Origin of the sequence: Salegentibacter sp. BDJ18 (genome assembly GCF_017579965.1) — a bacterium.
Lineage (GTDB): Bacteria > Bacteroidota > Bacteroidia > Flavobacteriales > Flavobacteriaceae > Salegentibacter.
Genome location: NZ_JAFLQX010000003.1, coordinates 173,015 through 230,045, shown reverse-complemented (window position 1 = coordinate 230,045; position 57,031 = coordinate 173,015). Strand labels below are relative to the sequence as shown.

Annotated in this window: 60 protein-coding genes and 1 pseudogene (2 of these 61 cut by a window edge); 34 read left to right on the top strand and 27 right to left on the bottom strand. The window is 37.5% G+C overall.

All coding sequences use genetic code 11. From position 1 onward, the window contains the following. Window positions 1-208: the 3' portion of a superoxide dismutase gene (locus tag J0871_RS03575; protein WP_075325317.1), read on the top strand. Its footprint begins 401 nt before the window's first position; 208 of the gene's 609 nt are visible here — the last part of the coding sequence; its start codon lies beyond the left edge, outside the window; it ends in the stop codon at window positions 206-208. Window positions 209-678: 470 nt separating this feature from the next. On the opposite strand, the gene J0871_RS03570 is transcribed toward J0871_RS03575, so the two are convergent. The 4 genes from J0871_RS03570 to purN form a co-directional block, all read right to left on the bottom strand. Beyond that, on the bottom strand, window positions 679-2,577 hold the full coding sequence (locus tag J0871_RS03570) for an amidophosphoribosyltransferase (RefSeq protein ID WP_208223491.1): 1,899 nt from the start codon (window positions 2,575-2,577) through the stop codon (window positions 679-681). Between the two features lie 63 nt (window positions 2,578-2,640). After that, the gene (locus J0871_RS03565; RefSeq protein WP_208223490.1) at window positions 2,641-3,564 is read right to left on the bottom strand and encodes a PfkB family carbohydrate kinase; all 924 of its coding nucleotides are present in this window, start codon (window positions 3,562-3,564) and stop codon (window positions 2,641-2,643) included. Window positions 3,565-3,736: 172 nt separating this feature from the next. Beyond that, the gene (rnhA, locus tag J0871_RS03560; RefSeq protein ID WP_208223489.1) at window positions 3,737-4,204 is read right to left on the bottom strand and encodes a ribonuclease HI; all 468 of its coding nucleotides are present in this window, start codon (window positions 4,202-4,204) and stop codon (window positions 3,737-3,739) included. Beyond that, complete coding sequence (gene purN, locus J0871_RS03555) at window positions 4,204-4,803, bottom strand: phosphoribosylglycinamide formyltransferase (protein WP_208223487.1); 600 nt, start codon at window positions 4,801-4,803, stop codon at window positions 4,204-4,206. The genes rnhA and purN overlap by 1 nt, the downstream gene beginning before the upstream one ends. Before the next feature lie 148 nt (window positions 4,804-4,951). Here purN and J0871_RS03550 point away from each other — a divergent pair, with 148 nt between their 5' ends. The 5 genes from J0871_RS03550 to pyk all read left to right on the top strand — a co-directional run bounded on the left by J0871_RS03550 (window position 4,952) and on the right by pyk (window position 9,231). After that, window positions 4,952-5,188, top strand: coding sequence for an acyl carrier protein (locus J0871_RS03550; RefSeq protein WP_013069791.1), 237 nt, complete (start codon window positions 4,952-4,954; stop codon window positions 5,186-5,188). A gap of 16 nt (window positions 5,189-5,204) precedes the next feature. After that, window positions 5,205-6,458, top strand: coding sequence for a beta-ketoacyl-ACP synthase II (gene fabF, locus J0871_RS03545; protein ID WP_208223921.1), 1,254 nt, complete (start codon window positions 5,205-5,207; stop codon window positions 6,456-6,458). A 9-nt stretch (window positions 6,459-6,467) separates the two neighbouring features. Beyond that, on the top strand, window positions 6,468-7,199 hold the full coding sequence (gene rnc / locus J0871_RS03540) for a ribonuclease III (RefSeq protein ID WP_208223485.1): 732 nt from the start codon (window positions 6,468-6,470) through the stop codon (window positions 7,197-7,199). 113 nt (window positions 7,200-7,312) lie between these two features. After that, complete coding sequence (locus tag J0871_RS03535; RefSeq protein WP_075325310.1) at window positions 7,313-7,801, top strand: IPExxxVDY family protein; 489 nt, start codon at window positions 7,313-7,315, stop codon at window positions 7,799-7,801. Then, a complete protein-coding gene (gene pyk / locus J0871_RS03530; protein ID WP_075325309.1) occupies window positions 7,801-9,231 on the top strand; it encodes a pyruvate kinase in 1,431 nt (476 codons plus the stop codon). The genes J0871_RS03535 and pyk overlap by 1 nt, the downstream gene beginning before the upstream one ends. A 56-nt stretch (window positions 9,232-9,287) precedes the next feature. On the opposite strand, the gene dinB is transcribed toward pyk, so the two are convergent. Then, entirely contained in the window at window positions 9,288-10,391 is a 1,104-nt protein-coding gene (dinB, locus tag J0871_RS03525) for a DNA polymerase IV (RefSeq protein ID WP_208223483.1), read from the bottom strand. A 118-nt stretch (window positions 10,392-10,509) separates the two neighbouring features. On the opposite strand from dinB, the gene J0871_RS03520 reads away from it, so the two are divergent. From J0871_RS03520 to J0871_RS03495, 6 genes are read left to right on the top strand one after another with little or no spacing between them, the layout of a single operon-like run. Continuing rightward, complete coding sequence (locus J0871_RS03520) at window positions 10,510-10,749, top strand: hypothetical protein (protein ID WP_208223478.1); 240 nt, start codon at window positions 10,510-10,512, stop codon at window positions 10,747-10,749. Continuing rightward, on the top strand, window positions 10,740-11,033 hold the full coding sequence (locus J0871_RS03515; protein WP_208223477.1) for a type II toxin-antitoxin system RelE/ParE family toxin: 294 nt from the start codon (window positions 10,740-10,742) through the stop codon (window positions 11,031-11,033). Before J0871_RS03520 ends, J0871_RS03515 begins: the two co-directional genes overlap by 10 nt. A 10-nt stretch (window positions 11,034-11,043) precedes the next feature. Next, complete coding sequence (locus J0871_RS03510; protein ID WP_208223476.1) at window positions 11,044-11,709, top strand: NAD(P)H-binding protein; 666 nt, start codon at window positions 11,044-11,046, stop codon at window positions 11,707-11,709. Then, window positions 11,710-12,177: a CYTH domain-containing protein gene (locus tag J0871_RS03505; protein ID WP_208223475.1), complete on the top strand. Its 468-nt coding sequence runs from the start codon at window positions 11,710-11,712 to the stop codon at window positions 12,175-12,177. It begins immediately after the preceding gene. A gap of 8 nt (window positions 12,178-12,185) precedes the next feature. Next, window positions 12,186-12,686 (top strand): YciI family protein, encoded by a 501-nt coding sequence (locus tag J0871_RS03500; RefSeq protein ID WP_208223474.1) that lies wholly within the window; start codon window positions 12,186-12,188, stop codon window positions 12,684-12,686. 32 nt (window positions 12,687-12,718) lie between these two features. Continuing rightward, complete coding sequence (locus tag J0871_RS03495) at window positions 12,719-13,000, top strand: GNAT family N-acetyltransferase (protein ID WP_208223473.1); 282 nt, start codon at window positions 12,719-12,721, stop codon at window positions 12,998-13,000. A 44-nt stretch (window positions 13,001-13,044) separates the two neighbouring features. Here the strand turns inward: J0871_RS03495 and trxA are convergent, their stop codons facing one another. From trxA to J0871_RS03460, 7 genes are all read right to left on the bottom strand, one after another. Further along, window positions 13,045-13,344 (bottom strand): thioredoxin, encoded by a 300-nt coding sequence (gene trxA / locus J0871_RS03490; RefSeq protein ID WP_075325302.1) that lies wholly within the window; start codon window positions 13,342-13,344, stop codon window positions 13,045-13,047. A gap of 233 nt (window positions 13,345-13,577) precedes the next feature. Next, on the bottom strand, window positions 13,578-14,984 hold the full coding sequence (locus J0871_RS03485; RefSeq protein WP_208223464.1) for an efflux transporter outer membrane subunit: 1,407 nt from the start codon (window positions 14,982-14,984) through the stop codon (window positions 13,578-13,580). Window positions 14,985-14,986: 2 nt separating this feature from the next. Continuing rightward, complete coding sequence (locus tag J0871_RS03480; protein WP_208223462.1) at window positions 14,987-18,148, bottom strand: efflux RND transporter permease subunit; 3,162 nt, start codon at window positions 18,146-18,148, stop codon at window positions 14,987-14,989. 9 nt (window positions 18,149-18,157) lie between these two features. Further along, window positions 18,158-19,282: an efflux RND transporter periplasmic adaptor subunit gene (locus J0871_RS03475; protein WP_208223460.1), complete on the bottom strand. Its 1,125-nt coding sequence runs from the start codon at window positions 19,280-19,282 to the stop codon at window positions 18,158-18,160. 16 nt (window positions 19,283-19,298) lie between these two features. Then, window positions 19,299-19,787 (bottom strand): transcriptional regulator, encoded by a 489-nt coding sequence (locus tag J0871_RS03470; RefSeq protein ID WP_208223458.1) that lies wholly within the window; start codon window positions 19,785-19,787, stop codon window positions 19,299-19,301. Between the two features lie 70 nt (window positions 19,788-19,857). After that, window positions 19,858-20,700: a phospholipase A gene (locus J0871_RS03465; protein ID WP_208223456.1), complete on the bottom strand. Its 843-nt coding sequence runs from the start codon at window positions 20,698-20,700 to the stop codon at window positions 19,858-19,860. A gap of 130 nt (window positions 20,701-20,830) precedes the next feature. Further along, on the bottom strand, window positions 20,831-21,907 hold the full coding sequence (locus J0871_RS03460; RefSeq protein WP_208223454.1) for an isoaspartyl peptidase/L-asparaginase: 1,077 nt from the start codon (window positions 21,905-21,907) through the stop codon (window positions 20,831-20,833). Between the two features lie 201 nt (window positions 21,908-22,108). Between J0871_RS03460 and J0871_RS03455 the strand changes: the two genes are divergently transcribed. The 3 genes and pseudogenes from J0871_RS03455 to J0871_RS17360 all read left to right on the top strand — a co-directional run. After that, on the top strand, window positions 22,109-22,651 hold the full coding sequence (locus J0871_RS03455) for a 3-hydroxyanthranilate 3,4-dioxygenase (RefSeq protein WP_208223452.1): 543 nt from the start codon (window positions 22,109-22,111) through the stop codon (window positions 22,649-22,651). Window positions 22,652-22,712: 61 nt separating this feature from the next. Beyond that, entirely contained in the window at window positions 22,713-24,266 is a 1,554-nt protein-coding gene (locus tag J0871_RS03450) for an aldehyde dehydrogenase family protein (protein WP_070054440.1), read from the top strand. 247 nt (window positions 24,267-24,513) lie between these two features. Next, window positions 24,514-24,837 (top strand): annotated as a pseudogene (locus J0871_RS17360) (YkvA family protein); the annotation flags it as partial. 160 nt (window positions 24,838-24,997) lie between these two features. On the opposite strand, the gene J0871_RS03440 reads toward J0871_RS17360, so the two are convergent. From J0871_RS03440 to J0871_RS03425, 4 genes are all read right to left on the bottom strand, one after another. Further along, the gene (locus J0871_RS03440; RefSeq protein WP_075325296.1) at window positions 24,998-26,002 is read right to left on the bottom strand and encodes an acyl-ACP desaturase; all 1,005 of its coding nucleotides are present in this window, start codon (window positions 26,000-26,002) and stop codon (window positions 24,998-25,000) included. Between the two features lie 164 nt (window positions 26,003-26,166). Continuing rightward, window positions 26,167-26,895, bottom strand: coding sequence for a metallophosphoesterase family protein (locus tag J0871_RS03435; RefSeq protein WP_208223448.1), 729 nt, complete (start codon window positions 26,893-26,895; stop codon window positions 26,167-26,169). 1 nt (window position 26,896) lies between these two features. Further along, complete coding sequence (locus J0871_RS03430; RefSeq protein WP_208223446.1) at window positions 26,897-28,033, bottom strand: ATP-binding protein; 1,137 nt, start codon at window positions 28,031-28,033, stop codon at window positions 26,897-26,899. Between the two features lie 170 nt (window positions 28,034-28,203). Further along, complete coding sequence (locus J0871_RS03425) at window positions 28,204-28,953, bottom strand: SDR family NAD(P)-dependent oxidoreductase (protein ID WP_208223444.1); 750 nt, start codon at window positions 28,951-28,953, stop codon at window positions 28,204-28,206. Window positions 28,954-29,118: 165 nt separating this feature from the next. Here J0871_RS03425 and J0871_RS03420 point away from each other — a divergent pair, with 165 nt between their 5' ends. The 11 genes from J0871_RS03420 (at window position 29,119) to J0871_RS03370 (ending at window position 41,309) form a co-directional block, all read left to right on the top strand. After that, entirely contained in the window at window positions 29,119-29,925 is an 807-nt protein-coding gene (locus tag J0871_RS03420; RefSeq protein WP_243870378.1) for a DUF4382 domain-containing protein, read from the top strand. A gap of 135 nt (window positions 29,926-30,060) precedes the next feature. After that, window positions 30,061-31,065 carry a MoxR family ATPase gene (locus J0871_RS03415; RefSeq protein WP_075325291.1) on the top strand — a complete coding sequence of 335 codons (1,005 nt, stop codon included), beginning with the start codon at window positions 30,061-30,063 and terminating at the stop codon, window positions 31,063-31,065. Window positions 31,066-31,131: 66 nt separating this feature from the next. After that, window positions 31,132-31,998, top strand: coding sequence for a DUF58 domain-containing protein (locus J0871_RS03410; RefSeq protein WP_208223440.1), 867 nt, complete (start codon window positions 31,132-31,134; stop codon window positions 31,996-31,998). Window positions 31,999-32,004: 6 nt separating this feature from the next. Beyond that, on the top strand, window positions 32,005-33,639 hold the full coding sequence (locus J0871_RS03405; protein WP_208223438.1) for an LPXTG cell wall anchor domain-containing protein: 1,635 nt from the start codon (window positions 32,005-32,007) through the stop codon (window positions 33,637-33,639). Continuing rightward, a complete protein-coding gene (locus J0871_RS03400) occupies window positions 33,639-34,643 on the top strand; it encodes a VWA domain-containing protein (RefSeq protein WP_208223436.1) in 1,005 nt (334 codons plus the stop codon). Before J0871_RS03405 ends, J0871_RS03400 begins: the two co-directional genes overlap by 1 nt. Window positions 34,644-34,663: 20 nt before the next feature. Beyond that, window positions 34,664-35,710 carry a VWA domain-containing protein gene (locus J0871_RS03395; protein ID WP_208223433.1) on the top strand — a complete coding sequence of 349 codons (1,047 nt, stop codon included), beginning with the start codon at window positions 34,664-34,666 and terminating at the stop codon, window positions 35,708-35,710. A gap of 4 nt (window positions 35,711-35,714) precedes the next feature. Beyond that, on the top strand, window positions 35,715-36,647 hold the full coding sequence (locus J0871_RS03390; protein ID WP_208223431.1) for a tetratricopeptide repeat protein: 933 nt from the start codon (window positions 35,715-35,717) through the stop codon (window positions 36,645-36,647). A 57-nt stretch (window positions 36,648-36,704) separates the two neighbouring features. Next, window positions 36,705-38,459, top strand: coding sequence for a BatD family protein (locus tag J0871_RS03385; RefSeq protein WP_208223429.1), 1,755 nt, complete (start codon window positions 36,705-36,707; stop codon window positions 38,457-38,459). Window position 38,460: 1 nt separating this feature from the next. Beyond that, window positions 38,461-39,210, top strand: a complete 750-nt coding sequence (locus tag J0871_RS03380) for a tetratricopeptide repeat protein (protein WP_208223427.1) — start codon at window positions 38,461-38,463, stop codon at window positions 39,208-39,210. A 114-nt stretch (window positions 39,211-39,324) separates the two neighbouring features. After that, a complete protein-coding gene (locus J0871_RS03375) occupies window positions 39,325-39,579 on the top strand; it encodes a hypothetical protein (RefSeq protein WP_075325283.1) in 255 nt (84 codons plus the stop codon). 170 nt (window positions 39,580-39,749) lie between these two features. Further along, the gene (locus J0871_RS03370) at window positions 39,750-41,309 is read left to right on the top strand and encodes a SulP family inorganic anion transporter (RefSeq protein WP_075325282.1); all 1,560 of its coding nucleotides are present in this window, start codon (window positions 39,750-39,752) and stop codon (window positions 41,307-41,309) included. 132 nt (window positions 41,310-41,441) lie between these two features. On the opposite strand, the gene J0871_RS03365 is transcribed toward J0871_RS03370, so the two are convergent. Next, window positions 41,442-41,987, bottom strand: coding sequence for a CvpA family protein (locus J0871_RS03365; RefSeq protein ID WP_208223425.1), 546 nt, complete (start codon window positions 41,985-41,987; stop codon window positions 41,442-41,444). Window positions 41,988-42,197: 210 nt separating this feature from the next. On the opposite strand from J0871_RS03365, the gene J0871_RS03360 reads away from it, so the two are divergent. From J0871_RS03360 to J0871_RS03345, 4 genes are all read left to right on the top strand, one after another. After that, window positions 42,198-42,554, top strand: a complete 357-nt coding sequence (locus J0871_RS03360) for a hypothetical protein (RefSeq protein WP_075325280.1) — start codon at window positions 42,198-42,200, stop codon at window positions 42,552-42,554. A gap of 66 nt (window positions 42,555-42,620) precedes the next feature. After that, window positions 42,621-43,640 carry a phenylalanine--tRNA ligase subunit alpha gene (pheS, locus tag J0871_RS03355; RefSeq protein WP_208223423.1) on the top strand — a complete coding sequence of 340 codons (1,020 nt, stop codon included), beginning with the start codon at window positions 42,621-42,623 and terminating at the stop codon, window positions 43,638-43,640. A gap of 43 nt (window positions 43,641-43,683) precedes the next feature. Beyond that, the gene (locus J0871_RS03350) at window positions 43,684-43,851 is read left to right on the top strand and encodes a hypothetical protein (protein WP_156858127.1); all 168 of its coding nucleotides are present in this window, start codon (window positions 43,684-43,686) and stop codon (window positions 43,849-43,851) included. Beyond that, window positions 43,851-44,246 (top strand): hypothetical protein, encoded by a 396-nt coding sequence (locus J0871_RS03345; RefSeq protein ID WP_208223421.1) that lies wholly within the window; start codon window positions 43,851-43,853, stop codon window positions 44,244-44,246. The genes J0871_RS03350 and J0871_RS03345 overlap by 1 nt, the downstream gene beginning before the upstream one ends. Here J0871_RS03345 and J0871_RS03340 read toward each other — a convergent pair whose 3' ends face one another. Beyond that, window positions 44,247-45,242, bottom strand: coding sequence for an NAD(P)H-dependent glycerol-3-phosphate dehydrogenase (locus J0871_RS03340; RefSeq protein WP_208223419.1), 996 nt, complete (start codon window positions 45,240-45,242; stop codon window positions 44,247-44,249). A gap of 374 nt (window positions 45,243-45,616) precedes the next feature. Here J0871_RS03340 and lysM point away from each other — a divergent pair, with 374 nt between their 5' ends. Then, entirely contained in the window at window positions 45,617-46,120 is a 504-nt protein-coding gene (lysM, locus tag J0871_RS03335) for a peptidoglycan-binding protein LysM (protein ID WP_208223417.1), read from the top strand. Window positions 46,121-46,276: 156 nt separating this feature from the next. On the opposite strand, the gene nadD is transcribed toward lysM, so the two are convergent. From nadD to J0871_RS03315, 4 genes are all read right to left on the bottom strand, one after another. After that, window positions 46,277-46,861, bottom strand: coding sequence for a nicotinate (nicotinamide) nucleotide adenylyltransferase (nadD, locus tag J0871_RS03330; RefSeq protein ID WP_208223415.1), 585 nt, complete (start codon window positions 46,859-46,861; stop codon window positions 46,277-46,279). Then, the gene (gene gmk, locus J0871_RS03325; RefSeq protein ID WP_079711610.1) at window positions 46,854-47,447 is read right to left on the bottom strand and encodes a guanylate kinase; all 594 of its coding nucleotides are present in this window, start codon (window positions 47,445-47,447) and stop codon (window positions 46,854-46,856) included. Before gmk ends, nadD begins: the two co-directional genes overlap by 8 nt. Then, window positions 47,448-48,305 carry a YicC/YloC family endoribonuclease gene (locus J0871_RS03320; protein ID WP_208223413.1) on the bottom strand — a complete coding sequence of 286 codons (858 nt, stop codon included), beginning with the start codon at window positions 48,303-48,305 and terminating at the stop codon, window positions 47,448-47,450. A 62-nt stretch (window positions 48,306-48,367) separates the two neighbouring features. Next, window positions 48,368-49,354 carry an alpha/beta fold hydrolase gene (locus tag J0871_RS03315; RefSeq protein ID WP_208223411.1) on the bottom strand — a complete coding sequence of 329 codons (987 nt, stop codon included), beginning with the start codon at window positions 49,352-49,354 and terminating at the stop codon, window positions 48,368-48,370. A 55-nt stretch (window positions 49,355-49,409) separates the two neighbouring features. Here J0871_RS03315 and J0871_RS03310 point away from each other — a divergent pair, with 55 nt between their 5' ends. Together J0871_RS03310 and J0871_RS03305 are read left to right on the top strand one after the other, a co-directional pair. After that, entirely contained in the window at window positions 49,410-49,934 is a 525-nt protein-coding gene (locus J0871_RS03310; protein WP_208223402.1) for a thioesterase family protein, read from the top strand. A 144-nt stretch (window positions 49,935-50,078) separates the two neighbouring features. Next, a complete protein-coding gene (locus tag J0871_RS03305; protein ID WP_208223400.1) occupies window positions 50,079-50,636 on the top strand; it encodes a hypothetical protein in 558 nt (185 codons plus the stop codon). A 3-nt stretch (window positions 50,637-50,639) separates the two neighbouring features. On the opposite strand, the gene J0871_RS03300 is transcribed toward J0871_RS03305, so the two are convergent. From J0871_RS03300 to J0871_RS03290, 3 genes are read right to left on the bottom strand one after another with little or no spacing between them, the layout of a single operon-like run. Beyond that, window positions 50,640-51,539 (bottom strand): DMT family transporter, encoded by a 900-nt coding sequence (locus tag J0871_RS03300; RefSeq protein ID WP_208223398.1) that lies wholly within the window; start codon window positions 51,537-51,539, stop codon window positions 50,640-50,642. Continuing rightward, the gene (locus J0871_RS03295) at window positions 51,532-51,885 is read right to left on the bottom strand and encodes an ArsC/Spx/MgsR family protein (protein WP_208223397.1); all 354 of its coding nucleotides are present in this window, start codon (window positions 51,883-51,885) and stop codon (window positions 51,532-51,534) included. The genes J0871_RS03300 and J0871_RS03295 overlap by 8 nt, the downstream gene beginning before the upstream one ends. A 12-nt stretch (window positions 51,886-51,897) precedes the next feature. After that, window positions 51,898-52,689 carry a DUF3298 and DUF4163 domain-containing protein gene (locus J0871_RS03290; RefSeq protein WP_208223396.1) on the bottom strand — a complete coding sequence of 264 codons (792 nt, stop codon included), beginning with the start codon at window positions 52,687-52,689 and terminating at the stop codon, window positions 51,898-51,900. Between the two features lie 88 nt (window positions 52,690-52,777). Here J0871_RS03290 and J0871_RS03285 point away from each other — a divergent pair, with 88 nt between their 5' ends. Further along, window positions 52,778-53,920 (top strand): cystathionine gamma-synthase, encoded by a 1,143-nt coding sequence (locus J0871_RS03285; RefSeq protein WP_208223395.1) that lies wholly within the window; start codon window positions 52,778-52,780, stop codon window positions 53,918-53,920. 226 nt (window positions 53,921-54,146) lie between these two features. Here J0871_RS03285 and J0871_RS03280 read toward each other — a convergent pair whose 3' ends face one another. Both J0871_RS03280 and J0871_RS03275 read right to left on the bottom strand, forming a co-directional pair. Beyond that, window positions 54,147-55,373 (bottom strand): cysteine desulfurase-like protein, encoded by a 1,227-nt coding sequence (locus tag J0871_RS03280; RefSeq protein ID WP_208223394.1) that lies wholly within the window; start codon window positions 55,371-55,373, stop codon window positions 54,147-54,149. Then, window positions 55,373-57,031, bottom strand: partial view of a S9 family peptidase gene (locus tag J0871_RS03275; protein ID WP_208223393.1) — the 3' portion only. It continues 735 nt past the right edge of the window; the window shows 1,659 of its 2,394 coding nt (coding positions 736-2,394); the start codon falls outside the window, past its right edge — the gene reads right to left on this strand; its stop codon occupies window positions 55,373-55,375. The genes J0871_RS03280 and J0871_RS03275 overlap by 1 nt, the downstream gene beginning before the upstream one ends.

The window sequence follows — 57,031 nt, the reverse complement described above, 5'->3', positions numbered from 1 at the left end:
CGGAAAAGTAGAAATTTGCTCTACTGCAAATCAGGACAATCCATTAATGCCAGGAATTGGTTGTGGAGGAACTCCTATTTTAGGTCTTGATGTTTGGGAACACGCTTATTACCTAAACTATCAAAACCGTCGTCCAGACTATATTGATGCATTTTTTAATGTAATAGATTGGAAAGAAGTGGGAAGCAGATATGCAAAGCAGAAATAATAACTTAGTTATTTTTTGATTATATTATAAAAAGACCGCTGTTTGGCGGTCTTTTTTTTGCCAGAATGTTAAATAAAAAAAGGCGGATTTTTTAAATCCACCTTTCTTTGCCCCAAATCTACCATGAACTTAACCTACTTATGTTATGGTGAGTCTAAAGTATATTGAATAAATGTTGCGTGCAAATTTTTTAGATTAAAGGCGTAAATATCTGTTAAAGTATTGAAATTCAATATTTAATGTAAGAAAATTTGGGTTTTTGTGTAAGTTAGTTGTGGGAAGTTTTATTTTCTTAAGTGTTTTAAAATCGGGTGAAAATAAAAAAAGGCGGATTTTTATATCCACCTTTTTTTGCCCCAAATCTACCATGAACTTAACCTACTTATGTTTATGGTTCTGCTAATGTATAGATTCTTATTTCTGTAAAAAATCATTTTAGACGAAAGGCAGAAAAACTTGTTAAACTGCACTTAGTAGGCTCTCCCTTCATTTCCTTCGTAAAAATTAATAAAAGCTCTATTCACTACCCGGTTACCACCAAATGTGGGATAATTACCGGTAAAGTACCAGTCACCCAGGTTTTTAGGGCAGGCTTTATGTAAATTGTCTACTGTTTGGTAAATCACTTTTACATCTGCCTTTACATCGGTATCACAAAGTAGCTCTGAGATTTTATCTGAAATTTGCTCATCGGTAAAAGGTTCGTAGATTTCCTTAACGAAATTCTTCACTTCTTCATCGGCAAGATCTACCTGGAGTTTACACTTTTCGTAAACCTTTTCCACTATATCGTATTGATTATTATCTTTTAAAAGCTCTAGCGCTGCCCTAAAAGCAACAAGACCTTCCAACCGCGCCATATCTATACCGTAACAATCTGGATAACGAATTTGTGGCGCCGAAGAAACTACTACAATTTGCCGGGGGTTTAACCTGTCCATCATTTTTATGATGCTCTTCTTTAAAGTTGTTCCCCTTACAATACTATCGTCTATAATTACCAGGCTATCTTCTGGTTTAACCACGCCGTAGGTTACATCGTAAACGTGAGCTACAAGATCGTCACGGCTACTATCTTCGGTAATAAAGGTTCTAAGCTTTACGTCTTTTATCGCAATTTTTTCGGTACGTAAACGGTGTGCTAGAATTTCCTGAAGTCGCGCATCGGTTAAAGTATCTTTTTCAGCTAGAATTGCATCGTTTTTCTGTTTATTCAATTCATCCTGTGCGGCTTCAACCATTCCGTAGAAACTGGTTTCCGCAGTATTTGGAATAAAAGAGAAAACCGTATTTATGGTATCGTGGTCTATGGATTTTAATACTTCGGGCATTAATAAACGCCCAAGCATTTTCCGTTCTTTATAGATTTCGGCATCACTTCCGCGGGAAAAATAAATACGTTCAAAAGAACAGGCTTTTCGTTCTAGAGGTTCCAAAATCTGGGTAATGTTTACCTCTCCACTTTTTTTCGTGATAATAGCGTGTCCCGGCGGAAGCTCATGGACATCATTAAAATCTACGTTGAAAGCAGTTTGAATCACCGGTCTTTCTGAAGCAACAACTACCACTTCGTCATCTTTATAATAATAAGCGGGGCGAATTCCCGCAGGGTCACGCAGTACAAAAGAATCACCGTGGCCAAGTAAACCGGCCATGGCGTAACCACCATCCCAGTTTTTAGACGATTTTCTTAGTATTTTGGCAACGTTTAATTTTTCGGCAATAATAGGAGAAGCTGAAACTTTAGAGTAGCCTTGTTTTTTTAATTTTTTATAAAGTTTTTGAACTTCAGAATCTAAAAAGTGCCCAATTTTTTCCATTACCGTAACGGTATCGGCTTTTTCCTTGGGATGCTGCCCAAGCTCGACCAGGTTATTAAAAAGCTGGTTTACGTTGGTCATATTAAAATTCCCGGCCACAATAAGATTACGGTGCATCCAGTTGTTTTGCCTAAGAAATGGGTGTACACTTTCTATACTGTTTTTTCCAAAAGTACCGTAGCGCACGTGTCCAAGATAAACTTCTCCAACATAGGGAAGGTTTTTCTTTTGCAGCGCAACATCTTCAGAATACTCAGGGTTTGCTTTTATTTCGTCGTTTATTCTACCATTTATCTGCTCAAAAATATCCTGGATGGGTTGTGCCGCATTAGATCTTATTCGGCTTATATAGCGATCTCCTGGAGCAGTATTTAATTTAATGTTGGCAAAACCGGCACCGTCCTGGCCTCGGTTATGCTGTTTTTCCATCATTAAATACATTTTGTTAATCCCATAAAAGGCAGTACCATATTTTTCTTTGTAGTACTCCAGTGGTTTTAACAATCGTATTTGGGCAATTCCACATTCGTGTTTTAAGGCGTCACTCATAATTCGTGGCAGATTTTATTCCTGCTTTATATAAAAAATGCCCTGAAAATTCAGGGCATAAGTTTAGGTTAATGCTATTTCAAATTGAGTTAATTTCTTAAACTCTGCGAGGCGCGAATTTACTTCCTCGCCTGAAAGTTCCTCCATCCTCTCGGTTCCAAATTTTTCTACGCAAAAAGAGGCGAGATTAGAGCCGTAAATAATGGCGTTTTTCATATTCTCAAAGCTAATATCTCCAGTTTTTGCAAGATAACCTGCAAAACCGCCTGCAAAAGTATCGCCGGCACCGGTTGGATCAAAAACTTCTTCTAACGGAAGGGCGGGCGCAAAGAACACCTGCTCTTCGTGAAATAATAAAGCGCCGTGTTCTCCTTTTTTAATCACTACATATTTTGGGCCCATTGTAGCAATCTTTTTAGCAGCTTTGGCTAAAGAATATTCGCCAGAAAGTTGCCTTGCCTCTTCATCGTTAATAGTAATTACATCTACTTTGGCAATGACCTTCATTAAATCTTCCAGGGCGTTATCCATCCAGAAGTTCATAGTATCTAAAATGGCGAGTTTTGGAGATTCAATTTGTTCTAAAACGCTAAGTTGTACCAAAGGATGCAGGTTACCTAACATCACAATTTCTGCATCTTTATACGCATTTGGTACTACCGGATTAAAATCGGCCAGTACATTTAATTGGGTATCTAAAGTATCTCTTGAATTTAAATCGTTATGGTAGCGGCCGCTCCAAAAAAAGGTTTTTCCGCCGGGAACCACTTCAATTCCATCTATATTTATATTGTTTTTGGTAAGCAGGTCCAGGTATTTTTGTGGAAAATCGTCTCCAACAATAGATACCACGGCGCTGTCTACATTAAACTGTGAAGCTGAAAGCCCAATATAGGTGCCTGCACCTCCAAGAATTTTATCGGTTTTCCCAAATGGGGTTTCAATAGCATCAAAGGCTACAGTGCCTACAATCAGTAATTTACTCATAAAATGGTTTAATAATTGTGCTGCAAATATACAGTTTGTTTTTCAAGGGTTCAATCAAAATTACTCGATAATCGAGATTTAAATATTGTACGTTTTGTCTCGAAACCAGGATATAATATTAATAATGCCTTTATGGTTCATTTCGAATACTCTACTTAAAGATTAATTCCGTTCAATTTTGTTGAAAACCTTCATCTATCAGAAGCCTTTTTTCTTTTGAGGCGGCTACCGCCAAAGCGTCGCAGCGTTCGTTTTGCGGATGGTCATTATGTCCCTTTATCCACCTAAAGCCTACATTATGTTTGCGTATTTCTTTTAGAAATTCTATCCAGAGATCGGCATTTTTTCGGTCTTTAAAATTTTTCTTTTCCCAGCCAAATACCCATTTTTTGTTAACCGCATCTGCAACATATTTTGAATCGGTAAATACAATGGCAGAAATTCCGGGCTTTTTCAGCTTTTTTAAAGCTTCAATTACTGCCAGCAATTCCATCCTATTATTAGTGGTGTGTTTAAATCCTTTTGCGAATTCTTTGCGATAGGCTTTTCCTACCCACTCCATTACAATGCCGTAACCGCCGGGGCCGGGATTTCCTCTCGCGGCGCCATCGGTATAAATGTGTACCTGGGCTGTTTGCACTATTGTGATTTCTTTTGAAGTAATTGCTGAAGAATTTCTGGGAAATGTTTGTATTCCAGCTTATGTATTTTTTCTGCAAGACTTTCGGGTGTATCTTCTTCTGAAATATCTGTTTTCGCCTGAAAGATTATTTCACCATCATCATAATTTTCATTTACATAATGAATGCTAATCCCGCTTTCTTTTTCCTTATTTTGAATTATAGCTTCGTGCACATGCATTCCATACATTCCTTTACCGCCATATTTTGGAAGTAGCGCCGGATGTATGTTTATAATTTTATTGGGAAAACGTTTTAAAATGTCTTCGGGGAAAATCCACATAAATCCTGCTAAAACAATTAAATCTGGATTTATATCTTCTAAAATATGCAGAACATCGTAACTATTATAGAGTGCATCCCGGTCAAAATGAAGCGCTTTAACATTGAGATCGTGTGCTCTTTTTAGCACTTTAGCCGATCTTTTGTTCGAGAAAACCGCTACCACACTGGCATTGGGCTGTTTCTGAAAAAATTTAATGATATTTTCGGCGTTGGTTCCCGAGCCGGAAGCAAAGACAACTATTTTTTTTTGTAGGGTATGGGTTGGATTGCTCAAAATAAGCTTGTTAACAATTATTAGAATGTAAAATTAAGTCCTTTCAACTAAATTTATGTAAATTACGATCACATTTTTAAAGTAAAAATCGGTTTTAAAATAAAGTTTTTTATTTTTGCCACCTAATCAAAATTAAAATAAAAGTATTATGTCAGACATTGCATCAAGAGTAAAAGCGATTATCGTTGACAAGTTAGGTGTTGACGAGAACGAGGTTGTAAACGAAGCAAGCTTCACAAACGATCTGGGTGCTGATTCATTGGACACTGTGGAATTGATCATGGAATTCGAAAAAGAATTCGATATCCAGATTCCTGATGACCAGGCTGAGAACATTGCCACAGTAGGTCAGGCAATTTCTTATATTGAAGACGCAAAAAAATAAAAAGAGTATAGACCATATGGAGTTGAAGCGAGTTGTAGTAACGGGCCTGGGAGCCCTAACCCCCATTGGTAACAATATTGAAGAATATTGGGAGGCTTTGGTAGCCGGAAAAAGTGGTGGTGCGCCTATTACCTATTTCGATACTGAAAAATTCAAAACCAAATTCGCTTGTGAACTCAAAAATTTTGACCCGCTCGATTTCTTTGACCGTAAGGAAGTAAGAAGGCTGGACAGGTTTGCCCAATATGCCATTGTAGCTTCAGATGAAGCAATAAAAGATTCCGGCATCAACCTGGAGACTGTAAACAAGTACCGTGTTGGTGTAATATGGGGGGCCGGAATTGGCGGATTGGAAACTTTTCAGAACGAAGTGATAAACTTCGCGACGGGAGATGGTACACCAAGGTTTAATCCTTTCTTTATTCCTAAGATGATTGCAGATATTGCCCCTGGTAATATTTCCATTCGTCATGGGTTTATGGGAGCAAATTATACTACCGTTTCAGCTTGTGCATCTGCAGCAAATGCTATGATAGATGCATTAAATAATATTAGGCTGGGACATAGTGATATTATTGTTTCCGGAGGTTCTGAAGCTGCGGTAACTATGGCTGGTATGGGTGGTTTTAATGCTATGCACGCCCTTTCTACACAAAACGATAACCCCGAAACGGCATCAAGACCTTTTGATGCTACTCGAGACGGATTTGTGTTAGGGGAAGGTGCCGGTACACTTATTCTTGAAGAATATGAACATGCCAAAGCCAGAGGAGCTAAAATTTATGCTGAAGTACTTGGAGGAGGATTATCTTCTGATGCTTACCATATGACGGCACCACATCCTGAAGGAAACGGAGTTGTTGCGGTTATGGAAAACTGTCTTCGAAATGCAGAAATGAAGCCCGAAGATGTAGATGCCATTAATACGCACGGAACTTCTACTCCATTAGGAGACGTAGCCGAATTAAAAGCGATAAGTAAGGTTTTTGGTGAACACGCCAAAACAATTAATATTAATTCAACAAAATCAATGACCGGGCATTTGCTTGGTGCTGCAGGAGCTGTAGAAGCAATTTCTGCAATTTTGTCTATGAAACATGGAATAGTACCACCTACTATTAACCACGAACATAAAGATGAAAATATTGATCCTGAATTAAACCTTACTCTAAACAAGACCCAAAAACGTGATGTAAAGGTGGTGATGAGCAACACGTTTGGATTTGGAGGTCACAACGCTTGTTTATTATTTAAAAGATTTGATGAATAACCTTTAATTATGGGCGTTCTTCGAAATATATTAAATTCCCGTTCTGATAAAGGCGGGAATTTTTTTTCCATTTTATATAAAATTCTGGGATTTAAGCCCAAGAATATTCTTCACTACCGTAAAGCCTTTACCCACCGTTCTTTAAATATTAAAGATGAAAAGGGAAATGCGGTGAGTTTTGAACGCCTGGAGTTCCTGGGAGATGCCATGTTAAGCGCTGTAATAGCTTCCCACCTTTTCAAAGCAGTTCCTGGCGGGAATGAGGGCTATCTTACCAAAATGCGTTCTAAAGTTGTTAGCCGAAAGCATTTAAATGAGCTTGGTAAAGACCTGAAACTTATAGACCACGTTCAAACTAATATTCCCAAAGATCAATTTGGAGCAAATATTCACGGCAATTTATTTGAAGCATTAATTGGCGCAATATATCTAGACCGCGGTTATAAATATTGTAAGCGTTTTATTTACGAAAGAGTGATAGATCCTTATGTAGATATAGAGCAATTAGAAGGCCAGGTAATAAGTTATAAAAGTCTGTTTATTGAGTGGTGTCAAAAAGAAAAACGGGAATTTGACTTTGAAGTTTATGAAGATACCGGGAACGATGAAATAAAGCATTTTGCTGTAAAATTGAGGTTAGATGATAAAGTTGTTGCCAAGGCAAGGGCAACCTCCAAAAAGAAAGCCGAAGAAAAAACAGCAAAAAGGGCTTATTATGCACTTCAAAATAAAATCACATAAAATTATGAAATTAGTGCAAACTATAACGTTTTCGTAGATAAATACGAAGTTTTGGTAGGATAAACCTTCATTTTTCTCAATCTTATCTTATCTTTAACCTTAAATTAAAAGCTATGCAATCTCATAAAATGCTGCTTGAGGATGTAGAGGAAGATGATTTTGGCTTAATAGCACTATATGGTGATTTAGAAGAATATAAGATGGCCTATTTATTAAATAAGCATCTTAAACTTCAATTAAAAAGAGAACGCAGGGATATAGACTTCAACCATAAATCGGTAGAAGCTTTCTACGCCCATTATACCTTTAAAGATCTGGCGAATTTCAGGTCTTATCACCTTGTGGCCAATAAGTTTAAAGGAGAACCTAAAAAGATATTAAGCTCGGGTTCTTTATTTGAAGAGGAAGAAGTTAGACCCTTACAGGTAAACCTGGTACCTGAGTATAAAAAGGTAGATTTCTTTCTTAAAATAGACGAGGAGCTAAATCAAAAAGACCTCAATTTACTTGTTAATGCCATAAGCCAGATACCGCAGGTAATAGCAGTTTATAAAATTGACACAGATTTATTAAAATCTAAACAAAATTTAATTTTTGAATAATGCCAACAAATAAGAAGACTAAAATCGTTGCAACCCTAGGCCCGGCAACGAGTTCCAAAGAAACCTTAGATAAAATGCTCCAGGCCGGAGTAAACGTTTTTAGAGTTAATTTTTCCCACGCTAATTATGACGATGTAAAAGAACGCATTAACATGATTAGAGATCTGAACAAAGAAAAAGGCTACAATGCCGCAATTCTTGGAGATTTACAGGGTCCTAAACTTCGGGTAGGAGTGATGAAAGACGAAGTGGTAGTTTCAGAAGGTGATGAGATTATTTTTGCTACCGGAAAAGAATTTAAAGGAACCGCAGAACGCGTTTATATGAATTATGAAACTTTTCCGCAAGATGTAGCTGCGGGAGAGCGTATTCTTTTAGACGATGGTAAACTTATTTTTGAAGTAGTAAGTACAAATAAAAAAGATGAGGTTAAAACCCGGGTAATCCAGGGTGGACCTTTAAAATCTAAGAAAGGTGTAAACCTTCCAAATACTAATATTTCGCTTCCTGCTTTAACTGAAAAGGATGTGAAAGACGCTATTTTTGCTTGTGAGATGCAGGTAGACTGGATGGCTCTTTCTTTTGTGCGTCACGCAGAAGATTTAAAAGAACTGCAAGATTTAATTAAAAAGCACAGCGAATATAAAATCCCAATTATAGCCAAAATCGAAAAACCGGAAGGTGTAGCCAATATTGATAAAATTGTGGCTTATTGTGACGGTTTAATGGTGGCTCGTGGAGATTTAGGAGTAGAAATTCCTGCGCAGGAAGTTCCGCTTATTCAAAAGAAATTGGTTCTTACAGCTAAAAAAGCGAGAATACCTGTAATTATTGCTACTCAAATGATGGAGACGATGATTACCAGTCTTACGCCAACAAGAGCCGAAGTTAATGACGTAGCGAACTCTGTTATGGATGGTGCCGATGCGGTAATGCTTAGTGGAGAAACTTCAGTAGGGCAGTACCCGGTACAGGTGATTCAAAAGATGACCCAAATTTTGGAGAGTGTTGAAAACTCACCATTGATTAAAGTTCCTCACGATCCGCCGCATGTACGTACCAAGCGTTATATTACCAAATCTGTTTGTTATCACGCGGCCCATATGGCTAACGAAATTAAGGCCAAAGCAATTTGTACCTTAACCAATAGCGGGTATACAGCTTTCCAGATCTCTGCATGGAGGCCTGAAGCGCATATTTTGGTGTATACTTCTAATAATAGAATTCTCTCACAACTTAGTTTATTATGGGGTGTTAAAGCTTTCCATTATGATAAATTTGTAAGTACAGACGAAACTATAGAAGATATTAACCGCATTGCAAAAGAGAAATCTTTTGTAGAGGTGGGAGATTATACCATTAACCTGGCTGCTATGCCAATTGGTGAAAAAGGTATGGTAAATACGCTAAGGATTTCAGAAATAGAATAATCTAATAATATTTATACTTAAAGCCCCGAATACACTCTATTTGGGGCTTTTTTTGTTTAAAATTCAAACTTTAGCTGTACTTCAACTTTTTTCTCTTCTTCCGGCTTCTTTTCGTTTTTATCGGTATTTAGGTTGGAAAGGGAAATTCCCAAAAGTCGCACAGAATTCTTCATTTTTTCCTGGTATAATAACTCCCTTGCATTTTCAAGAATTAATTCTTTACTGGAGATATAGAACGAAATAGTTTTACTGCGAGTCTGCAGGGTAAAATCGCTATACTTTATTTTCAGGGTCACCGTTTTACCAGCAACCTTGCTTTTTTTGAGTCGGCGTTCTATTTCTTCGGCAATGTTTTCCAGCCTTTCCAGCATAAAAATTTCCGAAGAGATATTTTCATTAAAAGTGCGTTCGGCACCAAGAGATTTTCTTATTCGGTTTGGTTTTACTTCGCTCAAATGTATACCGCGAACCACATTGTAATAATGCGCACCGCTTTTCCCGAATTTTTCGGTTAAATATTCCTGAGATTTCTTTTTCAGGTCTTTCCCCGTAAAAATACCCAGCATATACATTTTTTCAGCAGTCACTTTACCTACTCCGTGAAATTTCCTGATGTCTAAAACTTCCAAAAAGGCTTCCACTTCTTCAGGATTTACCGTTTTTTGTCCGTTAGGTTTATTAAAATCACTGGCAATCTTTGCGATAAATTTATTGATAGAAATTCCTGCCGAGGCATTTAAGCCTGTTTTCTTCTTAATTTTCTCACGTATTTCTTTTGCAATTAGGCTTGCACTGGGATTTCCTTTTTTGTTTTCGGTTACGTCCAGGTAAGCTTCATCTAAAGAAAGTGGCTCTACCAGGTCTGTATATTCATAAAAGATCTTCCTTATTTGCTGTGAAATTTCCCGGTAACGGTCAAAACGGGTTTTTACAAAGATTAGATGCGGGCAATTACGTTTAGCAATTACGCTACTCATAGCGCTTTTAACGCCATATTTTCGCGCTTCATAACTTGCTGCGCTAACAACACCTCTTTGCGAACTTCCGCCCACAGCAATCGCCTTACCTCGTAATTCGGGATTATCCAGTTGTTCTACCGAAGCATAGAACGCATCCATATCTATATGAATGATTTTTCGAAGAGGAAGGTTTTGGTTCACTTTACAAAGTTAAAGAAACTTCAAGTTGTCTGGAAAGCTATTTATTTCCCAAACCTGTTATAAAATCTTTCAACTTCAGAAATTTAAAAATCGTAACTTTATAAAAATCAATTAAAAAATGAAGAAAGAGAAGGAACTTAAGCAACGGGTTTTGGCTTACGTTCAGGAAGCTGATGAAGAATTACTTCATCTTATAGCAGAAGTGGCTGAAACTTATAAAAAGCAAAAAAAAGGTGATTGGTGGGATGAGCTTAGCGAAATTGAGAAAGTTGCTATTCAAAAAGGCTTAGAGGATGCCAATAACGATAAGGTGTTAGCTAATGAAGATGTTATGCGAATGTTTAAAAAATGGCATTAGAGATCTTTTGGGCAGAGACTGCAAAGACAGGTTTGCAGAGAGTGCTGGAATATTTGGAAGAAAATTGGACTGAAAAAGAAATACTTAAACTCGAAGAAAAACTTAAAGTAGTTATTCAAATCATCATTTTAAACCCAGAATTTTTTCCTAAGTCCACTCAAAACCCTAAGCTTTTTAAAGCTTTGATAGATAAAAATAATTACCTAGTTTATAGAGAAAATAAAGAGAAACAAAGAATCGAAATAATTAATTTTAGAGGAACCAGACAAAGACCGGTTCATTAATAAATAGTATATGCCAAAAACAGCAATAATTTTAGGAGCTACCGGCCTAACCGGAGGAATGTTACTACAGCAATTACTTGAAGACGACAGGTATGAGAAAATCAAACTTTTCTCAAGGAATTCAGTAGAAATAAACAATCCTAAAATCGAAGAACATTTAATAGATCTTTTTAAGCTCGAAGAGCATAAAGATAAATTTACCGGGGACGAGGTTTTTTGTTGCGTGGGCACCACCAAAAAGAAAACCCCAGATCACAACACCTACACCAAAATTGATCGCGGAATTCCTGTGACAGCGGCCAGGCTTTGTAAAGCAAATAATATAGATACGTTCCTGGTAGTTTCGGCACTTGGAGCGAATCCCAAAAGCAGGGTGTTTTATAACCGTATCAAAGGGAAAATGGAGAAAGAGGTATTAGAGCAGGAAATTAAGAATACCTATATCTTACAACCCTCGCTTATTACCGGCGAGCGGAAGGAAAGCCGAAGCTTTGAAAAAGTTGGAAAAGTAATGCTCAATTTTATCAATCCGTTTTTCCTGGGAACATTACGTAAATACAAGTCTATTTCGGCTGAAAGTATTGCCAGGGCTATGGTAGCCATTGCTAATAAGCCCGAATTGGACGTAGAAAGAATTCCTTCAGATGAAATTAAAAATATAGCACACAATAATTAAATGCAGGAAATTGAACGTAAATACCTTGTACTTTCAGAAGATTTTAAAAAGGAATCATTTAAAAATTTCAGGATAAAACAAGGATTTTTAAATACCGATCCCGAACGTACAGTGCGCTTAAGAATTACCGGCGATAATGCGTTTATTACCATTAAAGGGAAATCTTCTAAAAACGGACTTACACGTTTTGAATGGGAAAAGGAAATTGATATAAAGGAAGCCGAAGCGCTATTTGGACTTTGTGAACCGGGAATTATAGAAAAAACCCGGTATTTGGTGAAAGGCGGTAATTTTGTTTTTGAAATTGATGAATTTCACGCTGAAAATGAAGGTTTAACCGTAGCAGAAATAGAATTGAATTCTGAAACCGATACCTTTAAGAACCCCAAATGGCTGGGAGAAGAAGTAACGGGAGATATAAAATATTATAATTCCCAATTAAGCAAGAACCCGTATAAAAACTGGTAAAATTTAATATGAAGAAATTAATTTATATACTCGTTTTTCCGTTTTTAATACTTTCCTGCAAAGATATTCCGGAACAGGAGCGAGGTATTCCCGGGCCAGAGAAAGTTGAGAAGAAAAAGCCCAAAGCCAATATAGATTCTATTGCGAAACATTTAAATGATAAAGGTTATCAAACTTTTACTTATAAAGAAGGAGACAGCACTTATTTGATGCAGCAATATTATATGGTTTTTTTGAAAAAGGGCAAAAACCGCAACCAGGATTCTACTGAAGCGGCAAAACTGCAAAAGGAACACCTGGCTTATTTAAGCAGAATGGCACAAGAAGGCTATGCAAGCTTAATTGGCCCCTTTGGTGATGACGGGGATATTCGTGGAATTGCGGTTTATAATACTGCTACGCAGCAAGAAGCTGATAGTTTGGCAAAACAGGATCCTATGGTAAAAGCCGGTAGATTAAAAGTTGAAGTTCATCCCTGGTGGACCGCAAAAGGCGGGAAACTGGATTAAAAACCAGACTAAAATTCTTAAAAATTTGAATTATGAAGATTGAACAAGTTGATGAAATTAAGAAGGGCTTTTTTCAAGCTTTAGAAAATGATAAAATTGCCGGAAAGATTGAATATACCTGGGCAGGCCGAAGTAAGTTTATAATAGACCATACCGAAGTTAACCCCGGTTTTAAAGGCCAGGGTATAGGCCAGAAACTAATAAAAGCTACTGTAGATTTTGCCAAAAAAAATAAGCTAAAGGTGATTCCGCTATGTCCTTTTGCAAAAAGTGTAATAGAAAAAGAACCCGAATTCCAGGAGGTTTTAGCTTAAAATAATTTCAAAAACATACATTGCTTCTCAGCTTTAGGTTTCTGTTAGGAATTAGAATTAATTATATTTACAATTTCAGCTTTTTGTAAAACTCCAGATTGTCTCCAAAGTTGCTGGCCATTTTTAAACAGCATCATTGTGGGAACACCGCGCACCTGGTATTTTCCCGCCAATTCCTGGTTTTTATCTACATCTATCTTTACAATTTTTACGCCATCGCCCAATTCGGCCTTTACATCTTTTAAAATTGGCGCCAGTGTTTTGCAAGGGCCACACCAGTCAGCATAAAAATCAACTAGAACAGGTTTTTCATCTTTTATAATATCACTAAAACTACTTTTCATTTTAATGAAATTTAAGCTTTTTTAAAGTTACTGAATTTACTCGATAATCGAGATTTAAATGCTACGAGGTTTGTCTAAAATAAAACTATTTTTCTTACAAAACGCCCCGTGGGCTCCCGCCAGATATTTTATTGGCTTAGTCGAAAATAAATTTCAATCTCAACAAAAAACAGCCCCAAAATTTAATTCTGGAGCTGTTTATTCAACAATTAACAAAACAAATTCAACACAATTTATTGCCAGCCTCCACCAAGGGCTTTATAAAGATTTACGATGGAATTCAATTTATTGTATTCAGCATTTATAAGGTTTAGCTGAGAATTTAAAGCATTTTCCCTTGCGGTTAATACTTCCAGGTAATTTATAAGACCGTTATTCAATAATTCTTCTGAATAGCCTGAAGCCTTATTGTAAGCTTCATATTCGTTTTCCAGAATATCTATGCGTTCTGTACTTGCCTGGTAATTAGAAAGTGCATCTGAAACTTCCCTGCCGGCTACCAAAATGGCTTGTTTAAAGTTTAGCAAAGCTTCTTCTTGTTGTGCCTGCGAAACTTCATACTGGGTTCTTATTTGTCGCTTATTAACAATTGGCTGTAAAAGCGAAGCACCTAAATTAGCAAAAAGGGAATTGGCATTTAATAATTTATCCAGTTCTAAACTTTGAAAACCACCTGAAGCGGTTAACGTAAGCGAAGGATAGAAGTTAGCGCGAGCCGCATTAGTAAGTTCAAAAGCATTAATTAATCGGTACTCGGCGGCAATCACATCTGGCCTGTTTCTTAGCAGCTGTGAGGGCACTCCTGTATTCAACGGACTTACAATTTTTTGTTGTGATAAGTCAGTTCGTTCTATTTCCTGTGGCCCTGCGCCCAGTAAAATGGAAAATGAATTTTCCAGCAAGCGAATTTGGTTTTCAAGCTGCACTACTAAAGCCTCGGCTGTATGCAACTGCGCTTTGGTTTGTTGTACACCAACTTCAGTCACATTTCCGGCATCTTTAAGGGCCATTGTAGTTTCCAGGCTGCTTTTCCTGGTTTCCAGGGTTTCTTTTGCAATTCTAAGTTGCTCGTCCAGGCTTAGTAATTGATAATAATTATTAGCAATATTGGAAATAAGTTGAGTCTTTACCGCTTTATGAGCAGCTTCACTTTGTAGATAAGCTGAGGTAAAAGCACGATCGTTACTTCTTATTTTTCCCCAAATATCAGCTTCCCAGGAAAGATTTCCGGTAACGTCGTATTGGGTAATACTACCGTCAAAGAAAGAACCAAACTGGCTGTTAGGAGATAAAATTTGATGATTTACGGCCGGCCCTGCACTTAGCGTAGGGAAATAACTCGCTTTCCCTTGTTTTACATAAGCTTCGGCTGCCAGCATTTGCTGTATGGCAATGCGTATATCTATATTATTCTCCAGGCCTTCTTCAATATGGTTTTTCAGAATAGGATCGGTAAAAATTTCCGTCCAGGAAATAGTGGCCATATTTAGGGAATCCTGCGGAAGATTATCTGTTCTATACAATTCTTCAGAAATCTCTTCTATTTCAGGACGTTCGTAATCTTTGGCTGCAAAACAGGAAACCAGTAAAAATGGTAAGGTTCCCCCAAGCAAAAGTTTATATATACTGTTCTTTCTCATTGTTATTCTTTTTCAGAAATTGATTTGTTTTCTGTTTTAGCTGCTTCTGGTATCCCGGTTATTTTTTCCTGTAAATGTTGGAAAATGATATAAAGAATTGGAATAATAAAAACTCCCAATATGGTACCAACTAATAAACCTCCAACAGCTCCCGTACCTATAGAGCGGTTACCTGCAGCACCTGTACCACCGGCAAAAACCAAAGGAAGTAAACCAATAATAAAGGCAAAAGAGGTCATTAAAATAGGTCTTAACCGCACTCTTGCACCCTCTAAGGCAGCATCTACAATAGAGAGGCCTGCCTGCCTTCGTTGCATGGCAAACTCTACAATAAGAATTGCGTTCTTAGCCAGCAGCCCCAGCAGCATTATTAAAGCAATTTGGAAATAAATATTTGCCTGAAGCCCTGTGAATTTAGTTACCAGATAAGAGCCCATTACCCCAACCGGCAATGAAAGTAGCACTGCGAAAGGAATAAGGTAACTTTCATACTGAGCTGAAAGAATGAAGTAAACAAACAAAATACTTAAAATCAAGATAAAAGTAGTCTGTGAGCCTGCTGAAACTTCTTCCCTGGTAAGTCCGCTATAATCTACGCTAAAATTAGAGGGTAGTGATTCTGCACTTACTTCCTGTACTGCTGCAATAGCGTCTCCAGAAGAATAACCCGGAGCCGGGGCGCCGTTTATAGTTGCGGAGTTAAATAGGTTAAACCTGGTTACCGATTGCGGACCGTAAACCCGTTTTAAGCTTACAAATTCACTTAAAGGCGCCATTTCTCCCTGAGAGTTTCTTACAAAAAGAGAATTTAAATCGTCGGTGCCGGCGCGATCTTCAGGTAAAGCCTGAACATACACACGATATTGTTTACCAAATCTAGAGAAATCTGCTGCGTAAATACTTCCAATATACCCTTGTAATGTTGAGAAGATGGTAGAAATATCCACGCCTGCTTCTTTAGCTTTCGGAATATTTAAATCCATTTCATACTGCGGATAATTTGTGTTGAAAGAACTTTGTGCATATTGAATTTCCGGTCTTTGGGAAAGTGCTGCAATATAATTTTGGGTTTGGGTATCCAGTTCCTGGAAACTACCACCCGATCTATCTAGCAATTTAGCTTCGAATCCCCCTGAAACTCCAAAACCTGGAATACTGGGAGGAGAAAAGAATAGCATTTCGGCATCAGAAAATGAAGCGCCAATCTGGAATAATTGTCCCTGGATAGATTCTACCGATAGGTGATCTTCTTCACGTTCACTCCAGTCGTCTAATTTAATAAAACCAAGTGCATAGTTACTACCGGCTCCACCAATTAAACTAAAACCATTTACCAAAGAAACACCCTGTACACCTTCAATTTGTTGAGCTTTTTTCTCTAGTTCTGAAGTAATTCCCACGGTTCTGTCTAAAGATGCACCGGCAGGTAATTCAACATTTACAAATAATATTCCACGGTCTTCATCTGGTACAAAACCGGTTGGAGTAGTCTTAGCTCCCCAAAATATAGCAAGTACCGCAGCTACAAGGATTAGCCCTGTAATCCACTTATGTTTACTTAAAAATGAAAGGGAATTCACATACTTGTCAGTAGTTACTTTAAAAGCGGTATTAAACGAACTAAAGAAGCGCTGTAAAAAATTCTTTTTCTTATGTTCTTCGTCTTCACGATGTGGTTTTAAGAAAATGGCACAAAGCGCAGGACTTAAAGTTAAAGCATTAACTGCAGATATTGCAATAGCTACAATTAAAGTCACCCCAAATTGTTCATAGAAAACTCCTGTGGGTCCCGTGATAAAAGTTACGGGAATAAATACCGCACCCATTACCAGCGTAATAGAAATAATTGCCCCGGTAATTTCATCCATCGCTTTTCTTGTACCGCTTATGGCATCTTTAGCTCCTTCTTCCATTTTAGCGTGTACAGCTTCTACAACTACAATGGCATCATCTACCACAATACCAATAGCCAGTACCAGCGCAAATAGTGTTAATAAGTTTATAGAGTACCCAAACAGGTTTAAGAAAAAGAACGTACCAATTATGGAAACCGGTACCGCAATGGCAGGAATAAGGGTAGACCTAAAATCCTGAAGAAATATAAACACTACAATAAATACCAGTATAAACGCTTCAATAAGCGTTAAAATCACTTTATCTATAGAAGCGGTAAGAAATTCGTTGGTATCAAAATTTATGTATACCGAAAGCCCGGTTGGAAAGTCTTCTTCCATTTCGTCCAGCTTCTGGTGAATATTTTCAATAATTTCCTGGGCATTAGAACCTGGCGTTTGGTAAACAGCCATATTCACTCCCGGTTTTCCGTTAGTATACCCAATCACATTATAACCCTCGGCATCAAGTTCAACTTCTGCAACATCGTCTAACATTAGGTATTGCCCATTATCAAGGGCTTTAATAATAATATTTCGGTATTGATCTTCGTCCTGGTATCTTCCGCTATAACGCAGTACATATTCAAACGCTTCAGCATTATTTTGACCTAAAGATCCCGCAGCAGCTTCCTGACTTTGCTCATTAATGGCTCCAATAACATCTGAAGGGATTAAATTATAAGCCGCTAATTTTTCAGGCTGAAGCCAGATTCGCATCGCATATTTCTTGGCGCCAAAAACATTTACGTTCCCAACCCCGTTAATACGCTGTAATTCTGGAATCACGTTAATATTCAGGTAATTCTGAATAAAAGTTGCGTCATATTCTTCGTTGTCTGAAACCACAGTAAAGAACATCAATGCACTGGTTTGTTCTTTTTGCGTGGTTACCCCAGATTGGGTTACTTCCTGCGGCAGTAAAGGTGTAGCTCTCGCCACACGGTTTTGAACGTTTACCGCGGCGATATCTGGATCTACTCCCTGGTCAAAGAATATTTGTATGCTGGCGCTACCGTTGTTACTGGCTGTTGAGGTAATATAATCCATTCCCTCAACCCCGTTTATTTGCTCTTCAATAGGAATAATTACACTTTCCAGTACTGTTTGAGCATTTGCCCCCGGGAAATTAGCCGAAACCTGAACCGTTGGAGGAGCAATATCTGGATATTGCGTTACGGGCAGTGTTGAAATTCCCAACACACCCAATACCACAATTATAATGGAAACGACCGTTGATAATACCGGTCTTTCTATAAATTTCTTTAGCATCTTAAAGTCTTATTTAAATACTGTATTAATAGAATTCGCAATACTATCAAAAGGAATTTCTTGCGGTTTTATTGGAGTGTTGTTTCTTAGTTTTGCCACGCCCTGAGCAACAATTTTATCGCCTTTCTTAAGGCCCGAATCAACAACAATAAGATTATTTACTCTTGAAGTTTCTGTGATAGGTGTAGAAACAGCCAAACTATCACCCTGAACTTTATAAACGTAAGTTCTTCCCTGTTGCTCATAACTTGAGATTTCAGGTACTACAATTACGTCTTCAAAAGTTTGTGGTACTCGAATCTTACCACTATTACCGTTAGATAATAGTTGATTTGGATTAGGAAATTTGGCCCTGAAGGTTACTGTACCTGTTGAAGGATCAATTTGTCCAGAAATTGTTTGAATTTTCCCTTTTTGTTCATATTCTTTACCATTGGCCAGAATTAAACTTACCTCTGGGAAATTTGATATCTTTTCTTCTATACTGCTGCCCGAAGTTTCCTGAAGAAAACTCATATAATCTTTCTCGTTCATAGAAAAGAACGCATAAACCTCATCGGTTTGGGAAACCGTAGTAAGCGGCGTAGGGTCTCCGGGAGAAACAAGTGCTCCATTTCTAAAATTAATATTACCTACATAACCATCTACCGGGCTTTTAATATTTGCATAATCAATATTTGCAGCTATACTGTTGTAGTTAGCCTGGGCCTGGGAGAGCTGTGCTTTGGCAGTTTGTAGTTGCACTTCACTAATAATATCTTTTTCAACTAAAGGTTTTAGTTTTTCAACTTCAACCCGGGCGGCATTTACATTTGCCTGGGCGGCTTCGGCATCGCCAGATAAAGATTCTGTTTCAAGCTTAAAAAGCCTTTGTCCTTTTGTTACTTTTTCTCCTGCATCTACTAAAACATCTGTGATATAACCAGAAACTTTTGCTCTAACCTGACTGTTTACTACACCCTCTATACTGGTAGGATATGAAGTGAAACCGGTAACTGTCTTTGTTTGTACTTCTAATACCGGGAGTGGTTGTGCACCCTGGCCCTGTGCTGCTTGCTGTCCTTCTTTCCCGTTAGAACAGGAAGTGAAAACGGCAGCACTTATAAACAGACTGAAATAAATTATCTTTTTCATTGCTTTTTAATGTATGTTAATGGTTGTTGATGTTCTTCTTTAATTTATTAAGCGCTGCGGTGGCTTCATCTAAAAAGTCTAACAGGCTTTTCTGAAATTCCATATCAAAGGGTGGATTTTCTTTATTCAATTCGTTGCTTTTCAGTTTGTATTCCAACACTTCTTTATGAATGCATTTTTGTGCTTCCCACTTTGCGGTTACCTCATCGATATGATTTTCCATCAGATCCGGTTTCACTATAAAATACCGCTTTCTGTCTCCAGATTTTGTGTAGTATTCAATACGGTTTGTTGTTTGAAGATGTTCTAAATGAGTAGAAACCGTACTCTTTCCGGCATTTAAATCTTTTACCAATTGCTCAAAAGTGATTCCTTTTTTACCGGTAACAATAAGCGTGGCAAAAATCCTGGCTGCAACCGGAGCTAATTGATGCTCCTTTTCAAACTGGACGCCCAATTTTTCAATTAAACGTGTTTTTTGTGCTTGTAAGTCCGTTTTGTTCATTTTAATAAATTGAAGGCGCGAAATTAATATTTAGTTCCGAATAACCCGAACCAAAAATCTAAAAGGTTTGTTAAATTGCATCGGGAAGCGATTTCAGGAAGTTTAATTCGTCTGATTTTAGAACGAAGCCTGCGCGAATCATACTCCGGTTCTCTTCAAAGTTGATTAGGCTTTCAGCATTTCCCTTATACCACTCCAACATCAAATGTAAATTAGAGGAATCAAAAGGTTTGTAAAGCAACCTGGTTCGCAAGGTTCCATTCCAGTCTTTTATGCCTTTTCTAAGCATAAGATCTACCAGTAATTTCTCTGGAATTACATTGTAAGTAAGGCTTATTTTTCCGTAGCCTACATAATCAATTAGCTCGGGATTATCCTTTTTATATTTAAATGGCAACCAGCCTTTTACGCTAATTAAAAGGTTTTTATTTATCGCGGTGTGATAACTTAAAGAAAGAGAGTTCCAGCTTCGGGAATAAATACTATCCCGCCCGTTGGATTCGTGTTCCAACTGTAAATGCGCCATTCCTGCCAAATCATCATTTTTACTATAAACGGGTTTTCCCAAGCCTACCCCGGGATTAAAATTAAGTTCGCGAAAGGGGCTTGAAAACTCATAAATATTCCAAAAAGCTTTTTGGGTATAAGTGAGAAACAAGTAGGTGTCCAACGGTAAGGTATTACGCGTAATTAATGCTTTAAAACTAATTTGATATTTTGCATCTGCAGATTTAGAATTGAGATCTTTATTTGTAGAAATTCCCGTGATAAAATAATTATCCTTGTGAATAGAAAAAGTGGGCATATTTTCTATGGTATTGTTTATTTTTTCACGTGATAAACGTTGTGAAAAAACCTCTCCATAACAGAATATAAAGACCAATATTAAAATTACACCGTACTTATTTCTCATTTGTAAGTTATTTAGAAAGTTTGCAAAATTATAATTAGTTCGGGATTTTCCGAACTAACGAATTCTAAAATTGAGTTAAAAAAAAGCCCAACCGTTTAGGTTGGGCTTGTAAAGATCTTATTAAAGAAGGTTATTCGCTATAGATTCCTATTTCCAGGTCACCTTCTTTATTCATTTTTGCACGGTACATTCCCGCGGTATTAAATTCCATGGAAACATTCCCATTACGGTCTATAGCAATGATGCCACCGTTTCCTCCCAGTTGGGGATTTTTGTTTTGAATTACTTCTTTTGCAGCTTCAGCAAGGCTCATTCCTTTATATTCCATCATTGCTGAAATATCGTAGGCTACCACGCCCCGTATAAAAAACTCTCCCCAGCCGGTTGCTGAAATCGCTGCGGTTTTATTATTAGCATAAGTTCCGGCGCCAATAATGGGAGCATCGCCTATTCGGCCCCATTTTTTATTCGTCATTCCACCCGTAGAAGTTCCTGCGGCAAGGTTTCCATTTTTGTCTAAAGCGGCACAACCAACCGTACCAAATTTAGAATCTTTAATAAACGGATCTACAAATGCAGTTTTGCTATCGTGATCCAATTCTGTTTTTTCTGAATCTCTTGCTTTTAAACGTTCTAAACTTTTAAAGCGGTTCTCGGTATAAAAATATTTTGGGTCTACAATTTCCAAATTTCGTTCTTTAGCAAATTGCTCTGCGCCTTTACCCGAAAGCATTACGTGCTCTGAATTCTCCATTACTTCCCAGGCAAGATTTATAGGGTTTTTTACCGTAGTTACTCCAGAAACTGCACCTGCATTTAGAGTTTCTCCTTCCATTATAGAAGCATCGAGTTCGTTTTTGCCATCATTGGTGAAAACAGCACCTTTCCCTGCGTTAAAGAGTGGTGAATTTTCCATGACATTTATGGTACGTTGTACAGCTTCTATCGCGGTCCCGCCGTTTGCCAGAATTTCGTGCCCGGTTCTTATGGCTTCTTCCAGCTTGGCTTTGTAAGCCTGTTCCAGAGAATCACTCATATTTTCTTTTAAAATTGTGCCGGCACCACCATGAATAACAATCCCAAAATTCCCCGCAGAATCCTGAATTTTTTCAGCTTCGGTGGATTCATTTTTTTCTGAATCTTTTTCAATTGAAATATTACAGGCTAAAAAGAGAAAAAGACTGAATAAAAGGAATATTTTTTTCATATAGAGTGTGATTTTAGGTCGAAGATACGCATTTTGTTAAGTTTTTTATTTTGCGCCAGGGATAGCAGCGTAAAGCCCACAGGAACCGATAGGCGACGAGGACTTGCAGCGCATAGCCCGTTAAGGCGCCCAAAAAGATAAGAAAATGGGGCATTTGTCTAAGCTTTAAGTTGTAATTTTAAGGAATATAAATTAGAAATCATGGCAGTAAATAAACCTTTTAATCTTAATAAATGGATTGACCAAAACCGGGAATCTCTTAAGCCGCCGGTGGGCAATCGAAATCTTTATAAAGAATCTGAAGATTATATCGTGATGGTGGTGGCAGGGCCAAATGCACGCAAGGATTATCATTATAACGAAACCGAGGAGCTTTTTTATCAATTGGAAGGCGAAATTGAAGTGCATATTCAGGAAGATGGTAAGAAAAAAACGATGAAATTAGGTCCTGGAGATATGTATTTGCATCCCGCAAAAGTGCCACATTCACCGGTTAGAAAAGAAGGTTCTATTGGGCTGGTTGTGGAGCGTAAACGTGTGCAACTTGAAGGCAAAGACGGGCTATTATGGTTTTGCGATAATTGTAACCATAAATTATATGAAGTTTATTTTCCATTAGAAGATATTGAAAAAGATTTTTTAAAGCATTTTAAACATTTCTACGGAAGTAAAGAATTACGTACCTGTGATAATTGCGGGGAAGTAATGCCGGTAGATGAGCGTTTTGTAGCCGAAACGGAATAGCATAAAAAATTTATTATTTTAGCAGAAAACACACAAAAGAACAGATAAAATTTACAATTTAATGAGTGAAATAGCAGAAAAATTCGGAATTAAACAAGCTTTAAAAGATCTTGGTTTACAGGAAACCAATAATGGAACTTCTACCGGAAAAGATTTTTTTAGTAGTGGGGAAGTTATTGAATCTTATTCTCCTGTAGACGGCGCTTTAATTGGAAAAGTAAAGGCCACCACCAAAGAAGATTACGAAAAAGTAATTACTACTGCTACTGCAGGTTTTAAAGAATGGCGCACCTGGCCGGCACCTCAGCGTGGGGAAGTGGTTCGCCAGTTCAATGATGAATTAAGAAGATTAAAAGAACCATTAGGAAAATTGGTTTCCTACGAAATGGGAAAATCTTACCAGGAAGGTTTGGGCGAAGTTCAGGAAATGATAGATATCTGCGATTTCGCAGTGGGACTTTCGCGGCAGTTACACGGTTTAACCATGCATTCTGAACGGCCCGGGCATAGAATGTACGAGCAATACCACCCGCTTGGAGTAGTTGGAATTATCTCGGCATTTAACTTTCCCGTGGCGGTTTGGTCGTGGAATACGGCATTAGCGTGGGTTTGTGGAGATGCTTGCGTTTGGAAAGGATCAGAGAAAACTCCGTTAACTTCTGTCGCCTGTCAAAATATTGCCGCTAGAGTTTTTGCTGAAAATAATGTTCCGGCAGGGATTTCTTCATTGATCACCGGCGATTATAAGGTGGGTGAAATGATGACCAACGATAAACGAGTGCCTTTAATTTCGGCTACGGGTTCTATTAGAATGGGAAAAATAGTTGCCCAGGCAGTTGCCGCAAGGTTAGGGAAATCGCTTCTTGAATTAGGAGGGAATAACGCCATAATCGTAACGCCAGATGCCGATATTAAAAATACGGTAATTGGTGCTGTATTTGGTGCTGTTGGAACTTGCGGACAGCGTTGTACTTCTACCCGAAGATTAATTATTCACGAATCTATTTATGATAAAGTAAAAGATGCTATTGTAAAAGCTTATAAGCAACTGCGCATTGGAAATCCATTGGATGAGAATAATCACGTGGGACCGCTTATCGATAAAGATGCGGTAAAAAATTATCAAAACGCTTTGGATAAAGTGGTGGAAGAAGGCGGTAAGATCTTAGTTGAAGGTGGTGTTTTGGAAGGCGAAGGTTACGAAAGCGGATGTTATGTGAAACCAGCAATAGCCGAAGCAAAAAATGAGTTTAAGATCGTACAGCACGAAACTTTTGCACCAGTACTTTATATTATGAAATATTCAGGAGATGTTTCTAACGCCCTGGAATTACAAAATGGGGTAGTGCAGGGGCTTTCTTCAGCGATAATGACCAACAATTTAAGGGAAGCCGAACGTTTTCTTTCGGTAGAAGGTTCAGATTGCGGGATTGCAAACGTGAATATAGGAACTTCAGGTGCTGAAATTGGCGGTGCTTTTGGAGGTGAAAAAGAAACCGGAGGCGGAAGAGAATCTGGTTCTGATGCGTGGAAAATCTATATGCGCAGACAAACAAATACTATTAATTATACCACTGAATTGCCGTTGGCGCAAGGTATTAAATTCGATTTGTAGTATTTAATAAAAGAATCGTTACCCTGAACTTGTTTCAGGGTCTAATAGGTATAGAAAATGACTTACAGTCTGAAATAATCCCGAAGCTTCGGGACAGAATAACAGAGTAGCCTGTTTAGAATTATGAACCAAACAAACCTCACAGCATTTAAAATCTGTGAGGTTTGTTTTTTCTCATATTTTAGCATTTCCCTAATTAAACCTTCAATAATAATTTTATATTTTGTGGTCATCAAAAAAATAGACAATGAGTAAAATCGATAACGAAACAATTAAGAAAGAGCATAAAAAGCGTCAGGACGATTTTGAAGAAGAAGATATAGATGATGTACTGGAAGATGAAGATGCGATAAAATCTAAATTTGAAAATAAAGGAAAATTACAGCGTTATCTGGATGATGCGGTAATACTTTTTAGTTTGCTAAAAGATTATGCCAACGGGAATTACAGGGAAGTACCCTTTAACGTAATTGCAGCTATTGGAGGCGCTCTTCTTTATGTACTTTCGCCCATAGATCTAATCCCCGATTTTATTCCAATTATTGGTTATTTAGACGATGCTGCGGTCGTTGCTTTTTGTCTAAATCTCATAGAAAAAGATCTAATTTCTTATAAAATTTGGAAGAAACAAGAAGTGTAGTTTTAAAGATTTCCCACGAATAAATTCAAAAAAAAAGACCTCACAGGTTTTCATAACTTGGGAGGTCTAAATTTTTTATAGACAAATTGCCTTAAATTCTTCCGTTAGGCTCAACCCATTTAAAGATATGTTGATCTTGCGGAACAGCCATACGGTCTGCAATTCTTCGCATTCTATCGGGCAATCTCATGAGATAATCCCTGGCTTTTTCAGCTTCATCGGTAAGGGAACGCATTTTATCAATTTCCCAGTATCCATTTAGTTTTTCAAGGATTTCAATATAATCGTAAGTGGTGTATACGCCAAGTCTTTGGGCTGCGTTAGAGAAGTTTTCAAAAGCTTCGGCAATTCCTTGTCCGCTTTCACGTAAAAACTGAGCTGGCATAACAATCTTTCTTTTCATCATATCGTGAAAAGCCAGCATCATTTGGCTGGGATCGTGTTCAAAGATGGTTTTTACAAATTCCCGGTAAGCCATATAGTGCCTCATCTCGTCTCCGGCAATAATATTACACATTTTTCCCAGCATTTTATTGCCTTTTTTCTTAGCTAACTGGCCAACACGCTTATGCGAAATATTGGTAGCCAATTCCTGGAAACTGGTGTATACAAAGTTTTTATAAGGATCACGCCCCGTTCCAATATCAAAACCATCATTTATTAAATGTTGTGTGGTTTTTTCAATTTCACGCATATTTACCCTGCCAGAGAGGTAAAGATATTTGTTAAGCGTATCTCCGTGGCGGTTTTCTTCTCCCGTCCAGTGACGAACCCACTTGGACCAGGCATTTTCTTCACCGCGGCTTTTACCGTGTTGTTTTACCCCTTCCATATCCATAAGCCAGGATTCGTAGGTGGGGAGGGCTTCTTCGGTAACCATATCGGCAACTAAAACTACCCAAAAATCGTATTCAAGTTCTTTTGCTTCTTCCCTAATTTGGGTAAGCTCATTCATATAATCCTCTCCCTGTAAATTTGGAAGTAAATCTGTAGGTTGCCAGATTTCTTCTACCGGGATAAGGTATTTTTCAATGAAACCGTCTACCTCTTTCTCAACGGTGTTCATTACTTCTAATCTAATATTATCGAGGGCCATTTTATGTGGATTGGAGCAGGTATTTTAGAAACCCTGCTGGGATTTATAATTATGCTACAAAAACTGTGTTTTAGTTTTTACTAATATAATTCAGCTAAAATAAAACTCAAAATCATTAAAGTACAAAGATATAAAGAGTAAAGGCGTTTTCTGGTAAAATCGTCTTAATTTCTACCTTCCTCCTCGGGATATAGCTTAAAAACCGGCTCACTTTGCCATATTTCCTTTGAATTTACATCTATAGCCGATAATTTTCCCATAAAAGCAGCGCCGGTATCTACATTCCAAATGTTTGCTTTTTTTACCGGGACATCTTCGTTAATTCGGGTAACCGGGGTATGGCCAATAAATATTTCATCAAAAAGTCTTAGGCGCTTTGGGTAATTTATATCATCTGGTTTTATATTTTTATCTAAAGAAAGTGCCATTTCCCACAGGGTTCTATCCCAGTAAAATCCGGTATCATGGTATTCCTGTTCAGGACCATGTTGATTTGTAAACCCCGCGTGCACAAAAAGCCTGTTTTTTTTATCTACGTAATAATTAACCATCTGATTAAAAAACTCGATATGCGCTTCTATTTCTTCTGAAGAAAAATTTCTATACGCATCAATACTGGATTGCCCGCCGTGTTCCAGCCACTTTTCGTTAAGCTCTCCAGATTCCAGCCAGCGATGAGTAAGATCGTCATGATTTCCCCGAATAAAAATACAGGTATTTTGCTTTGCGAATTCTATTAAATATGAAACCACGTTTGCCGAATCACTCCAGCCATCTACATAATCGCCTAAAAAAATTAGTTCATCGTCTGGGGTGACTTCAATTTTTTCAAGCAGCTGTATTAATGCTTTTAATCCGCCGTGAATGTCTCCAATGGCAATACTTCTACCCATATTAATTGTATTTTACTTTTCTTAAAATTCGCATACTTTCCTTATAATAATTATAAACTTCCTGGCTGTATTCTTTTAAAAATGGTTTGGCTTCTTCCAGTTTGTCTATTGCCTGTGCAAAGTTATTTAAATAACAAAGTAAATAAGTTGAAGGCAAATTTTTAAGATCTTTTATTTGTTGTTTATTTAGCGGAAGTTTCTTTTTAAGTCTTTCCAGAAGTTTATTGTTTGTGTTGTATATATGATAAAGCGTTTTTTTGTCGAATTCTGGTGGCTCAAATAGCAATTTGCTTTCTATCTCATAGCTCACGCTGTCTTTAAAGCGAATTGTCACCTCTTCTAAGGGATAAAACTGGTATTTATCGTGCAGTCCCAATTGTACATATTCCAGGATTTTAAATTGTTCTTCGGTAAGGCTAATACTCACCTGGTCCAAATCTGAATAAAACAATTTCACCTGTTCGTTTATTAATTCTATATCTACACGGGAGTAAAATGTTTCATTTTTTGCCTGAATCTTTTTTCCGGCCCAACAAACCACAAAATATTCTTTAAAAACTTTATAAGTGGCGTTATAATCTTTTCTCTTCTGAAGAAAATCAAACACCCCGTCCAGGGTTAATTCTATATTATTATGGGAATGGTTTTCTATAGAATTTACCACTTCTGAATTCACATCGCTAATAGTAATATCAAAAACCTTGGGCATACTAATGCTGCCATCTCTAAGAAAAACCGAGCCACCATAATATTTCCAAATGTTTTTTCTAAGCGAGCATATTTTTCCGTGGTTGGGCTTAATGGTTACCAGGCCAACCACAAGGTTTCCCGGCAAATGCGGAAAAGGAATATTTTCATAAGATATTAACGGCGGATTACTTAAATAAGCATTCACCAGGTTTTGAATTTTACTATCGTCAAAAAAATCGGTGCCAACAATACGGTTATCTTCATCCTGAACCCCAATAACGATATAAGAATTATTTTCTGGATTGGAATTAGAAAGTGCGCAAACGTGCTTTAAAAACTTGGCTTTTCCTTCGCGTTCGCCAATATTAAGCTTCAGCTTTTTATCATAAAAGCTGTTCTCGTCGTTGTGAGCGAGTAAGTTTTTTATTAAAAGCCGTTTGTTGATCATACTAACTTTGTCATTTCCGTGAAGACGGAAATCTCTTTAATTATTATCTATTCTTTTTCCTATTACATATCTGCGTTAAACCTTATTACTTCTCAATATTTTTATTCCTAAGGTATTCCAAAAACCTACAAGGTTTTTAAAACCTTGCAGGATGTAAATCTCAAGAAATATTAATTTTTATTCACCGTAGTGCTATTCGCCTGCGCGGTTGGCATCACTACTAAATCTGCAATATTTACGTGGTAAGGTCGGGTTACCACAAACCGAATAATATCGGCGATATCTTCCGGGCGTAAAGCTTGAAATCCTTCATAAACTTTTTTTGCTTTTTCGGAGTCGCCTTTAAATCTTACTTCGCTAAATTCTGTTTGAGTAAGTCCCGGGTTTACGGCGCCAACTTTAATTCCGTGTTTGTTGAGGTCTATGCGCATTCCCTGGTTTAAGGCATCTACCGCGTATTTGCTTGCACAATAAACATTTCCGTTGGGGTAGACTTCTTTCCCTGCAGTAGATCCAATATTAATAATATGCCCGGTTCCCTGGCTTATCATTTTTGGAAAAATTGCTTTGCTAATATACAGCAGGCCTTTTACGTTAATATCTAACATGGCATCCCAATCGTCTATATTTCCATCCTGTATGGGGTCTAAACCGTGTGCGTTTCCGGCATTATTTATTAGAATATCAATTTTGCTGAATTTCTCTGGAAGTCCATTAATTTTTTCAAAAACCGCGGCTTTGTCACGAACATCAAAACAAAGAGTATAAACCGCGACCCTTTTTGATAACTCTTTTTTTAATTCGTCTAAACGTTCTTCCCTTCTTCCACAGAGAATTAAATTAATCCCTTCTCTTGCAAAAGCATTGGCGGTAGCTTTTCCAATTCCACTGGTGGCGCCGGTAATTAGTGCAGTTTTCATAAGTTTTTCTAAGTTATAAAGCTTCTACAAGAAACTAGCTTAAATGTATAAATGCAATTTAAAATCCTGTTAAATTTAGTTAATCCAGGCATCTGGATAAAATTTATTCAATGATGCTGCGTTTTCCTCTCTAAACAATTAATAAACCTATTTATGAAAAGAACGATGAAGAACCTAAAATTAAAAAGCTTATTGCTTGCAGCAGTAGTTGCTTTTGGATTTACCAGTTGTAGTGATGATGATGAAAACGGAGTGGAAGAAGGCAACGCCCAGTTAACGGTTAGAATGACAGATGCCCCCGGAGACTACGATGAAGTTTGGGTAGATGTGCAGGATGTAATGATTAAAACAGAAGCCGCCGTTGGCGAAGAAGAAGCCGAATGGGAAAGCCTTTCTAATGTAGAAACTGGCCGTTATGACCTTCTGCAATTAACCGGCGGAGTATCACAATTACTGGCCGATGTTGAAATTCCTGCAGGTTATCTTGATCAAATAAGACTGGTTTTAGGACCAGACAATGTGGTGGTAATTAATGGAGAAGAGAATCCTATGGCTACCCCAAGTGCACAACAATCTGGATTAAAATTAAATGTGCAACAAGAGCTGGAAGCAGGAGAGAGCTATGAGTATCTTCTGGATTTTGATGTAGACGAATCTATCGTGACAACCGGGAATGGAGGTTACATCCTTAAACCTGTAATTAGAATGTCTGCTATGGCCAATACCGGTTCTATTGTAGGTGAAGTACATCCTAACGATAAAAAATCTTTGGTAAAAGCCCAGAATGCAAGCCATACTATTTCGGCTTATACTGACGAAGACGGAAATTTTGCGCTGCACGGGGTGCCGGCAGGAACTTATAAAGTTATTGTAACTCCAGATGCCGAAACTGGGTATGATGCCATTACCGAAGACAATGTTGAAGTAGTACAGGGAGAAGCAAAAGATCTTGAAACTATTTATTTGGAATAATTAAAAGATTTCCCTTATAAAAAAAGAGCGGCTATTTTTAGCCGCTTTTTTGTTTTTTAACCATACATTAACAGCAGAAACGCTAATAATTTTCCAATTTGCGGCCTCGAATTCACGGTCTTAAATACGCATAAAATGATAGATAACAACGCCTCTGTAGATATTGCAAGTTTAAATGAAAAAATAGAGAGGGAAAGTGCTTTTGTAGATTTACTAAATACTGAAGTCAATAAAGTAATAGTAGGGCAAAAGCATATGATGGAGCGCTTGCTTATTGGTTTATTGGGGCAGGGCCATATTTTGCTGGAAGGTGTTCCCGGTTTGGCAAAAACCCTGGCTATTAATACCCTTTCTCAAGCCGTTCACGGTAGCTTTAGTAGAATTCAGTTTACTCCAGACCTTTTGCCTGCAGATGTTGTGGGTACTATGATCTATAATATGAAGCTGAATGATTTCAGTATTAAAAAAGGACCCATTTTCGCAAATTTTGTCCTGGCAGATGAAATTAACCGGGCTCCAGCCAAAGTACAATCGGCTTTACTGGAAGCTATGCAGGAAAAGCAGGTAACCATTGGCGAAGAGACCTTTATTTTAGATAAACCGTTTCTGGTAATGGCCACGCAAAACCCGGTAGAGCAGGAAGGAACTTATCCTTTACCTGAAGCCCAGGTAGACCGTTTTATGCTAAAAACCGTAATAGATTATCCCGAAATTAATGACGAGCAGTTAATTATGCGCGCCAATTTAAGAGGGGAATTTCCAAAAGTGAATCCCGTGGTGAGCATTGAGCAAATTTTACGTGCACAACAGGCTGCCAGGGAAGTTTATATGGATGAGAAAATTGAAAAATATATTCTTGATATTATTTTTGCCACTCGTAATCCTGAAAAATATAATTTAAAAGATCTAAAACCTTTAATAAGTTTTGGCGCTTCTCCAAGGGGAAGTATTAACCTGGCGAGAGCTTCAAAATGTTACGCATTTATAAAACGTCGTGGTTATGTAATTCCAGAAGATGTTAGAGCCGTGGTTTTAGATGTACTTCGCCATAGAATAGGAATTACCTACGAGGCTGAAGCCGAAAACGTAACTTCAGAAGATATTGTGCATAAAATAGTGAACGAGATTGAAGTTCCATAAACCTTGTAGTTCACTTAATTTTCGCATTTTCCAATAATTGCTGTGTAAAAACACAACCGCTTCCTGATGGATACCAAAGAGCTTTTAAAAAAAGTAAGAAAGATTGAAATAAAAACCCGGCGTTTGAGCGATCACGTTTTTGGCGGGGAATATCATTCTACTTTTAAAGGTCGTGGGATGACGTTTAGTGAAGTGCGGCAATACCAATTTGGCGACGATGTTAGAAGTATAGATTGGAATGTTACCGCTCGATACAATGAGCCCTTTGTAAAGGTTTTTGAAGAAGAACGTGAACTTACCATGATGCTTATGGTAGATGTTTCGGGTTCAGAATTCTTCGGAACACAAAATCAGCTTAAAAAAGATGTGATTACCGAAATTGCTGCAACTTTAGCTTTTTCAGCTACCCAAAATAACGACAAGATTGGGCTGATGCTTTTTTCAGATAAAATAGAGCTTTATATTCCGCCTAAAAAAGGGCGTTATCACGTGCTTAGAATTATCAGGGAATTAATAGAATTTAAGCCGAAATCTAAAAAAACTGATATCGCGGTAGCCATAAAATACCTTTCTAATGTGATGAAGAAAAAGGCGATTGTCTTTATGCTTTCAGATTTTATGGACGACCATTACCAGCAAACTTTAAAGATTGCGGGCAATAAACACGATGTTACAGGAATTAGGGTTTACGATTCGGCTGAGGAGGAAATTCCAAATTTAGGATTGGTACAAATGTTGGATGAGGAAACCGGGGAATATGTTACGGTAAATACTGGCTCTAAATCGGTTAGAAGAAATTATGCAGAATATTATCGTGAAAGAGCGGCTTATTTTAACGAAAGTTTTACCCTAAGTGGAGCTGGCGTTATCAACAATCGTGTTGACGAGAGTTATGTGAAAAAATTACTGGGTTATTTTAAAAGAAGAGGTTAGAAACAAATGAATAATAGATTTACAACAACATTAAATAGTTTTAAAGCGGCGGCCTTGTTGCTTTTTTTGTTGTTGTCTTTTTCAGCTTTCGCCCAGCAACCTCAAATTAATGCCGGCATAGATTCAACTTCCATAAAAATTGGAGAACAAATAATTTATAGTATTGAAGTAGAAACCGATTCTACCAACTTGGTGGTTTTCCCTGAGGGCCAAACTTTTGATCCAATGGAAATGGTAGAATCTTTAGGAGCCGATACCACTACGGTTGAAGATCGCTTCAGGCTTTTAAAGAAATACTCGCTTACCCAGTTCGATTCCGGTGTATATACTATTCCGCAGCAAAAAATTATTATTCAAAATAGGGAATATTTAACCGATTCTTTTAGAGTTGAGGTTGCCGATGTAAAAGTTGATACCACCCGCCAAAAAATGTATCCCATAAAACCGGCGGTAGATGTTCCAAAACCTTTTAGTATTCCGAACTGGATTTGGTGGTTATTGGCAGCATTAATTTTATTAGGTGTAGCTTTTTATTTTTTCCGAAGAAGAAAGAAAAGACAAGAAGCAGAGCCCGAATTACCGCCTTACGAGCAGGCCATGTTCGAGTTAAAACAATTAGATAATTCTTCTTTGTTGCAAGACAGGGAAATCAAGGAATATTATTCAAACCTAGCATTTATTGTTAGAAAATATTTAGACAGAAAAATTTACGATAGGGCACTGGAGAGTACAACTTCAGAACTTATTGCTTACCTGGAATTAAGAAAACAAGCGGGAGAATTAAGTTTAAAAGATAAATCTATAGATAATTTTCAGCAATTATTAAAACGCGCCGATTTGGCCAAATTTGCCAATTCGCGCCCCGATGTAATTACCGCGAAAAGTGATAGAACTAAAACCGAGCATCTTATAAAAGACATTCGCCAGGTAGTTCCTGAGCCAACCGAGGAAGAATTGATGCAGGATGAAAAATACCGAACAGAGAAATTAAGAAGAAAAAGAAGAAATAAAATCCTGGCCATAATTGGTGGTGTATTGGTTCTGGGAATCATTGTAATAGTGGTTTTGGTAAATACCAGAGGATTTGATTATGTAAAAGATTCGGTTTTAGGAAATGAGACCAAAGAATTGCTGGAAGGCGACTGGATTAGAAGTGAATACGGTACGCCAAGTGTAACCATAACCACTCCAGAGGTATTGGTAAGAAAGGCTGTAGATAGGGACAATGAGCTACAGGAATTGCTTCTGGGAAGTGAAACTTTTGATTCTGGAACACTGGAGAGCAATTTATATATTTTATTAATTACCGGGCCTGTAAATCCGCAAAGTGATTTTAACCTTGATAAGGCAGTAGACGGTATTTACGAAAACCTGGAAAACCAGGGTGTCCGTAATATTATTATGAAAGAAGAAGAATTTTCAACTTTAAATAACGCCAAGGGAATTAAGGTTTTTGGAACTTTTAATCTTGAAAATCCAATTACAGGCGGACCAATTCAAAAGCAATATGCTATTCTAAACCTGGGAGAAAATGGCGGATTTCAGCAGGTTATGGTAGTTTTTGATGAAGATGATGAATATGCCGAAGAAATATTACAGCGAGTAGAAAGTTCTATAGAATTAAGAAATCAGTCTAATTGATGTTTGCTAATTATACATTCGAAAATCCAGAATTTTTCTGGCTGCTTTTGCTGCTTCTGCCGGCAACGGCCTGGTATTTCTGGAAACGAAAGCAGCAAACGCCAGAACTTAGAATGTCTAGCGTAAAAGGTTTTAAGGTAAAGCAATCGCTGCTTTCAAAATTGAAACCAATACTTTTTGTCTTACGCTTACTGGCATTGGCGCTGTTAATAACTGCAATGGCCCGGCCAAGAACGGTAGATGTAACCACGCAAAGCAGCAATATTAGGGGTATAGATATTGTAATGGCCATAGATGTTTCGGCAAGTATGCTGGCTCGCGATTTTGAACCTAATCGACTGGAATCTGTAAAGGAGGTAGGAGCCGAATTTATAGAAAATAGGCCTACAGATAGGATTGGTTTGGTTCTTTTTGCTGGAGAAAGTTTTACCAAAACTCCCATTACCAGCGATAAAAGTATTGCTTTAAGAGCCATTGAAGAAATTGAATACAGTAATGTATTACAAAACGGAACGGCAATTGGTTCAGGTTTGGCAACTTCGGTTAACCGTTTAAAAGATAGTGATGCCGAAAGTAAAGTGATTATTTTATTAACCGACGGGGTAAATAACTCAGGGTTTATAGATCCTAAAATAGCCAGCGAGCTCGCTGTGGAATTCGATATTAAAGTCTATACAATTGGCGTGGGAAGTAATGGAAATGCCCTAACTCCAGTAAATATTTTGCCTAACGGAAAGTTTCAATATGGGGTGCAAAAAGTGGAGATAGATGAAGCTTTATTGCAACAAATTGCTGCAGATACCGGCGGGAAATACTTTAGAGCTACCAATAATGAAACCCTCGAAGAGATTTATGAAGAAATAGACAGTTTGGAGAAATCTGAAATAGAAGAATTCAGGTATTATAATTATACCGAAAAATTTAGGCCTTATGCTTTACTGGCTTTAGGATTATTACTTTTTGAAATGATCCTGCGATATACGGTATTTAGAGGCTTTATTTAAAAATTAGAAAGAAAGTTTTAATGATCTTAGAAGAAAAAATATATTTATGGCTATTACTCCTCCTTCCGGTAGTAATCTTGCTATACCTTATTTTTAGGCTTTGGCAGGAGCGTGCGCGCTCAAGGTTTGCCAAACCCGAGCTTCTAAGTTTTTTATCCCCAAACAAATCGGCATTTAAGCCTGTTTTAAAATTAATGCTCATTCTTGGCGCTTTTGCCAGCTTAATTTTTGGCCTTGTAAATCCTAAATTGGGCTCCCAGTTGGAAACAGTAAAACGTGAAGGTGTAGATATTGTTTTTGCCGTAGATGTTTCAAAAAGTATGGAGGCCGAAGATATTGCGCCCAATAGATTAGAAAAATCGAAGCAACTGGTACGGCAAATAATAGGGAACCTGGGAAGCGATCGCGTGGGAATTATCGCCTATGCCGGGAGCGCTTTTCCGCAGTTGCCAATTACTACAGATTACGGCTCGGCAGAGATGTTCCTGGAGAGTCTAAATACCGATATGATTTCCTCGCAGGGAACCGCCATTGGAGATGCTATAGATTTAGCTACCGGGTTTTTTGACGATAACCAACAAACCAACCGGGTGATGTTTATTCTAAGCGATGGCGAAGATCACCAGGGTAATGTTGAAGATATGGCGGAACGAGCCGCTGAAGCCGGGATTAGAATTTATACTATAGGTGTAGGCACCACCAAGGGAGGACCAATTCCTATAAAAAGGAATGGAGTGGTGCAGAATTATAAAAAGGACAACCAGGGAGAAACCGTAATTACAAAACTTGATCCGGCAATTTTAGAGCAAATTGCGAGCGAAACAAACGGAGAATATATTGATGGTAGCATAACTGCTGAAGTAACCGAAAAAGTTCAGGAAGAGTTGCTTACCATTGAAAAAACAGAATTTGAAGCAAAACAATTTGCCGATTATAAATCGCAGTTTCAGTGGTTTGTTGGTTTGGCAATCTTATTGCTGTTACTGGATGTATTTATGCTGGAACGCAAGACCGGCTGGATAAAGAAACTTAATTTATTCAACGAAAAAAGAAAGACAGAGGAGTGATTCAATGAGAGGTTTTTCAGCAAACATATTACTCGATAATCGAGATTTTAATTTATCCTTGAGCTTTCTTCGAGTTAGTTTATGTGTGTTTTTTGGGTTGGTACTTGGACTTCCGGTATTAGCCCAGCAACAAAGTGATAAAGAAAGAGAAAAAGCCCAAAAGGAAGCCCGGCAATTTATGCAGGAAGCTGATGTTGCTTTAGGAGAAAATAATTTCCCGGAAGCCGAGGCGGCTTATAGAAAAGCTATTGCCAAAGATGCTGAGAATGCAGACGCGAGATATAATATGGGAAATATGTATTATACCCGTGAAAATGCACCACAGGCTGCACAACGTTTTAAACAGGCGGCTGAGGTTGCAGACACGAAAACTGCCAGGCACAAAGCCAACCATAATTTGGGAAATGCTTATATGAAGCAAAAAATGTATCAGGAAGCGGTAGATGCCTATAAAGATGCTTTAAGAAACGATCCAACTGACGATGAAACACGGTATAATTTAGCCCTGGCTAAAAAGATGCTGGAACAGGAACAGGAAAACCAGGAGGATAACCAGGACGGTGGCGATGATGAGAATGAAGATCAGGAAAATCAGGATCAGGAAAATCAAGACCAAAACCAGGATCAGGAAAACCAGGAGCAGCAGAATCAGGATGGTGAGGGAGATAATGAAGGTGACCAGGATCAACAAGATCAGGATCAGGAAGAACAGGAAGGCGACCAGGATGAGCAGGAGCAGCAAGATGGCCAGGGTGACCAGCAAGAGGAAGAGCAGCAACCTGAGCAAGGCCAGCCTCAACCCACGCAGGGACAATTGTCTCCAGAGCAAATTCAGAGTTTACTGGAAGCGATGAATAATGAAGAAAGAAAGGTGCAGGATAAAGTAAATGCGGAAAAACAAAAAGGTGCCAAAGTGCAATCTGAAAAAGATTGGTAAAATTTTTGATACATTTCTTTCCAAAATCATACTTATCTTAAAGAAAGGATTTTATAGATGAAGGTGAAGTTTTTAATAATTAGCATTTTATTATTTACCGGCTTTGGTTTACAGGCCCAGGTAAAGTTTGAGGCCAAAGTGAGCAAGGACAAACTTGGGGTAAACGAACGCCTTAGGGTAGATTTTGAAATGAACCAGGATGGCGATAATTTTCGTCCTCCCTCTTTTGATGGTTTTACCGTTGTAGGCGGCCCAAACCAGTCGGTGAGTAATCGCTGGATTAATGGGGATCGTACATATTCAAAAACGTATTCTTATTATTTACAGCCCAATTCACGTGGAAGCAAAACCATTGCCCAGGCTGAAATTACCATAGACGACAAGATTTATAAAACCACACCTATAGATATCCAGGTTACCGCTGCGGTAGACCAGCCAATCGATGGTGATAATTCAGATCTTATAGCTTCAGATAACTTGCATTTAGTTGCTGAAGTGTCCAATCCCAATCCTTATTTAAACGAAGGAATAACCGTGGTTTATAAATTGTTTGTGAGTCCGCGAATTAGCGTGAGCAATTTCAGGGAAGTAGATAGCCCTAAGTTTTCAGATTTTTGGAGTCAGAATATTGAAATAAGGGAATTAAGGCCGGAAAATGAGGAATACAGAGGAGAACCTTATCGGTCTGTGGTACTTAAAAAAGCAGTTCTTTATCCGCAGAAAACCGGTAAATTAGAGCTTGAACCACTTACCCTGTCAGTTTCGGTAGATGTACCAAGTGACAGGCGTGACATTTTTGGCAGTAGAATTTATAAAACTATAAATAAAACTGTTGCTGCGGGCACTAGAACAGTAGATGTAAGACCATTGCCCGAAGGGAAACCTGCTGGTTTCACCGGCGCCGTGGGGCAATTTAGTTTAGATGTGAGCACCACTAAAGATAAACTTGATGCTTCAGAATCCCTGGAAGCAAAGGTTGAAATTAGAGGAAATGGGAACTTAAATTTGTTTGAATTACCCTCGCTTGAGGTGCCATCTTCACTTGAAATGTATGATCCACAAAGAACCGAAAACGTTACCACTACTTTAAACGGAAAACAGGGAAGTATTATAGATTCTTACACTATTGTGCCTACCAGAAAAGGTCAATATCCAATTCAGCCATTAACTTTTTCATATTTTGATCCAAAAACGCAAACTTATAAGAGTTTGTCTTCCCAGGAAATTTTAATAGATGTAGAAGAAGGTCCGGTTAGTACTTCGGGTGGTAGAATTGCAGAAAACAGTAAGCGCGCGGTTAATTTACCTTCAGAACAGTTTAGGTTTATAAAAACCCAAACCAATCTTAGGCCGTTAGAGCAACAAGCCTTTTTTAGGTCGTGGACTTATTGGGGATCGCTACTTTTGCCTTTTGCAGCTATTCCGCTCTTTATTTTATTCGGAAAAAAGAGAGAAGCCATTGCCGCTGATGTACATGGAAACCGACTTAAAAAAGCGAATAAACTGGCAAGAAAATACCTTTCTGAAGCCAAAAAGAATCTTGGCGATCAGCAGGCTTTTTATGAATCTTTAGAGCGTGCAATGCACAATTATTTAAAAGCGAAACTTCATATTCAAACTTCTGAAATGAGTAAAGAACGCATTTTAGAAATTTTGAAGGAAAAAAATGTTCCCGATGAAACTTCTGCAGAATTTATTGAGGTTTTAAAAAGCTGCGAGTTTGCGAGGTACACCCCAGCATCAAATTCTGCGCAGCAGGAAGATTACGATAAAGCTGTAAAAGTAATTTCAAAACTGGATAAAGAGATTTAGTATGAAAAAGCTGATTTTAATTTTCCTGGTATTCGTTTCCGTCGTGACTCAGGCACAATACCCAAGCCTTTTTGAAGAAGCAAATGAAGCCTATGCAAACGATGATTTTGAAACTGCCATAGCCAAATATGAAGAAATTCTGGCAAATGGAAAAACTTCAGTAGCAACCTATTATAATCTTGGAAACGCGCATTATAAATTAAATAATGTAGCCCCAAGTATTTATTATTACGAAAAAGCATTACAATTAGATCCTACAGATGAGGATGTGCAAAATAATATAGAATTTGCACGTAGTATGACTATAGATGATATTCCCGTGGTAGAGGAAACCGGTTTTGAAAAAAAAGTTAACCAATTTCTATCTACATTTTCTTATAATACCTGGGCTTATTTTTCTATTGCTTTCTCCATAATCTTTGTAGTGCTCTTCTTATTTTATTATTTCAGTAGAAAACCGCTTATAAAACGAACTTTGTTTGGATTTGCCATCTTCATATTTTTACTTGGGGGAATTTCAGTATTCTTTGCATTTCAGCAACAGGAGATTCAATTCAACAATCAATTTGCTATTATTTTTACTGAAGAAGCCGACGTGAAAAATGAACCTTCCCCACGGGCTGAGACTGCCTTTAGCTTACACGAAGGCACTAAAGCCAAGGTACTGGAGAATTACCAGGGATGGGTGAAATTAGAACTATCTAACGGCACCCAGGGCTGGACAGAAAATAATAATTTAAAGCGACTATAAAAATTATTGATATTAGTTTAACATTAAAGTATGAGTATTTTTTGCTAGTTAGACGCATTTCTTGTTATTTTTGTCGCTGTGAAAACACCGGTCTACATTCTAACTTTTATATTTATGGCATTTCTAGCAACGCCTAGCATTGTTGCCTATATAGATAATTCTGTAGATGTTTCTTTTGCTTTTAATGTAAATGAAGAAGAAAGTTCTTCTAAAAACCAGATTAACCTGGAATTTAATTTTGAAGAGCAAAATACCAATTACGCCAGTATTCATTTTCTTCAGGAGCAGGATTATACCAAAGATTTCTATACAGAAAGTTATCCTGTAGTATTTTTAGACGTGATCTTTCCCCCACCCAAAAACGCATAATCTAATTTAAATTTTTCTGGATTTTTATGAACTATCTGCAATTTCTGCAGTGGCTATAGCATTCGTATTTAGATTGTTATAAAAAATTCTATTCATTTTTCTAAAAATTAGATTTTAGAGACATTACTAGGCTAAATTTTGCTTAGGTCTCATTTAATAAAGCGTTTTATATGTTTAAACATTTTAATAAAGATTTCCCGGCAAGTATTGTAGTATTTTTCGTAGCGATTCCGTTATGTTTAGGAATTGCCCTTGCCAGTGGAGCCCCACTATTTTCCGGTTTAATTGCCGGTATGGTTGGGGGTATCGTTGTAGGTAGTATTTCTAATTCTCAATTAGGGGTTAGTGGTCCTGCAGCAGGTTTAGCGGTTATTGTTTTAGGAGCAATACAATCGCTTGGGAGCTACGAAATATTCCTGGTTGCCGTAGTAATCGCCGGAATTCTTCAAATAGTAATGGGAGCCTTAAAAGCTGGTATTATTGGATATTATTTCCCTTCATCAGTAATTAAGGGTATGCTTGCGGGTATAGGTATTACCATTGCTATTTCACAAATTCCAAACGTTCTGGGCTTTTCCAGTGATTTAGAAATTTTTTCTATAGATGGCGGCATTGGTTCTGCATTAGGTAACATAGCAGATAACCTTCATTATGGTAGTATATTAATTACTCTTGTGGCCCTGGCAATTTTATTATTATGGGAAAAAGTTCTTACTAAAAAGAGCAAAATATTCAGTATTGTTCCAGGACCTTTAGTAGCTGTTGCTATGGGGGTAGTTTACTATTTAGTAGTAGATGGTCCTGCTTTTGGGATTCAGGATTTTCAATTAGTAAGTGTACCTGTACCAGAAAGCGCAGCTTCTTTCTTTGGACAATTTTCTATGCCTAATTTTGCTGAAATCACAAATTCTGAAGTTTGGATTGTGGCAGTAACAATTGCGATTGTTGCCAGTTTGGAAACTTTATTAAGTGTAGAAGCTATAGATAAAATAGACCCTTTAAAAAGAACTACAAATACCAACCGTGAGCTTTATGCGCAGGGTGCTGGTAATATGATTTCTGGTCTTATTGGAGGTTTGCCTGTTACTCAGGTAATTGTAAGAAGTTCTACTAATGCACAATCTGGTGGTAGAACTAAACTTTCTGCAATTTTACACGGTTTCCTCATACTATTTTCTATTATCGCTATACCAACTGTGTTGAATATGATTCCTTTGGCCGTACTTGCCGCCGTGCTTCTACTGGTAGGTTATAAGTTGGCTAAACCGGCTCTTTTCAAGCAAATGTTTAAATTAGGAAAGGGCCAATTTCTTCCATTTATAATTACCATTCTTGGGGTTGTGTTTTTAGACTTGCTAATGGGTATAGGACTCGGACTTGCGGTAGGAATTGGAGTTATTCTAATTAATAGCTACAAAAACTCTCACTTTCTTCACAAAGAAGGCTATGATGTTAATGATGGCCAGTACAAAATCACACTTGCTGAAGAGTTGTCTTTCTTAAATAAAGGTGCAATTCTAAGAGAGTTAAATGAAATTCCAGATAATTCTACGGTGATTTTAGATGTAAGAAAAACCCGTGTACTGGATTATGATGTACTTGAAATTTTAGATGAATTTGCTATTAAGGCAAAACGTAAGGATATAACTATTAAGCTTATTGCCGATAAAGGTGAAGTGGTGAATCCTGAAAGTTTTAGAAGATTTTTTGGACTGGACGTTCCGGTTTAGAAGTATAGAATAGAATTTTTTTAGAGGAAGTTTGAGAAGTTTAATTCTCGTCAGGCTGTCCCGAAATTTCGGGATTAGCATCTAAAATTTTAGACCCTGAAATAAAATTCAGGATGGCGAACTAAAAACTTTTTAAACTTCCTCTTTTTCATTGCTGAAAAAATCATTTTCTTCATTTAATATATCTCTTTCTCTGGCTTCTCTTATAATTGAAGGGAGTACTGCCGGGGCTATGGTTTTTACAGGAGCATATAATTTAGATTCTTCCAGGCTTTCTTCACTTACCAAATCTATTTCTTCGTTTGTAGCGCCAAAAAACATAATAACCACACTGGCTAAAAAAGCCATTTTTAATAGTCCAAATGCACCGCCGAGTAATTTATTCACAATGCCAAGGGCAGCAAAACCGGCCATTTTAGTTAAAATTTTTCCGGCAAGAGAAATTAGAAAAACAATGAGAATAAATGTAATAGCGAAGGCGATTAGGTTAACATAATCTGAATCCCAATTCATATTTTCAGAAAAAAAATCGCTTAAAATATGAGAAAAATGAATGGCACCGTAAATACCGGCTACAATACCTACAAGGGAAGCAATTTCGGCCAGCAGGCCTCTAAAAAAACCTCTAACGAGTCCGTAAAGCAGTATTAAAGCCAGGACGATATCTACTGTATTCATATTTCAAATATAGGAAAACTACTTCTTGGCAAGGTAACGAGGTATTCATAAAAAAATAGGTGCATTCCAAAGCATTCTGAAATTTCAGAGCGAAATATTAATTTCTATTATCAATTAAAATACTTCAATTAAGTTTTAAACAGGTAAAATTGAAGAAAATCAAACCTGTATGTGAAGTATTTTCAAATACTAAGATATTATCTTTGCGGTATGACAAGAGACGAAAATTTGAAAGGCAGGTGGGAAGGTTTGCAAAAAAAACTTTCTAATCAGTTTGCCGATGGAGAATCAATGGATCTGGATGCGATAATTTATGTAATTGGCGTTCAGGAATTAGGTCAGCCACACAAGAAATTTAAGAAAGATCATAAAATAGATTTGATGCATATTGCTATTTGCCGTTTGCTGGAGCCTTACGGTTACTATGAATTTGATTATTTTGATGAAGACGGATGGCCGCATTATAAGATCTTAGAGCAATTACCTACTTTAAAAGCCGGGGAGCAATCGGTTTTAATGAAGGAGGCCATTGTAAATTATTTTATCAATAACGGATACATAGATTAAGGGCGACACGTGCTGCCTAAAACTACATTTTTACTAAATTTGCCCTTCTGAAAAGAAAAGGATCTCATGATAGATAAAATAAAGCAACATATAGCTGAAGTAGAAGCTTTTAAAACCGAATCGGCTAAAGAAGTAGAAGCATTCAGAATTAAATATCTTGGTAAAAAAGGAATTTTAAACGATTTTTTCGCTTCGTTTAAAGAAGTTCCCAACGAACAGAAAAAAGAGTTTGGCCAGGCGGTAAATTCACTTAAAAAAGCTTCTGAAACTAAAGTTGCGCAGCTTAAAGAACTCTTGGAAAGTAAACAGGAGGAAAGCGGGGTTTATGGCGATCTATCAAGACCGGGAGAGCCAATAGAGATTGGGGCAAGACATCCTATTTCTATTGTAAAAAACCAGATTATCGAGATCTTTTCAAACATTGGTTTTAATGTTTCTGAAGGGCCCGAAATGGAAGATGACTGGCATAATTTTACGGCCTTAAATCTTCCCGAATATCATCCGGCTCGCGATATGCAGGATACCTTTTTTATTCAAACAGATCCCGATATCTTATTGCGTACCCACACTTCTTCGGTGCAGGTGCGTTATATGGAAAATAACAAGCCGCCAATTAGAACAATTTCTCCGGGAAGGGTTTTTAGAAACGAAGCTATCTCGGCACGTTCCCATTGTATTTTCCACCAGGTAGAAGGACTTTATATAGACAAAAATGTAAGCTTTGCCGATCTTAAGCAAACTTTACTTTACTTTACAGAACAATTATTCGGAAAATCTAAGATAAGGCTTAGACCTTCTTATTTTCCGTTTACAGAGCCAAGTGCCGAGGTAGATATTTACTGGGGCCTCGAAACCGAAACCGATTACCGAATTACTAAAGGAACCGGTTGGTTAGAAATTATGGGCTGCGGGATGGTAGATCCAAATGTGCTTAGAAATTGTAATATAGATCCTACCGAATACTCAGGCTTTGCCTTTGGGATGGGAATAGAACGTATTGCAATGCTGCTTTATCAAATAGGCGATATTAGAATGTTCTATGAAAACGACCTTAGATTCCTGGAGCAGTTTAAATCGTCGTTTTAATAACCTGCCTTGGCCGAACGCTAAAGCAAAATAACATTTTTTTATGAAAAAAATTGGTTTAGTAATTTTCGGGATTCTTGCCCTTGGGGTAATTGTTATTTTAGTTGCTGTAGAAATAATAGAACTGGCTTTAGGAGCTATTTTATTAGTTATTGCAGCACTTATTCTTTGGGGTTTGTTCAAGTGGGCTAAAAATAAGATTGAAGATTAGTGAAGAAAGACATTGATATACCAAAGGTTGAGAAAGTTTATGTAGCGGCTGTTAAAGTCTATAACGAGGCTTTTAAGGTAGAGGAGTGGAATGCATATCTTATAAACGATAAAGATGAAGCTATTGAGATGGCTTTAATTGTGAGTAAGGGTTTTGATGAAAACAAAGAAACCTCAACTATTAGGCATAAACTGGAGCATTTACCGGCCAAATCTTTCGCTAAGATCGAATTTATCCAGGAAGAAGTGCTTGCGCTGAATAATCAATTTCAGGTGACTTTTTTTGCTGAGGGGAAAATGTATGAAAAGAAATATTTATTCAGAAAAAATAGCGTAAATGAAAAAGCCTTGCGCGAACTCCCAATTATCCCAAACAAAGGAATTCTTGCTGAATAATTAAGTCAGCTTTTCTGCCAGTTTTTTAATCACTTTTTTTGGATTTTTTCCTTCGTAAAGAATACCATAAACAGCGTTTATAATTGGTGTTTTTGCCCCTTTGTCTTTATTTATTTTATAAGCACTTTCGGTAGCGTAGTAACCTTCAGCGATCATACTCATTTCCATCTGGGCACTTTTTACGGTGTAGCCTTTTCCTATCATATTTCCAAACATACGGTTTCGGCTAAATACAGAATATCCTGTTACCAGAAGATCGCCTAAATAAGCTGAATCGTTAATATTACGCTTCATTTTATGTACTTTTTTAATAAAGCGTTTCATTTCTTTAATAGCGTTACTCATCAACACACTCTGGAAGTTATCTCCATAACCTAATCCGTGGGCAATTCCGGCAGCAATGGCGTAAATATTCTTCAGCATTGCAGCATATTCAGTCCCGGTTACATCATCGCTAATTTTGCATTTTATGTATTCACTGTCCAGGTTTTTAGCTACAATTTTTGCTTTTTCCTCGTCGGTACAGGCAATAGTAAGATAAGAAAGTCTTTCCAGGGCAACCTCTTCTGCGTGACAGGGCCCGGTAATTACCCCAATATTATCGGCGGGAACGTGATGAAATTCTTCAAAATGTTCGCCTACAATAAGGCTGCTCTCTGGCACAATCCCTTTAATAGCCGAAAATATAACCTTATCTTCCAGGGAGACCGTTAGAGCGTCTAATTCCCGCTTTAAAAAGGCCGAAGGGATGGCAAAGATTAAATAATCTGCCGCTGCTATAGTTTTATTAATATCACTGCTTAGTTCTAATTGATCGTTGTCAAATTCAACAGAGCTAAGATAATTTGGGTTGTGTTCCTGTCTTTTAATATGCTCAATAGCATAGGTGCTGCGCATATACCAATAGATGGTATCTACATTTTCGCTTAACATTTTTACTATTGCAGTAGCCCAGCTACCGCCGCCAATTACGGCAAACTTTGGAGACTTATCCATAGGTTGGTTTATTGTAATTCAAAAATAAGCAATTTTCTAAGTATATCTAAAAAGACAGTGGTTATAAAGCAAAACATTACTAAATAAGCAAAGAATTGAATACAAAACTTTAACATCTATAAATTTAACCAGATTACAATTCTGCAGAAGTTTTTCCGTTCTTAGTTAGACGACGAGATCTTCTTTTTAATGAAGATGGATTTTCTTAGTTTTTTGGTTGGTTATTTAGTTGAAAACCGCAAACTCGCAATTTACATTGTAGTTTGCGGTTTTTGTTTGAAGAATTAAAATCTAACAAAAATTTAGGACTAAGTGTAAGCAGAATACAAATTTCCTTTTGTACTTTTCTTTTCACTAACTTAGTAATCAACGATATGGGAATATTTTCATTTATAAAAGATGCCGGGGAAAAAATCTTCGGAAAAGAAAAAGAACAGGAAGAGGAGAACATAGAAATTTCTGAAGCTAAAAAAGAAGTTATAAGAAAAGAGAATGCAAAAGCAGCTGATAAACTCTTAAATACAATAAAAGGGCTGGATTTAAAGGTTGAAAACCCTGCTATTGAAATTGAAGATAATACGGCTATAGTTTACGGCCTTGCAGATTCACAGGCTGTGCGTGAAAAAATAGTACTTGTAATTGGTAACTCTGAAGGAATTGCGAAGGTAGACGATAGGTTAGCCGTTAAAAAAGAAGAACCGGAATCTGGCTTTCATACGGTAGAAAGAGGCGAAAACCTAAGCAAAATTGCCAAAGAACATTATGGCGATGCAAATAAATATACAGTGATCTTTGAAGCTAATAAACCAATGCTTAAAGATCCCGATAAAATATATCCAGGGCAGGTTTTACGCATACCGCGCCAGGAGAAAAAATAAAGATTAAAGACTGTTTAAAGTTTTTGAAGTTGTTACATTGAGGGCAGACGACGTCCTATAGCTTGTAGTTCCACAATGAAAAAAGTAGGTTCAATCAGCTAACCAGAACGGCTAACATAAGATTTTTAAACAGTCTTTTCTTTTTTTAAATTCAGACTATTTATAAAAATTCATCAGTTTAATATAATCCCAAACCGCATCTGGCAGCATGGGTTTTATAAACTTACCCTCCTTTACCGCTTTTCTAATAAATGTTGAAGAAATTTCTACCACGGGGGCCATCACCCGGGTAATTTTTGGATGATCTTTAAACTCATTTTCCACCTTTCCGCCAGAAATTCTGGGATACACATAGATTTGGTGATTCTCTAAAATCACCTCGTAATTCTTCCACTTGTGAAAAGTTTTCAGGTTATCCTCTCCCATAATTGGGCAAAACTCGTTGGTAGGATATTTTTCCTGAAGATGTGCCAGGGTAGTACTGGTGTAATTGGGTTGTGGTAGGCTAAATTCAACATTAGAAGGCTTTAAGTGTTCATAACCTTCACAGGCTTTATAAACCATCTCCAGCCGGTGATGATTTTCAAGTAATGTACTTTTTTTTTTATGTGGATTATGAGGAGTAACCACCAGCCAAACTTCATCTAAATCTGAAAATTCAGCCATATGGTTGGCAATAATAAGGTGCCCGATATGAATTGGATTGAAAGTCCCAAAAAACAAACCGATTTTCCTATTCATTTTTAGCCGAATTTTTTACACCTACATAAGTTGCCACAAGATCATAAGCTTCCTGAAGCGCGGTATCTAAGTGATGATTTTCAATAATAAAATCGAATTGCGGGGCGGTTGCCAGTTCAATAGAGGCTTTCGCAACACGCATATTTATTTTGTCGTCACTTTCGGTTTTGCGCTTTTTTAGCCGAATCTTTAATTCCTCAATGCTTGGTGGTTTTACAAAAACCGCCAGGGTTTTCTCCGGATAGATATTCTTAATATCTAGTCCGCCTACCACATCAATATCAAAAATCACGTTTTTTCCGTGAGACCAGATACGTTCTACTTCACTTTTTAAAGTTCCGTAGAAATTATCGCGATAAACTTCTTCCCATTCCAGGAATTCGTCGTTTTTTATCTTCTTTTTAAAGTCCTCTAAAGAAAGGAAATAATAATGCTGCCCGTCTTTTTCTTCACCTCTTGGCTCACGAGATGTGGCAGAGATAGAAAACTCCAGGTCTAATTCTTTGTGCTTTAATAAATGTTGGACTATCGTGGTTTTTCCCGATCCTGAAGGCGCCGAGAATACGATAAGTTTACCATCGCTCATTTAGAGTACGTTTAAAAGTTGTTCTTTAATTTTTTCCAGCTCATCCTTCATTTGCACCACCAGTTGTTGCATTGGTGCATAATTAGATTTGCTGCCAATAGTATTGATCTCACGCCCCATTTCCTGAGAAATAAAACCGAGTTTTCTCCCGTTGGAATCTAAGGAATTTATACTTTCGTTAAAATAGGCAAGGTGGTTTTCCAGCCTCACTTTTTCTTCGGTAATGTCAAATTTTTCAATGTAATAAACCAGTTCCTGTTCAAAACGGTTGTCGTCAACATTCTCTTTAAGATCGGCAACTCCTTTTCTAAGACGCTCTTTTACCGCATCTACTCTTTCCGGATCAATTCTTAAAACTTCCTGTAACAAAGACTCAATATTATTCACACGAAGTTTCAGGTCTTTCTCTAAAGCTTCCCCTTCATCTGTTCTAAACTGGTTAATTTCTTCCAGGGCTTCAATTACCGCGGCTTCAATTGCTTTAAATTCAGATTCATCAATTTCTTCGCGCTCGGTAGTCACTGCATCAGGCATTCTTACTGCCATTTTTAGCAATTCGGTTTCATCGCCATCAACAATACTTTTTAATTGTTGCATATAATTTTTTACTACGCCCCGGTTAACAGAAGTGGTAGTTTCTTCGCCGGTTACCTCTACAAAAAGGGAAAAATCCACTTTTCCGCGGGTAAGCGATTTAGAAATTGTATTTCTTAGTTGAAGTTCTTTTTCGCGGTATTGCGAAGGGATTCGGGCGTTTACGTCAAGGTTTTTGCTGTTTAGCGACTTGATTTCAACGGTTACTTTTTTTGATGGGAGTTGCGTTATGCTTTTCCCAAAACCTGTCATTGACTGAATCATGCGTGATTTTTAAGCTTGCGCAAAGATAATCAATTCTGTAGCAGCGCAAAGCCGGCCAAAGCCTATTTTGAAGATTCTGAAATTATTGACTTGCTTGAAGTTATAAATTCTAAGGCCCGCTGTTCGTGATAATATATTTTTTTATGCTGAAAAAACCCCACGTGCCCACCGTGGTTTGGAATTTCTAAATGAAGAAATTCAGAATTTTTTGCCACTTCTATGGGATAGGAATTTGGCGAAAGAAAAGTATCATTTTTGGCATTAAGCAAAAGTGTGGGAACTTTAATATGAGGTAGAAAACCTATACAGCTGCATTTTTTATAATAATCTGAAGCATCTTTAAAACCGTGCGCTCTGCTGGTGTAAAGTTCGTCTATGGCAAGAAGTGAATTGCATTGCGTGATCTCTTCTTTACTAATTTCTGAAGGAAAATGGGTTTGCCTAAGCTGCAGTTCTTTTTTTAGATTTTTAATAAAGCGTTTTGAATATAAAAAATTATGCGTTTTATTCAGTTCTTCCAGGGAAGCACCCAAATCGCAAGGGGTAGAAATTGCCACTGCCGATTTAATTTCTAAAGGAATCTCATTTTGTTCTCCTAAATATTTCAACATTAAATTACCACCCAAACTAAACCCCACCAGGCCGATTTCTTTATACTTCTGTTCCTGCTGAAGATGATTTATAACCGCTTCAAGGTCTTCGCTAGCACCCGCGTGGTAGCTGCGGTATAGTCGGTTTATTTCTCCACTACAACTTCTAAAATTCATGGAAGCTACATCCCAGCCGTTTTCCTGAAAATGCTTTGCCATCCCAAGCATATAAGGGCGATTGGCGTTTCCAGCGAGGCCGTGTAACAAAATGATTATTTTATCATTTTCAGCAGAATAAAAACTACGCTCTAAATCCAGGAAATCTCCATCGCTTAATTCAATGCGATCTTTTCTGCTAAAACTAAAGCTTACTTTTCGTAAAGTAGCGGCATAAATACTTGAAACATGGGCATTCTTAAAAATACCGGGAGATTTATATTGAGTATTAATTATAGGCATATGGCGCTAAGGTAAGGATGTAAATTTTTAAAATAATTATGCGTGCATAATATTTATGCTTAATTTTATTAAAAAAATAGATAGCATGTACACCAAAGAATTTGAAATACGCTGGAGTGATATAGATGCAAACAGGCATTTGGCCAATACGGCTTATGTGAATTTTATGAGCCACACCCGGATGGCATTTTTAATGGAAAACGGGTTTGGACAAAAGGATTTGGCGAAGAATAATATTGGTCCGGTGGTTTTTTACGAGCACATTTATTATTTTAAAGAAGTTTTTGCCGGTAAACCCATAAAAGTGACTTTACAGTTAAAAGGCCTCGCAGAAGACGGCATGTACTTTGAATTTCTACATAATTTTTATGATGAAAAAGGTCGGAATTTTGCCAGCTGTGAAATGATGGGTGCGTGGATAGATTTAAAGGAAAGAAAACTTACAAAATTGCCTAAAGCCCTGCGTGATAATTTAGACAGTTTAAGCCACACCGATGATTTTAAAATTTTAACCAAAGAAGATACCAGGAGATTCGGAAAACGACCCCAACATTTAGATCCGGAAAAGTTAGGATTTTAGAGACTTCTTCGGTGAAATTGATTAAATTCCCGCATCGAAAAACATCAATTTTATATAAAACCACAAAAAGAACAAACCCGGGAAATTCTTAGATTTTCCGGGCTTGCTTTTTTGATTTTTCTGGGATTTGTAATTATTGCACTAATGCTGGAATGGTATTATTTGCCATTATTTGTAGCTCCGCTAATCCTATCGGTTTTGGCGCCGTTTATAGATACACCCCAGGGAAAAAAGCAGGGAAAATTGATTTATCATTCTCCACTTTTTATTACTGAAAAAGAGAAAAATGGCAAAATTATTATTCACGGCGGGACTTTATTTGATTATTACTACGTGATTAATAGAAATTGGAAAGCGAAGCAACGCATAAGATATATTTTAAGGCAATATATTTTAGGATTGGTGAATCTTACCGAATCTTATAACGAAAAGGAAGCTGCTGAAATCACCCTGGAAGGTACCAGCTATATTTTAAACAAAAGAACAGCTGAAAAACTGGGCTTTACAACAAAAAGAACTGATATAATTCAGCAAATTATACTCATTTATAATTATTTACAAATATTACTTGCAAATTCTATGGCCAAAGGGAAATTGAGTTTTCCAGCCGTAGGTAAAGTAAATACTTATACCGCTTCGCTTTCTTCCGTTAAGAAAAATAAGAATTACTTAAAAAAACTAGCTGAAAAACTGGAAGATTAAAACCTAAGCTCTTATTTCGGTTTTCTTCTTGGTAACCATATACACTCCTACAAAAACCAGGATTGCTGCCACTACTTTTACCATATTCAGTTGATCGGCGCCGGTTAAAATTGCATAAGTAATTGCAATAAGCGGTTGCATATAGATAAACACGCTTATGGTAGAAGCCGAAAGTTGTTTTAGTGCATAAATATTCAGTAAATAAGTAGAAAAGGTGGTTCCGGCTACTACAAAAGCCATTTTCCAAATCGCTTCAAAAGGTAAGCCTGTCCAGTTTACATCGGCAAATTCACCTATGGTTATTGGGAAATTAATAATAACACCAATTAGAAATAGCCATTTCATTAAGGTAAACGCGTGATATTTTGCCGTTAGCGGTTTCACCAGAATTAAATAAAGTCCGTAGCTAAATGCATTTACAATAAATAGTACGTTCCCCATAGGAATGTTAGGTGCGTTTCCGGTGCTTTCGGCGCTAAAAAGAACCAAAACCAGGGCTCCGGCCAAACCAACGATTATTCCCAGGGTTTTAAGTAATGTGATTCTTTCCCTGATGAGAATTGATGCAAGGATTAACACCATAACCGGCGAAAGCGTGACAATTACTGAACTATTTATAGGTGTTGAAAGGCTTAATCCTTTAAAGAAGAATAGCATATTAATTACCATTCCAAAAACGGCACAACCTAAAATTCTTGGCCAGTCAGAAGTTGCAATTTTTTCTTTTGGCCCCAGGAAACTAATTCCCCAGAAAAGAACGGCCGCACCAAAAACCCGTAAAAAAATAAAGCCAAAAGGTTCAATATAAGTAGGCATTACGCCTTTAGCAATCGTATGGTTTAGCCCGTAGATTGCACTTGCGCCAATGGCCGCAAAGATGGCCAGAATACGTTTGTTATCCATGAACCGCTGCTTTGGCCGCCGCGACGGTTTTCTTTGAATTTCCTATAAAGATTTCGTCTTGATTAATAATTACTGGTCTTTTTAGGAAAGTGTAATGATCTAAAATTAATTCTTTATAATCGGTTTCAGAAAGTTCCTTTTTATTAAGCTCTCTTTCGCGATAAAGTCTTGCCCTGCGGCTAAATAAAGCTTCGTAACTCCCGGCGAGCGCTTTCATTTCTTCCAGTTGTTTTTCAGTAATTTCTTCTTCTTTTATATCCTGAAGCTCAAAAGAACCTGGTAATTCCAGTTCTTTTAAAATCTTTTGGCAGGTGTTGCAGGTAGAGAGATGATATACTTTTTTCATAGCTAATTTTAATTAGTAGTTAAGCCATTCGCTTACTTTATTCTTCGGAAAAGAAAGTTTTAATTCCCCTTCGGCATAACTGGCAGCTTCGTACCGATTATAAACCAGGATAACCCGATTTTTAGTAACCGCAATATTTTCCGGAAGTGCAAAACTATCCTTTTCAAAGAAAAATCCGTTGGAATTAATATTTTCTCCTTCAGGAATCTCATATTTCTTTCTGAATTCTTTTTCAGCAAAATTGGTAAAAGCTTCTAAATCTGAAAACAAATCGTTTTTATAAAGTAATTCGCCTGAAGTGATATCGTAATTAGCATAACGCGTTGCACCGTACCCGTGCGCACCACCGGTGAAAAGGTAGAAATTGGTTTCCAGAACCAATAGTTTCTTCGTCTGGCTTAATACCGATTGAGAGATTTCAACTTCATATTCGGCTTGAGATTCGGGGAAATCCCTTTTAAAATTCTGAAAATCCTGGATAAATTCATTAACCACGGCCTTTACATTTTCAGCTTCAGAAGCTACTTCAGTATTATTAAAAATCTTAATTAGGTTCTCCTGGTTATAACTATTCATTTCTTTGGCAGCCTCCCTATCTTCTCTAAATTTTAAATAATTCACTCGTATTTTAGGGCATTTTTCGGTTTTACAGGCTTCAAAATCTTTTGGTAAAAAGCTTTCTTCGTAGAAACTAAGCGCTTCGGTATCGCCCTTAACCTGTTTTACGCCGGCGTCAGATTTTTCGTCCCGACAGGAAGTGAATATTAGGAAAATGACCAGGAGGGAAAGGATTTTTTGAGACATAGAAAAGGCTGTTAAATACGCGAATAAAGATAAACCTATTTTGTTTAAAGACAATGAGCGCGCTACATTTGCTGTAAACGCAAGAATTATGAAATTTAATACTAAAACCATACACGGTGGGCAGGAAAATATAGATCCCGCATACGGCTCTGTAATGCCGCCTATCTACCAAACAACTACATATTCACAAAGTACACCCGGTGGCCATAAAGGTTTTGAATACTCACGAAGCGGAAATCCAACCCGTTCGGCTTTAGAAAAATCCCTGGCTAGTTTAGAAAATGGAAAATTTGGGCTTGGTTTTGGTTCTGGACTTGCGGCGATTGATGCGGTGATGAAGCTTTTTAAACCTGGCGACGAAATAATCTCTACTAACGATCTTTATGGTGGTTCTTATAGATTGTTTACCTCCATTTTTGAAAATATGGGGATTAAATTTCATTTTATTGGAATGAATGAAGCCGGTAATATTGAAAAATATATAAACAAAAACACCAAATTACTGTGGATTGAGACCCCTACCAATCCTATGATGAATATTATTGATATTGAAGCGGTTTCTAAAATCGCAAAAACCCATAATTTACTGCTTGCGGTAGACAATACTTTTGCTACTCCCTATCTACAACAACCTTTAGATCTTGGAGCAGATATTGTGATGCACAGCGCAACAAAATATTTAGGTGGCCATAGTGATGTAGTTTTAGGCGGATTAGTTGTAAAAGATCAAAAATTAGCTGAAAAGCTATATTTTATTCAGAAAGCCAGCGGTGCAATTTGCGGCCCGCAAGACAGTTTTTTGGTTTTACGCGGAATAAAAACTTTGCATCTTAGAATACAGCGTCACTGTGAAAACGGCGAAGCGGTTGCAAAATTCCTGAGATCACACCCAAAAGTAGGAAATGTTTACTGGCCCGGATTTGAAGATCATCCAAACCACGATATTGCAAAGAGACAAATGAAAGGTTTTGGCGGAATGATCTCTTTTAGCACAAAAGAAAATACGCTAGAAAGTGCAACAAAGCTTGTTGAAAAGCTAAAAATTTTCACCCTGGCCGAATCGCTTGGCGGTGTAGAATCTTTAGCCGGCCACCCCGCCACTATGACTCACGCTTCTATCCCAAAAGAAGAAAGAGCAAAAACCGGGGTTGTAGATTCCTTAATTAGATTAAGCGTGGGAATTGAAGATGAAGAAGACCTAATAAACGACCTGAAACAAGCTTTAGGGTAGCTTGCTTTTTTTAAATAAAATATTAAGCCACGAATGAGTTTTATCCTTCGTGGCTTTTTTATATTACTTCTAACAAGAAAATAATTTTTTTCAGCTTTAGAAATAATTGAAAATATTTGCTTCAAAATTAAATTACAACCGTCATTACGAACGAAGTGAAGTAATCTCTATGCAAGTTTACCAGAAGATGTTTGCTACGTTATCGCAATGACGAAACCTTAAGATACTAAATCACCTTTTTTAAAATCCATATTAATCGTTGCACTTCATCCAGGGTGTTGTAATGCACTAAACTTACTCTCACCACGCCATTTTTCTCTTTCAAACCAGCATCTTCAATAAGTTTTTTTGCATAAAAATCTCCAAATCTAATACCTATTCTAAAATCATCAACCTTTTCAACTATTTGATCACTCGTGAGCTCATTATGTACAAAAGAAATAGTAGGCACTCTTTTTTCCCTTTCCGCAGTATTCTGGCCAATTATTTTAATTTTTGGATGTTCATTTAAATAAGTGATCAACGGTTTGCTTATTCGCTCTTCGTGCCTGCCAATCAGCTCAAAAATTTTATCCATTTTCTCCTGAAAATCGGCTTTCTTTTCCTTGGGGAATTCGTGCTTAAATAATTGATCAAAATATTCGATAATTCCCAGTAAACTGTAGGTTAGTTCAAAATTGAAATTCCCGGGTTGAAATTTATATGGCACATCTTTTTTGGTGAAAAAGTAGTGGTTAAATCCTTCCATTTGGTACAATTGATTATACCTGCCATACATCACAGCTAAATGCGGGCCGTAGGTTTTATACCAGCTAAAAACATAAAAATCTACATCTAATTTTCTAACATCTACCCGTCGGTGGGGTGCATAGGCAACTCCATCTACACAAATAAGAGCTCCTGCTTTATGTACCGTTTTTGCAATTTCTTTAATAGGATTTATACTTCCTAAAATATTTGAAGCGTGAGTAACGGCAACCAGTTTGGTGCGCTTGTTCAGTAATTTTTTTAGATCGCTTATTTCCAGCTCAAGACTGTCGGGATTGGCTTTCCAAACCTTTATATTAATGCCTTTTTCCTTTAAATCTGTCCAGGGAGAAACATTGGCTTCGTGATCTGTATTTGTTACAATCACCTCGTCTCCTTCCTGCCATTGTTTACTAATACAAATACTTAAAATTCGTAGCAGCATAGAAGAAGAAGGCCCTATAACCACTTCTTCCGGTTTGCCGGCATTTATAAACCGGCTGACTTGCTTAGTGGCGTAATTCAGTTTTTCTCCAGCTTCCCGGGAAACTTTATATGAAGCTCCTAGTTGTACGTTATGATGTAATAGATATCCACTAATGCGCTCGGCAACCTTTTTTAAGGTTTGAGAGCCACCAGCGTTATCCATAAAAGTAAATTCCTTTTCCAGAGCCGGAAACTGACTTCTTACAAATTCAATATCCATTAGTCTAAAAGGCTTTCATTGAACAATTCAAGGATTCTACGGTACTCATCGGTCCAACTGCTGGGTTCCACAAAACCGTGATCTTCTACGGGATAAATTGCCATTTCCCAGTCTTCCTTGCCTAATTCAATTAAACGTTGTGAAAGCCTAACCACATCCTGAAAATGAACATTTACATCTACCATGCCGTGTGCGATCAATAAATCTCCTTCCAGACCTTCAGCAAAATAAATAGGCGAAGATCTTCTATAAGCGATCGGGTCTGCCGCAGGTTCGTTTAAAATGTTAGAAGTGTAGCCGTGATTATAATGCGCCCAATCGGTTACCGATCTTAATGCAGCGCCCGCTTTAAAAGTTTCAGGTTCGGTAAACATTCCCATTAACGTGATAAAACCGCCATAACTTCCACCATAAATCCCGACTTTTTCAGGATTTATTCCGTGATTTTCAACTAAATATTCTACTCCGTCAACCTGGTCAGAAAGGTCTTTTCCTCCCATGTGGCGATAAATCCCTGTACGCCAGTCACGACCATAACCTGCACTTCCGCGGTAATCAATATCGATTACGGTGTAACCAAGATCGGTTAATAAATTATGGAACATATATTCTCTAAAATAACTGCTCCACCATTTGTGAGCGTTTTGCAGGTAACCAGCACCGTGCACAAAAACTACCGCAGCATCATTTTTTACATTTGCTTCTGGCTTGTATAACCTGGCGGGAACCATAGCGCCATCTTCGGCTTCAAATTTTATTAATTCAGGTTCTCTCCAGTCGTAGCTGCTAAATGCTTCAGATTGTCCTTCGGTTAATTGTTTGGCTTCCGCATTTGCTTTCGTTTTCTTTAAATATAATTCCCAGGGCTTGTTACTGTAAGAATGTAAAATGGCCATGTTTTTTTCATCGGGAGAAAGGAAGACATTATTATTCCCTTCCATTTGGGTAAGTTTTTCCATTTTACCACCAATCACCGGCATCTTATAGAAGTGACGTTCTCCGGGTCCAACTTCAGAGGTTGTTAAAAACCAATGTTTTTTACTGTTTGAAAGTTCGGGATCAAAAACTTCAAAATCGCCTTGAGTAAGTGCTTTTTTATTTCCGGTAGTTACGTCTAATAAATACAAATGTGAATACCCCGTTTCTTCACTTTGAAAGTAAATATGTTTGTTGTCGGGTAACCAACCCATTTCTTCACCGCCGTAATAAGCGTAGCCAATTCCCGGTCCTGCAATCCAGGCTTCATCTCTTTGGCGGTCTAAAGTGTTTAAATCTCCGGTCTCCAGGTCAATTTTAGCGATCCAACGGTCTTTATTGTCTTTAGAACGAAGGTTAACTACAGCGTACTCCCCGTTATCTGAAAAATAAACCGTAGTAGGCGCTACTTCTCTTTGGGTTTCTTCCCATTCCTTAGCGGGATAATCTTTTACATAATCGGGTAAATCGGTAATTCCGGGTAAATCGTCTGTTTTTAAGGTATAAACTGTATCCTTTTCGAAATTATAGATGGCCAGTTCAATACTGGTTTTATCTTCACCTACTTTGCTTCTGGCAGGGAGATTTACGGTGTAGCCAGATTCATCTACATAATTTGGCACATCGGTGCTTCCATTTCGCTCCCGGGTAATTAACTTAAAAGTTGCAAATTTTGCATTGGG

Bases quoted from the DNA above. Each gene is read 5' to 3' on its own strand.
- J0871_RS03570 (WP_208223491.1), bottom strand. From the start codon at position 2,577: ATGAGTGACGCCTTAAAACACGAATGTGGAATTGCCCAAATACGATTG.
- J0871_RS03565 (WP_208223490.1), bottom strand. From the start codon at position 3,564: ATGAGTAAATTACTGATTGTAGGCACTGTAGCCTTTGATGCTATTGAA.
- J0871_RS03550 (WP_013069791.1), top strand. From the start codon at position 4,952: ATGTCAGACATTGCATCAAGAGTAAAAGCGATTATCGTTGACAAGTTA.
- fabF (WP_208223921.1), top strand. From the start codon at position 5,205: ATGGAGTTGAAGCGAGTTGTAGTAACGGGCCTGGGAGCCCTAACCCCC.
- rnc (WP_208223485.1), top strand. From the start codon at position 6,468: ATGGGCGTTCTTCGAAATATATTAAATTCCCGTTCTGATAAAGGCGGG.
- J0871_RS03535 (WP_075325310.1), top strand. From the start codon at position 7,313: ATGCAATCTCATAAAATGCTGCTTGAGGATGTAGAGGAAGATGATTTT.
- pyk (WP_075325309.1), top strand. From the start codon at position 7,801: ATGCCAACAAATAAGAAGACTAAAATCGTTGCAACCCTAGGCCCGGCA.
- J0871_RS03520 (WP_208223478.1), top strand. From the start codon at position 10,510: ATGAAGAAAGAGAAGGAACTTAAGCAACGGGTTTTGGCTTACGTTCAG.
- J0871_RS03515 (WP_208223477.1), top strand. From the start codon at position 10,740: ATGGCATTAGAGATCTTTTGGGCAGAGACTGCAAAGACAGGTTTGCAG.
- J0871_RS03510 (WP_208223476.1), top strand. From the start codon at position 11,044: ATGCCAAAAACAGCAATAATTTTAGGAGCTACCGGCCTAACCGGAGGA.
- J0871_RS03505 (WP_208223475.1), top strand. From the start codon at position 11,710: ATGCAGGAAATTGAACGTAAATACCTTGTACTTTCAGAAGATTTTAAA.
- J0871_RS03500 (WP_208223474.1), top strand. From the start codon at position 12,186: ATGAAGAAATTAATTTATATACTCGTTTTTCCGTTTTTAATACTTTCC.
- J0871_RS03495 (WP_208223473.1), top strand. From the start codon at position 12,719: ATGAAGATTGAACAAGTTGATGAAATTAAGAAGGGCTTTTTTCAAGCT.
- trxA (WP_075325302.1), bottom strand. From the start codon at position 13,344: ATGAAAAGTAGTTTTAGTGATATTATAAAAGATGAAAAACCTGTTCTA.
- J0871_RS03485 (WP_208223464.1), bottom strand. From the start codon at position 14,984: ATGAGAAAGAACAGTATATATAAACTTTTGCTTGGGGGAACCTTACCA.
- J0871_RS03480 (WP_208223462.1), bottom strand. From the start codon at position 18,148: ATGCTAAAGAAATTTATAGAAAGACCGGTATTATCAACGGTCGTTTCC.
- J0871_RS03475 (WP_208223460.1), bottom strand. From the start codon at position 19,282: ATGAAAAAGATAATTTATTTCAGTCTGTTTATAAGTGCTGCCGTTTTC.
- J0871_RS03470 (WP_208223458.1), bottom strand. From the start codon at position 19,787: ATGAACAAAACGGACTTACAAGCACAAAAAACACGTTTAATTGAAAAA.
- J0871_RS03465 (WP_208223456.1), bottom strand. From the start codon at position 20,700: ATGAGAAATAAGTACGGTGTAATTTTAATATTGGTCTTTATATTCTGT.
- J0871_RS03460 (WP_208223454.1), bottom strand. From the start codon at position 21,907: ATGAAAAAAATATTCCTTTTATTCAGTCTTTTTCTCTTTTTAGCCTGT.
- J0871_RS03455 (WP_208223452.1), top strand. From the start codon at position 22,109: ATGGCAGTAAATAAACCTTTTAATCTTAATAAATGGATTGACCAAAAC.
- J0871_RS03450 (WP_070054440.1), top strand. From the start codon at position 22,713: ATGAGTGAAATAGCAGAAAAATTCGGAATTAAACAAGCTTTAAAAGAT.
- J0871_RS03440 (WP_075325296.1), bottom strand. From the start codon at position 26,002: ATGGCCCTCGATAATATTAGATTAGAAGTAATGAACACCGTTGAGAAA.
- J0871_RS03435 (WP_208223448.1), bottom strand. From the start codon at position 26,895: ATGGGTAGAAGTATTGCCATTGGAGACATTCACGGCGGATTAAAAGCA.
- J0871_RS03430 (WP_208223446.1), bottom strand. From the start codon at position 28,033: ATGATCAACAAACGGCTTTTAATAAAAAACTTACTCGCTCACAACGAC.
- J0871_RS03425 (WP_208223444.1), bottom strand. From the start codon at position 28,953: ATGAAAACTGCACTAATTACCGGCGCCACCAGTGGAATTGGAAAAGCT.
- J0871_RS03420 (WP_243870378.1), top strand. From the start codon at position 29,119: ATGAAGAACCTAAAATTAAAAAGCTTATTGCTTGCAGCAGTAGTTGCT.
- J0871_RS03415 (WP_075325291.1), top strand. From the start codon at position 30,061: ATGATAGATAACAACGCCTCTGTAGATATTGCAAGTTTAAATGAAAAA.
- J0871_RS03410 (WP_208223440.1), top strand. From the start codon at position 31,132: ATGGATACCAAAGAGCTTTTAAAAAAAGTAAGAAAGATTGAAATAAAA.
- J0871_RS03405 (WP_208223438.1), top strand. From the start codon at position 32,005: ATGAATAATAGATTTACAACAACATTAAATAGTTTTAAAGCGGCGGCC.
- J0871_RS03400 (WP_208223436.1), top strand. From the start codon at position 33,639: ATGTTTGCTAATTATACATTCGAAAATCCAGAATTTTTCTGGCTGCTT.
- J0871_RS03395 (WP_208223433.1), top strand. From the start codon at position 34,664: ATGATCTTAGAAGAAAAAATATATTTATGGCTATTACTCCTCCTTCCG.
- J0871_RS03390 (WP_208223431.1), top strand. From the start codon at position 35,715: ATGAGAGGTTTTTCAGCAAACATATTACTCGATAATCGAGATTTTAAT.
- J0871_RS03385 (WP_208223429.1), top strand. From the start codon at position 36,705: ATGAAGGTGAAGTTTTTAATAATTAGCATTTTATTATTTACCGGCTTT.
- J0871_RS03380 (WP_208223427.1), top strand. From the start codon at position 38,461: ATGAAAAAGCTGATTTTAATTTTCCTGGTATTCGTTTCCGTCGTGACT.
- J0871_RS03375 (WP_075325283.1), top strand. From the start codon at position 39,325: ATGGCATTTCTAGCAACGCCTAGCATTGTTGCCTATATAGATAATTCT.
- J0871_RS03370 (WP_075325282.1), top strand. From the start codon at position 39,750: ATGTTTAAACATTTTAATAAAGATTTCCCGGCAAGTATTGTAGTATTT.
- J0871_RS03365 (WP_208223425.1), bottom strand. From the start codon at position 41,987: ATGAATACAGTAGATATCGTCCTGGCTTTAATACTGCTTTACGGACTC.
- J0871_RS03360 (WP_075325280.1), top strand. From the start codon at position 42,198: ATGACAAGAGACGAAAATTTGAAAGGCAGGTGGGAAGGTTTGCAAAAA.
- pheS (WP_208223423.1), top strand. From the start codon at position 42,621: ATGATAGATAAAATAAAGCAACATATAGCTGAAGTAGAAGCTTTTAAA.
- J0871_RS03350 (WP_156858127.1), top strand. From the start codon at position 43,684: ATGAAAAAAATTGGTTTAGTAATTTTCGGGATTCTTGCCCTTGGGGTA.
- J0871_RS03340 (WP_208223419.1), bottom strand. From the start codon at position 45,242: ATGGATAAGTCTCCAAAGTTTGCCGTAATTGGCGGCGGTAGCTGGGCT.
- lysM (WP_208223417.1), top strand. From the start codon at position 45,617: ATGGGAATATTTTCATTTATAAAAGATGCCGGGGAAAAAATCTTCGGA.
- nadD (WP_208223415.1), bottom strand. From the start codon at position 46,861: ATGAATAGGAAAATCGGTTTGTTTTTTGGGACTTTCAATCCAATTCAT.
- gmk (WP_079711610.1), bottom strand. From the start codon at position 47,447: ATGAGCGATGGTAAACTTATCGTATTCTCGGCGCCTTCAGGATCGGGA.
- J0871_RS03320 (WP_208223413.1), bottom strand. From the start codon at position 48,305: ATGATTCAGTCAATGACAGGTTTTGGGAAAAGCATAACGCAACTCCCA.
- J0871_RS03315 (WP_208223411.1), bottom strand. From the start codon at position 49,354: ATGCCTATAATTAATACTCAATATAAATCTCCCGGTATTTTTAAGAAT.
- J0871_RS03310 (WP_208223402.1), top strand. From the start codon at position 49,410: ATGCTTAATTTTATTAAAAAAATAGATAGCATGTACACCAAAGAATTT.
- J0871_RS03305 (WP_208223400.1), top strand. From the start codon at position 50,079: ATGCTGGAATGGTATTATTTGCCATTATTTGTAGCTCCGCTAATCCTA.
- J0871_RS03300 (WP_208223398.1), bottom strand. From the start codon at position 51,539: ATGGATAACAAACGTATTCTGGCCATCTTTGCGGCCATTGGCGCAAGT.
- J0871_RS03295 (WP_208223397.1), bottom strand. From the start codon at position 51,885: ATGAAAAAAGTATATCATCTCTCTACCTGCAACACCTGCCAAAAGATT.
- J0871_RS03290 (WP_208223396.1), bottom strand. From the start codon at position 52,689: ATGTCTCAAAAAATCCTTTCCCTCCTGGTCATTTTCCTAATATTCACT.
- J0871_RS03285 (WP_208223395.1), top strand. From the start codon at position 52,778: ATGAAATTTAATACTAAAACCATACACGGTGGGCAGGAAAATATAGAT.
- J0871_RS03280 (WP_208223394.1), bottom strand. From the start codon at position 55,373: ATGGATATTGAATTTGTAAGAAGTCAGTTTCCGGCTCTGGAAAAGGAA.